Origin of the sequence: Sphingomonas sp. CFBP9019, from assembly GCF_034045155.1 — a bacterium.
Lineage (GTDB): Bacteria > Pseudomonadota > Alphaproteobacteria > Sphingomonadales > Sphingomonadaceae > Sphingomonas > Sphingomonas aerolata.
This window is the reverse complement of the sequence record NZ_JAXCWK010000002.1, coordinates 687544-743615: the sequence shown is the minus strand read 5'-3', so window position 1 is coordinate 743615 and position 56072 is coordinate 687544. Positions and strand designations below refer to the sequence as shown.

The 56072-nt window shown below is 66.5% G+C and carries 54 protein-coding genes and 1 tRNA gene (1 of these 55 running past the window's edge); 26 read left to right on the top strand and 29 right to left on the bottom strand.

Features of this window, described 5'->3' with window-relative positions; all coding sequences use genetic code 11:
• From SOM18_RS07530 to SOM18_RS07495, 8 genes are all read right to left on the bottom strand, one after another.
• On the bottom strand, nucleotides 1–2453 hold the 5' portion of the coding sequence (locus tag SOM18_RS07530; RefSeq protein ID WP_320481498.1) for an ATP-binding response regulator. 34 nt of this gene lie to the left of the window's left edge; only the first 2453 of its 2487 coding nucleotides appear in the window; its start codon is at nucleotides 2451–2453; its stop codon lies off the left edge, out of view.
• Entirely contained in the window at nucleotides 2454–3743 is a 1290-nt protein-coding gene (locus tag SOM18_RS07525) for an EAL domain-containing protein (RefSeq protein WP_081874364.1), read from the bottom strand.
• A gap of 725 nt (nucleotides 3744–4468) precedes the next feature.
• Nucleotides 4469–8725, bottom strand: a complete 4257-nt coding sequence (locus SOM18_RS07520; RefSeq protein ID WP_031441347.1) for a translocation/assembly module TamB domain-containing protein — start codon at nucleotides 8723–8725, stop codon at nucleotides 4469–4471.
• Complete coding sequence (locus SOM18_RS07515) at nucleotides 8725–10842, bottom strand: BamA/TamA family outer membrane protein (protein ID WP_320481497.1); 2118 nt, start codon at nucleotides 10840–10842, stop codon at nucleotides 8725–8727. The genes SOM18_RS07520 and SOM18_RS07515 overlap by 1 nt, the downstream gene beginning before the upstream one ends.
• Before the next feature lie 154 nt (nucleotides 10843–10996).
• Nucleotides 10997–11440: a hypothetical protein gene (locus tag SOM18_RS07510; protein ID WP_052380969.1), complete on the bottom strand. Its 444-nt coding sequence runs from the start codon at nucleotides 11438–11440 to the stop codon at nucleotides 10997–10999.
• Nucleotides 11437–12210 (bottom strand): prepilin peptidase, encoded by a 774-nt coding sequence (locus SOM18_RS07505; protein WP_235188413.1) that lies wholly within the window; start codon nucleotides 12208–12210, stop codon nucleotides 11437–11439. The genes SOM18_RS07510 and SOM18_RS07505 overlap by 4 nt, the downstream gene beginning before the upstream one ends.
• A gap of 75 nt (nucleotides 12211–12285) precedes the next feature.
• Nucleotides 12286–12753: a GNAT family N-acetyltransferase gene (locus tag SOM18_RS07500; protein ID WP_031441350.1), complete on the bottom strand. Its 468-nt coding sequence runs from the start codon at nucleotides 12751–12753 to the stop codon at nucleotides 12286–12288.
• A gap of 32 nt (nucleotides 12754–12785) precedes the next feature.
• Nucleotides 12786–13277 (bottom strand): SH3 domain-containing protein, encoded by a 492-nt coding sequence (locus SOM18_RS07495; RefSeq protein ID WP_183936260.1) that lies wholly within the window; start codon nucleotides 13275–13277, stop codon nucleotides 12786–12788.
• Between the two features lie 162 nt (nucleotides 13278–13439).
• On the opposite strand from SOM18_RS07495, the gene SOM18_RS07490 reads away from it, so the two are divergent.
• Nucleotides 13440–14462, top strand: coding sequence for a 2-hydroxyacid dehydrogenase (locus SOM18_RS07490; protein ID WP_031441352.1), 1023 nt, complete (start codon nucleotides 13440–13442; stop codon nucleotides 14460–14462).
• Between the two features lie 90 nt (nucleotides 14463–14552).
• A complete protein-coding gene (locus SOM18_RS07485) occupies nucleotides 14553–14744 on the top strand; it encodes a hypothetical protein (RefSeq protein WP_031395371.1) in 192 nt (63 codons plus the stop codon).
• A gap of 47 nt (nucleotides 14745–14791) precedes the next feature.
• On the opposite strand, the gene SOM18_RS07480 is transcribed toward SOM18_RS07485, so the two are convergent.
• The 4 genes from SOM18_RS07480 to SOM18_RS07465 form a co-directional block, all read right to left on the bottom strand.
• On the bottom strand, nucleotides 14792–15040 hold the full coding sequence (locus SOM18_RS07480) for a hypothetical protein (protein WP_197975206.1): 249 nt from the start codon (nucleotides 15038–15040) through the stop codon (nucleotides 14792–14794).
• 122 nt (nucleotides 15041–15162) lie between these two features.
• Nucleotides 15163–15789, bottom strand: coding sequence for a LysE family translocator (locus SOM18_RS07475; protein ID WP_031441353.1), 627 nt, complete (start codon nucleotides 15787–15789; stop codon nucleotides 15163–15165).
• Nucleotides 15790–15815: 26 nt separating this feature from the next.
• Nucleotides 15816–17219 carry an NAD(P)H-dependent flavin oxidoreductase gene (locus SOM18_RS07470; RefSeq protein ID WP_031441354.1) on the bottom strand — a complete coding sequence of 468 codons (1404 nt, stop codon included), beginning with the start codon at nucleotides 17217–17219 and terminating at the stop codon, nucleotides 15816–15818.
• A gap of 68 nt (nucleotides 17220–17287) precedes the next feature.
• Nucleotides 17288–18424 (bottom strand): glycosyltransferase family 4 protein, encoded by a 1137-nt coding sequence (locus SOM18_RS07465; protein ID WP_031441355.1) that lies wholly within the window; start codon nucleotides 18422–18424, stop codon nucleotides 17288–17290.
• 100 nt (nucleotides 18425–18524) lie between these two features.
• On the opposite strand from SOM18_RS07465, the gene SOM18_RS07460 reads away from it, so the two are divergent.
• Entirely contained in the window at nucleotides 18525–18770 is a 246-nt protein-coding gene (locus tag SOM18_RS07460; protein WP_031441356.1) for a hypothetical protein, read from the top strand.
• Between the two features lie 35 nt (nucleotides 18771–18805).
• Here SOM18_RS07460 and SOM18_RS07455 read toward each other — a convergent pair whose 3' ends face one another.
• From SOM18_RS07455 to SOM18_RS07445, 3 genes are all read right to left on the bottom strand, one after another.
• On the bottom strand, nucleotides 18806–19921 hold the full coding sequence (locus tag SOM18_RS07455; RefSeq protein ID WP_320481496.1) for a glycosidase: 1116 nt from the start codon (nucleotides 19919–19921) through the stop codon (nucleotides 18806–18808).
• A gap of 134 nt (nucleotides 19922–20055) precedes the next feature.
• Nucleotides 20056–20814, bottom strand: coding sequence for an SDR family oxidoreductase (locus tag SOM18_RS07450; protein ID WP_031441358.1), 759 nt, complete (start codon nucleotides 20812–20814; stop codon nucleotides 20056–20058).
• A gap of 62 nt (nucleotides 20815–20876) precedes the next feature.
• A complete protein-coding gene (locus SOM18_RS07445; RefSeq protein ID WP_031441359.1) occupies nucleotides 20877–21758 on the bottom strand; it encodes an alpha/beta fold hydrolase in 882 nt (293 codons plus the stop codon).
• Nucleotides 21759–21795: 37 nt separating this feature from the next.
• Between SOM18_RS07445 and SOM18_RS07440 the strand changes: the two genes are divergently transcribed.
• Together SOM18_RS07440 and astD are read left to right on the top strand one after the other, a co-directional pair.
• Nucleotides 21796–23175 carry a protein adenylyltransferase SelO gene (locus SOM18_RS07440; protein ID WP_320481495.1) on the top strand — a complete coding sequence of 460 codons (1380 nt, stop codon included), beginning with the start codon at nucleotides 21796–21798 and terminating at the stop codon, nucleotides 23173–23175.
• A 69-nt stretch (nucleotides 23176–23244) separates the two neighbouring features.
• Nucleotides 23245–24657, top strand: a complete 1413-nt coding sequence (gene astD / locus SOM18_RS07435) for a succinylglutamate-semialdehyde dehydrogenase (RefSeq protein WP_031441361.1) — start codon at nucleotides 23245–23247, stop codon at nucleotides 24655–24657.
• A 63-nt stretch (nucleotides 24658–24720) separates the two neighbouring features.
• Here the strand turns inward: astD and SOM18_RS07430 are convergent, their stop codons facing one another.
• The gene (locus tag SOM18_RS07430; protein WP_320481494.1) at nucleotides 24721–26538 is read right to left on the bottom strand and encodes a DUF885 domain-containing protein; all 1818 of its coding nucleotides are present in this window, start codon (nucleotides 26536–26538) and stop codon (nucleotides 24721–24723) included.
• Between the two features lie 199 nt (nucleotides 26539–26737).
• On the opposite strand from SOM18_RS07430, the gene cobA reads away from it, so the two are divergent.
• From cobA to SOM18_RS07405, 5 genes are all read left to right on the top strand, one after another.
• Entirely contained in the window at nucleotides 26738–27526 is a 789-nt protein-coding gene (gene cobA, locus SOM18_RS07425) for a uroporphyrinogen-III C-methyltransferase (protein WP_031441363.1), read from the top strand.
• Complete coding sequence (locus SOM18_RS07420; RefSeq protein ID WP_031395828.1) at nucleotides 27523–27819, top strand: DUF2849 domain-containing protein; 297 nt, start codon at nucleotides 27523–27525, stop codon at nucleotides 27817–27819. The genes cobA and SOM18_RS07420 overlap by 4 nt, the downstream gene beginning before the upstream one ends.
• A gap of 281 nt (nucleotides 27820–28100) precedes the next feature.
• Nucleotides 28101–29732, top strand: a complete 1632-nt coding sequence (locus SOM18_RS07415; RefSeq protein ID WP_031441364.1) for a nitrite/sulfite reductase — start codon at nucleotides 28101–28103, stop codon at nucleotides 29730–29732.
• Nucleotides 29725–30165, top strand: coding sequence for a DUF934 domain-containing protein (locus tag SOM18_RS07410; protein WP_031395826.1), 441 nt, complete (start codon nucleotides 29725–29727; stop codon nucleotides 30163–30165). The genes SOM18_RS07415 and SOM18_RS07410 overlap by 8 nt, the downstream gene beginning before the upstream one ends.
• A complete protein-coding gene (locus tag SOM18_RS07405) occupies nucleotides 30158–30910 on the top strand; it encodes a phosphoadenylyl-sulfate reductase (RefSeq protein WP_031441365.1) in 753 nt (250 codons plus the stop codon). Before SOM18_RS07410 ends, SOM18_RS07405 begins: the two co-directional genes overlap by 8 nt.
• Before the next feature lie 165 nt (nucleotides 30911–31075).
• Here SOM18_RS07405 and SOM18_RS07400 read toward each other — a convergent pair whose 3' ends face one another.
• Nucleotides 31076–32566, bottom strand: a complete 1491-nt coding sequence (locus SOM18_RS07400) for a replicative DNA helicase (RefSeq protein WP_031395824.1) — start codon at nucleotides 32564–32566, stop codon at nucleotides 31076–31078.
• A gap of 143 nt (nucleotides 32567–32709) precedes the next feature.
• Between SOM18_RS07400 and SOM18_RS07395 the strand changes: the two genes are divergently transcribed.
• The 3 genes from SOM18_RS07395 to SOM18_RS07385 are packed head-to-tail and all read left to right on the top strand — an operon-like array spanning nucleotide 32710 to nucleotide 34340.
• Entirely contained in the window at nucleotides 32710–33192 is a 483-nt protein-coding gene (locus tag SOM18_RS07395; RefSeq protein ID WP_031395823.1) for a UPF0262 family protein, read from the top strand.
• Nucleotides 33193–33201: 9 nt separating this feature from the next.
• Entirely contained in the window at nucleotides 33202–33879 is a 678-nt protein-coding gene (locus SOM18_RS07390; RefSeq protein WP_320481493.1) for a GH25 family lysozyme, read from the top strand.
• A complete protein-coding gene (locus SOM18_RS07385; protein ID WP_031441367.1) occupies nucleotides 33876–34340 on the top strand; it encodes a cytidine deaminase in 465 nt (154 codons plus the stop codon). The genes SOM18_RS07390 and SOM18_RS07385 overlap by 4 nt, the downstream gene beginning before the upstream one ends.
• A gap of 7 nt (nucleotides 34341–34347) precedes the next feature.
• On the opposite strand, the gene SOM18_RS07380 is transcribed toward SOM18_RS07385, so the two are convergent.
• Nucleotides 34348–35901 (bottom strand): porin, encoded by a 1554-nt coding sequence (locus SOM18_RS07380; RefSeq protein ID WP_320481492.1) that lies wholly within the window; start codon nucleotides 35899–35901, stop codon nucleotides 34348–34350.
• A gap of 119 nt (nucleotides 35902–36020) precedes the next feature.
• Here SOM18_RS07380 and dcd point away from each other — a divergent pair, with 119 nt between their 5' ends.
• Complete coding sequence (gene dcd / locus SOM18_RS07375) at nucleotides 36021–36575, top strand: dCTP deaminase (RefSeq protein WP_320481491.1); 555 nt, start codon at nucleotides 36021–36023, stop codon at nucleotides 36573–36575.
• A 93-nt stretch (nucleotides 36576–36668) separates the two neighbouring features.
• Here dcd and SOM18_RS07370 read toward each other — a convergent pair whose 3' ends face one another.
• The 5 genes from SOM18_RS07370 to SOM18_RS07350 all read right to left on the bottom strand — a co-directional run bounded on the left by SOM18_RS07370 (nucleotide 36669) and on the right by SOM18_RS07350 (nucleotide 39810).
• The gene (locus SOM18_RS07370; RefSeq protein ID WP_235188414.1) at nucleotides 36669–37016 is read right to left on the bottom strand and encodes a tetratricopeptide repeat protein; all 348 of its coding nucleotides are present in this window, start codon (nucleotides 37014–37016) and stop codon (nucleotides 36669–36671) included.
• Nucleotides 37017–37249: 233 nt separating this feature from the next.
• Nucleotides 37250–37678 (bottom strand): ExbD/TolR family protein, encoded by a 429-nt coding sequence (locus SOM18_RS07365; RefSeq protein WP_031395817.1) that lies wholly within the window; start codon nucleotides 37676–37678, stop codon nucleotides 37250–37252.
• A gap of 33 nt (nucleotides 37679–37711) precedes the next feature.
• Nucleotides 37712–38191: an ExbD/TolR family protein gene (locus SOM18_RS07360; protein ID WP_031395816.1), complete on the bottom strand. Its 480-nt coding sequence runs from the start codon at nucleotides 38189–38191 to the stop codon at nucleotides 37712–37714.
• A gap of 92 nt (nucleotides 38192–38283) precedes the next feature.
• On the bottom strand, nucleotides 38284–39078 hold the full coding sequence (locus tag SOM18_RS07355) for a MotA/TolQ/ExbB proton channel family protein (RefSeq protein WP_320481490.1): 795 nt from the start codon (nucleotides 39076–39078) through the stop codon (nucleotides 38284–38286).
• Between the two features lie 51 nt (nucleotides 39079–39129).
• The gene (locus SOM18_RS07350; protein ID WP_056406249.1) at nucleotides 39130–39810 is read right to left on the bottom strand and encodes an energy transducer TonB; all 681 of its coding nucleotides are present in this window, start codon (nucleotides 39808–39810) and stop codon (nucleotides 39130–39132) included.
• Between the two features lie 254 nt (nucleotides 39811–40064).
• Here SOM18_RS07350 and SOM18_RS07345 point away from each other — a divergent pair, with 254 nt between their 5' ends.
• On the top strand, nucleotides 40065–41024 hold the full coding sequence (locus SOM18_RS07345; RefSeq protein ID WP_235188373.1) for a hypothetical protein: 960 nt from the start codon (nucleotides 40065–40067) through the stop codon (nucleotides 41022–41024).
• 24 nt (nucleotides 41025–41048) lie between these two features.
• Here the strand turns inward: SOM18_RS07345 and SOM18_RS07340 are convergent, their stop codons facing one another.
• Both SOM18_RS07340 and SOM18_RS07335 read right to left on the bottom strand, forming a co-directional pair.
• A complete protein-coding gene (locus tag SOM18_RS07340) occupies nucleotides 41049–41339 on the bottom strand; it encodes a Rossmann fold domain-containing protein (protein WP_320481489.1) in 291 nt (96 codons plus the stop codon).
• Between the two features lie 4 nt (nucleotides 41340–41343).
• The gene (locus SOM18_RS07335; protein ID WP_031395199.1) at nucleotides 41344–41715 is read right to left on the bottom strand and encodes a dihydroneopterin aldolase; all 372 of its coding nucleotides are present in this window, start codon (nucleotides 41713–41715) and stop codon (nucleotides 41344–41346) included.
• Nucleotides 41716–41853: 138 nt separating this feature from the next.
• Here SOM18_RS07335 and SOM18_RS07330 point away from each other — a divergent pair, with 138 nt between their 5' ends.
• The 4 genes from SOM18_RS07330 (at nucleotide 41854) to SOM18_RS07315 (ending at nucleotide 44807) form a co-directional block, all read left to right on the top strand.
• Nucleotides 41854–42363 (top strand): GNAT family N-acetyltransferase, encoded by a 510-nt coding sequence (locus tag SOM18_RS07330; protein WP_031440744.1) that lies wholly within the window; start codon nucleotides 41854–41856, stop codon nucleotides 42361–42363.
• A 76-nt stretch (nucleotides 42364–42439) separates the two neighbouring features.
• Nucleotides 42440–43030, top strand: a complete 591-nt coding sequence (locus tag SOM18_RS07325) for a DUF1285 domain-containing protein (RefSeq protein WP_081874293.1) — start codon at nucleotides 42440–42442, stop codon at nucleotides 43028–43030.
• A complete protein-coding gene (locus SOM18_RS07320; protein WP_031440742.1) occupies nucleotides 43027–43623 on the top strand; it encodes a CoA pyrophosphatase in 597 nt (198 codons plus the stop codon). The genes SOM18_RS07325 and SOM18_RS07320 overlap by 4 nt, the downstream gene beginning before the upstream one ends.
• Complete coding sequence (locus SOM18_RS07315) at nucleotides 43614–44807, top strand: CCA tRNA nucleotidyltransferase (protein ID WP_320481488.1); 1194 nt, start codon at nucleotides 43614–43616, stop codon at nucleotides 44805–44807. Before SOM18_RS07320 ends, SOM18_RS07315 begins: the two co-directional genes overlap by 10 nt.
• Before the next feature lie 4 nt (nucleotides 44808–44811).
• On the opposite strand, the gene SOM18_RS07310 is transcribed toward SOM18_RS07315, so the two are convergent.
• Together SOM18_RS07310 and parC are read right to left on the bottom strand one after the other, a co-directional pair.
• Entirely contained in the window at nucleotides 44812–46488 is a 1677-nt protein-coding gene (locus SOM18_RS07310; protein ID WP_042466648.1) for a putative bifunctional diguanylate cyclase/phosphodiesterase, read from the bottom strand.
• Nucleotides 46489–46674: 186 nt separating this feature from the next.
• A complete protein-coding gene (parC, locus tag SOM18_RS07305; protein WP_031439805.1) occupies nucleotides 46675–48924 on the bottom strand; it encodes a DNA topoisomerase IV subunit A in 2250 nt (749 codons plus the stop codon).
• A gap of 222 nt (nucleotides 48925–49146) precedes the next feature.
• Between parC and SOM18_RS07300 the strand changes: the two genes are divergently transcribed.
• From SOM18_RS07300 to purQ, 6 genes are all read left to right on the top strand, one after another.
• Complete coding sequence (locus SOM18_RS07300; RefSeq protein WP_031439804.1) at nucleotides 49147–50043, top strand: alpha/beta hydrolase; 897 nt, start codon at nucleotides 49147–49149, stop codon at nucleotides 50041–50043.
• A 34-nt stretch (nucleotides 50044–50077) separates the two neighbouring features.
• Nucleotides 50078–51292: a kynureninase gene (gene kynU / locus SOM18_RS07295; protein ID WP_320481487.1), complete on the top strand. Its 1215-nt coding sequence runs from the start codon at nucleotides 50078–50080 to the stop codon at nucleotides 51290–51292.
• Between the two features lie 140 nt (nucleotides 51293–51432).
• Complete coding sequence (locus tag SOM18_RS07290) at nucleotides 51433–52536, top strand: acyltransferase family protein (RefSeq protein WP_128082203.1); 1104 nt, start codon at nucleotides 51433–51435, stop codon at nucleotides 52534–52536.
• Between the two features lie 148 nt (nucleotides 52537–52684).
• Nucleotides 52685–53464, top strand: a complete 780-nt coding sequence (gene purC / locus SOM18_RS07285; protein ID WP_031396310.1) for a phosphoribosylaminoimidazolesuccinocarboxamide synthase — start codon at nucleotides 52685–52687, stop codon at nucleotides 53462–53464.
• A complete protein-coding gene (gene purS / locus SOM18_RS07280; RefSeq protein ID WP_031439802.1) occupies nucleotides 53465–53695 on the top strand; it encodes a phosphoribosylformylglycinamidine synthase subunit PurS in 231 nt (76 codons plus the stop codon).
• A complete protein-coding gene (gene purQ / locus SOM18_RS07275) occupies nucleotides 53692–54360 on the top strand; it encodes a phosphoribosylformylglycinamidine synthase subunit PurQ (protein ID WP_031439801.1) in 669 nt (222 codons plus the stop codon). The genes purS and purQ overlap by 4 nt, the downstream gene beginning before the upstream one ends.
• Nucleotides 54361–54487: 127 nt before the next feature.
• On the opposite strand, the gene SOM18_RS07270 is transcribed toward purQ, so the two are convergent.
• Nucleotides 54488–55204, bottom strand: coding sequence for a queuosine precursor transporter (locus SOM18_RS07270; RefSeq protein ID WP_031439800.1), 717 nt, complete (start codon nucleotides 55202–55204; stop codon nucleotides 54488–54490).
• A gap of 91 nt (nucleotides 55205–55295) precedes the next feature.
• On the opposite strand from SOM18_RS07270, the gene SOM18_RS07265 reads away from it, so the two are divergent.
• Nucleotides 55296–55372, top strand: a tRNA-Arg gene (locus tag SOM18_RS07265).
• A 6-nt stretch (nucleotides 55373–55378) separates the two neighbouring features.
• On the opposite strand, the gene SOM18_RS07260 is transcribed toward SOM18_RS07265, so the two are convergent.
• On the bottom strand, nucleotides 55379–55810 hold the full coding sequence (locus SOM18_RS07260) for a c-type cytochrome (RefSeq protein ID WP_081874171.1): 432 nt from the start codon (nucleotides 55808–55810) through the stop codon (nucleotides 55379–55381).
• Between the last annotated feature and the right edge of the window lie 262 nt (nucleotides 55811–56072).

Here is a 56072-nt window from a genome sequence, read left to right as displayed (position 1 = left end):
TTGTTTTTAACTACCGGCGACGCGAAGATCGCTTCGACCAGATCCGCACCCGATACAGGCTTCGCAACGATGCGTGTAATGGCAGTCGTGAGCAATGCCGGATCGTCGAGCCGATCGGCGGGCCACAACAGCGTCGTCGCGGCATCACCCGCCGCCCGTGTCAGCTGCTCCAGCGCCGGCCCCGGATCTCCACCGGCGCGCAACGTCGCATCGTCGATCACGATGTTCGCGACGACCGTCTGCGCCAGCAGTGTGACAGCCTCGTCGATCGAGGCGGCGGTCAGGACGATGTCGCAATGCGGTGTCACCAGCGTCCGGAACATGCTGCGCATGATGGGATTGCGGTCGATGATCAACGTCGCCGCGCCGGTTCCCTGATCGGCCCCCAGGTCGCCGAGCGCGATCGCCTCCGCATGGACCAGCGGCAGGCTGAGCGTGAACGTGGCGCCCTGCCCTTCGCGGCTGGTGACCGTGACGTCGCCATTCATCGCGCGCGCGAGGTTGCGACAGATCGACAGGCCGAGCCCGGTGCCGCCAAACTGCCGCGTCGTTCCGGCATCCGCCTGGCGGAAGGATTCGAAGATCTCGTCGAGCTTGTTCGCCGGAATGCCGATGCCCGAATCGGATACGTCGAGCCACAGCCGGTCTTCACCGGTCCGCAACGCCACCGTCACCGCGCCCTCGCGGGTGAACTTCAGCGCATTCGACAACAGGTTGAACACGATCTGCCGCACTCGCGCGGCGTCGCCCATGATCCGGGCGGGGCAGTCGGCCATGTCGAGCGTGAACGACAGCCCCTTCGACCGGGCCTGCTCCTCCCACATCTGCGCAGCATCGGTCACCGTGGCGCACAGATCGAACGGCGCGAACTCGATCGTCAGGTTGCCGGTTTCCATCTTGGCGATGTCGAGAATGTCGTCGACCAGCGCGCGCATCGTCGCCCCCGCGCCGCGCACGATGCCGAGGCGATCGCGCACATCGGGCGCCAGGCCGGGGTCCGCGAGCATCACCTCGGTCATGCCCAATATCCCGTTCAGCGGCGTGCGGATCTCGTGGCTCGTCGTGGCAAGGAATTCGGTCTTCGCCGCGAGTGCCTTGCCAAGCGCGGCATTGGTGATCGCGAGATCGTCATTCGCCGCCCGGACCTTGTCGCGACTGCGACGGATCGTCACCAGGCCGATCGCGAGCATGCCAATGATGATCGAAACTGCGGCGATCGCGCCGATGAACATCAGCCGCTGTGTCTTCGCCCGATCCTTCTCGTACCGCACGCTGCGCTCGAGGTCGTTGGCGCGCAGCTTCGAAATCTTCAGTTCCTGATTCGCAAAGTCGAATCGTGCCGCCAGCAAAGCCGTGCTCATATTGGTAGCAAGCTTGGTCGCCTGATCATCCAGACGCTTCTGCGCCTCGAGATGGACGAGTGCGTCTGCAGGGCGGTCGAGCGCTTTGTAGATTACATAAGCTGTCTGGTGCGCTTCCCTAAACGACAAGCTGGTTTTTTCGACATCGACGCCCGCAAAACGTTCCGAAATCAGCGCCAACGCGCGCTGCAGATTGCCCTGCTTTAACGCAACTTCGGCGGCGATCGGCAGGAGCTGAACGCGCCACACCGCAGCTTCTGATCGCAGGGTAAGGCGCTGGCTCGACGCGACGGCCTTCGCTGCCGCAGCGATCTTACCAGCCTTGAGAAGCGTCCTAGCAATATTTCCCTGGATACGGGATTGCAAAAGCGGGCTTTTCATCTGCCCCGCGAGCCGCAGGGCGTTGCCGTACTGCGCCGCGGACTGATCGTAACGGCCAAGATCCTGCAGATACGACCCCCTGTTATTATAGATTGAAACTAGCAGACCAGGATCGCCGTCATAAGTGTCCAGTGCTTGGCCCAGATACTTCAGCGCCGACTCGGCATCATTGCCGTCGCCATAGAGCGCCGCAATCAACATCAGCGCCTTTGCGCGGTTGCGACTATCCGAAAGCGCGCGGAAGATGTTGTGCGCGTTCTGGTAGTCGGCCAGCGACGCGGCGACCTGCCCGCGCGCCGCATGCACCCCGCCCCGCGACAGCAGGACGTTGGCGTGCAGGTTCGAATTGGGGTCGCGCCGCTGAACGATCGCCAGCGACCGCGCGATGAGCAGTTCGGCATGATCCGGGTCGCTGACCCGGATCAATGCCTCACCCTGCAACCACCAGGCGGTGGCGAGCGCGTTCTCCTTCCGGACCGGATCATTGATGCCTTGGGCGATCGTCTCGGCTGCCTTTGCCTTACGGATTGCCACGGAAGGATCGACCTGCATCGCCGACTTCGCGTCGGCGATCGCGGCGTCGAACCGTACCGCCGATGTCGCGGCGGACACTTTCACGACCGGGGCCGCAGCCGTCAGAAAGGGCGCTGCCAACATCACGCCCACCGCCAGGCTGCAAGCGATCACACGCGATCGGATCGACCTGTGCATTCAGCCGCTCTTCCGAAAGGCCGCCACCCGCGTGAAAGGCGACCGCACATCCTGCGCGATTGCGAGGTGACGTTCCTCCGCCAGGAACGGGAGCAGCGCATCGAGCCCGATCGGGCGGCTGATCAGGAATCCCTGCACCATGTCGCACCCCATGACCGACAGCAATGCCATTGCTGCCGGGGTTTCAACCCCTTCTGCCACAACTTCCATCTCGAGCGCATGCGCCAGATCAATGGTCGACCGGACGATCAGCGGATCGCGGTTCGAACTGGTGAGTTGCGTGACGAAGAGCTTGTCGATCTTGAGCTCGCTGGCGGGAAGCTGCTTGAGATAGGCGAGCGACGACAGGCCGGCACCATAATCGTCGATCGCGATCACGATGCCGATATCCGCGAAGATCTGCAAATTCCGGATCGCGCTTTCCGGATCGCGAATCACCGACGTCTCGGTGATCTCGAAGCCCAGACGCGCGCCGCTCGACGTGATCATCTCGCACGCCTGCCGCACGAATCGCGCATCGGCGAGCAAGACGCCGGCGATATTGATGAAGATCGGCAGTTCATGACCATGCGCCGCCAGGATCCGCTGGTCGCCGATCACCTGCTCGATCGTCCATAGCGTGAGCGCAACGATGTCGCGACTCTCCTCCGCGATCGGGATGAAGTCGCTCGGCAACACGAGGCCGCGCTGCGGATGGCGCCAGCGGACCAGCGCCTCGACACTGACGATCTCCTGCCGACGCAGATGGACCTTGGGTTGATATTGAAGGAACAGCTGGTCGCCGCCGATCGCCTTGTGCAACTCGCGCGCCAGCATCAGCCGGTCGAGCGACGCGCTGGCCGCCGATGCGTCGCGCGCGATCGGTCCGCGCTCGACCCGAGCATCGGCAAGCGCGAGCTCGGCTTCCTCGACCAGGCGAACCTCGTCGTGCTGTGGCGCACGGACCGACGCGCCGCCCAGCGTCAGGTCGACATGATAGAGCTCGCCATCGATGTCGAACGGCGTGGTGAAGGCGTGCGCGATCTGGTCGAGCGCCAGATCGAGATCGCTCTGCTGATCCCCCAGCAGCGCGATGTCGATCAGGTCGCGGGCGGCGATTTCGGTGCGCGACTGTGGCAGCAAGGCTGCGATCCGGATCGCGATGTCGCCGACCAGCGTGTCTGCACGGCCCCGCCCGACATGCCGGCGAAGCATCGCGAAATTCGCCACTTCCGCCAGGATGACGAACTGCCAGCCATGATAAGCGACCGGAAGGCAAGGCACAGTCACGTGCTCCGGGACGTCAGTCATAGGACCGCCCCGTCGACGCATACCCGCACTCACGCACGTCGCAACGGCAGTCGGAAGGAAGATGCGACCGGTCATTCATCTCCGAAACGCTAGCTGCCGATACTGAAGATAGCGTTAAGCCTCCCATTACGACACGTAAACATGGTTAACGATCAATAAACCATGTTGTGTTTCAATTAACGCCTGATTAACTTTATCAAGCGTCCGAAACGGCGTGAATAAGGGAGAAAAAAGTGCTGAAGTTCATTCTTTCGCTCGTCTATGGCGACTCGATGCGCCCCTGGTAAACAGGTGCCGGCCCGGCGTTTTTGGAAAGATCCGCGGTTTCGTGGTTCGGCTTCCATCGGCACCGGGCCAATTTGACGACGTTCAACTATAGTAGTTTAAGATCCAGACCGGCCTGCCCCCCCCGGCCCGCCGCGAACGGCATTGCCCCGTGCGCTGACCGCCACGTGGCACAGGCGTAGAGCCGCCCTGCAAGACCGTATCGGGTCATGCATCAGCGACAGCCGTCATTCCTGTCATCAGTCCGAACGGACCACCACATCGCCGGCGGAAAGCCCGGGCACCCGGCATCGTCTCGCGAACGGCTCAGGCCTTCGCGCAACATCGCCGTGCCCGCACACGCGACGTCAATGGACGCGCGAGCCTGTCCGCAAGCGGAAATCACCGATCAAGCGAGATCCCGTGGCGGGCGTGATTCGCGCCGCCACGGGATGAGGTGATCAATAGTCCTTGGAGTATTTCACGCTGGCGTTGGTCCCGCCCTGCGCACCGGCCGACGAGAGCAGGCTGAGCGCCTTGGTCAGGGCAATCTCCAGCTGGGTCGAGGTGAAGCCCTTCGCGTCGGTCACGATCTCCACATAGATGTTGTCGGTTAGGTATTTGCCTGCCGCAAGGCTGGTGCCACGCCCGCTGGCCTCGTCTGCGCCAAGGACGCGGAGACGATCGAAGCCGGTCGCCGAACGCAGCTTGCCGAGCGGATTCAGACCGCCACCCGATCCGCGCAATGAATTGAGCGCGGACGCCAGCTGGATCGCCTCGGTCGCCGAGAGATTCTCGGGGTTGGTGCCGAACAACAGCCGGCTCAGCACCTCGTCCTGCGGCAGCGCCGGGGTCGAGGTGAAGGCGATCTGCGGGCGCTGACCGGTGCCCGTGACGTTGATGACGACGGTGATATTGTTCGTGGTCGTCGTCGCCTGGATGTTGATGTCCGGATCGGTCAGCGCCCCGCCGCGGAAGCGGATCGTGCCGCGATTGACCTCGAATCGCTTGCCCGCGAACGAATAGGTCCCGCGGACGATGTCGAGCCCACCGGTGACGACCGGCGCGGTCGACGTGCCGGTGATCCGCATGTCCATCTCCCATTCCGATTCGAGACCCATGCCGGACACGAACAGCTGGTTCGGCGCCCGCACCCGGAGGTCGAGCTTGATCAGGCTCGGCGGAGCGGGCCGCGCCGGACGATCGGTCGGCAGCGCCGGCCGGATCTCGCTCTTGCGGCGGATACCGGTCAGCTCGGCCACCTCCGCCTGACCCTGGCGGATGATCTCGTAGCGCGCCTCCGGGATCTGCAGGTCACCCTTGAGCAGTCCGCCATCGCGGCCATAGGTGAACCGCACCGACCCGGTCGTCGTCGCACTGAGCGCGTCGCTCTTGGCAAGCTGTGCATTGTCGAGGGTCGCGCGCAGATCGATCGGGAAGCCGCTGTCCGCGGCAAGCCCGACGCTGCCCTGGGCCTGTACACTGCCATTGCCGGCACGGGCCCGCAGCTGCGTCAGTTCAAGCCGGTCGTTGTTGAACCGCGCATTGATCGCCATCTGCGACAGGCGCGTGCCGTAGACCTCATTGTCATAGGTCAGCGAATCGGCCCGTACGATGCCGTTCAGACGCGGCGCCTGAACGCGCCCGGAGAAGTCCGCCGCGATCGCGATCGGCCCGGACAGCTGCTGGTTGGGCAGCGCGGCCAGGCTGAACAGCACTGCCGATGGCCCGTTATACCGGATGCCACCCGACAGCGGTGCCGCCATCAGTCGTTCCGACCAGGACGCGCCAGCGCCCAGCGGCCGGAGATTGGCGACCATGCGCCCCACCACCGTCGTCCCGCGCCGGACCAGCGCGCGGCCGGTCCCGCCATCGGCATTGAGCGTGCCGGCGAACACGATGTCGACCGCATCGGACACCGCCGCGATCCCCGTGCGGGTGAAGTTGCTCACCGTCGCACGGACGTTCGCCGTCGGCACCGCAGTGCTGTTGGCCTGGGCGAAGTCGAGGCTGCCCGTCGCGGTGCCGCCGATCCCGAGGTTCGGCATCAGCGCGCTCAGCACCGACAGGTCGAGCTTGTCGAGCCGCGCTTGTGCGTTCAACCCGCGGCCATAGCTGCCGGCAAGACGCGCTGCGCCGGCCGCGGTCCCCTGACCAAAGTCGATCCGGGTCGGCGAAAGGCGATAGACGCCCTGCGTCGCCTGGATCCGCGCGGGATTGGCAGTGCGGAAGTCGATTCCGTTCGCCTGGCCCTTGAGCGCAACGAGATAGTTCTCGGGGCTCAGCTTCGCATTCATCGCGAGGCGGAATGGTACGCCGCTCGACCCCGTCGCCAGTGCCTGGGCGGTGCCCTTGCCACCGACGTAATTCACCTTTGCGCGCGCGGCGGACAACACGACCTCGCCGTAGCGCATGTCGGCGATCTGGACGTCGGCGATCACTTCGGGCGCCTTGGGATACAGCACGGCGCTGGCATCGACGATCGCGCGGCCGATCGTGAAATCGACCATGCCCGGAATCTTTGCGCCATAGGCCCGCGCGGCGACATCGGCGCGCTGATACCCGCCCTGGTTCGCGAGACGGACATTGCCCGTCAGTCCCTGCCCCGCGAACTGCAGCGCACCGGCGAACGGCCCCGCCGCACTCTGCACGATCCGGCCGCGTGCAACGATGCCCGCGAAGACCGCACGGCGCACGTCGACCGCAAGCTGGGTGCCCGGCGTTACGAGCACATCGGCGGTGAAGGGGCCGTAATCGGTGCCGCCGCTCGCGACGACGGCATAGGCGCCGTTGCGCCCGACGACCCGCGCCTGGAGATTGACCAGCCCGACGCCGACGCCCGGCCGCGGTGCACGCAGGACGACGACCGGCGCGGTCGCGCTGCCCGTGACCCGCGCCGACAGCGGCCCGTAGACGGTCGAATAGGCATCGGCGTTGACGAGCACCGCGCCGGTGGCCGGATCGAACCGCCCCTCGCCGCGCGTCACGCGGAATTGCGGCGCGTTCATGCGGAGGTTGCGGAAGGTCACGATCCCCTCGGGACTGTACCCGATATCCGACCGGACGATCGCGTTGCCGCCGAGGAAGCTACGCGCGCCCTCGTTGAAGATCTGTGCGGTCTGCGCGACGACGCGACCGGTGATGCCGAACCCGCCATTGGGGCCCGGCACTAGCTTCGCATCAGTCGTCAGGTTGACGATGCCGATCCCGTCGACGCGGTAGTTGTTGACCCGCCCCTTGAGCGCGCCGGTGTAGCGTCCGGTCGACATGTTCGCGACGACGACCGCGGTCGCGTCGATCTTGTCCGAACGGATCTTGAGATTGTCCGACAGGACGTTGACGCCGGAGATCGCGAAGTCCCCGTCGATCGCGACGTTGGTCGCAAGACCGCCAACCGCCGCATTGAGCCCGGTCACGCGACGCGCGCGGGCCTTGATCGGCAGGAGGATGCGGTCGGCATTCACGCGCGCAAGACCCTCGGCATAGAGGTTCTCGACACCCATTTCGCCAAAGGCGATCGTTGCCGCCCGGACCTTGTAGTCGACCGTCGGAGTCGCGAACGCCCCGTCGAGGACGACGCGCGCGGTGACATCGCGACCGCGCAGATTGGGCAGGATCGCCCCCGGGGTCAGAAGCTTGGCATTGACCGCGAAATTGGCGAACCGGCTGTTGGCGAGATCGATCAGGCCGCCGGCATCGACCGCGAGCGCGTCCGACTTCAGCGTCATGCGCGTGTCGGCCTTGCGGTCGTTCAGCGTCGTGTCGATCGACACGTCGAGCTGTGGCGCGGTCAGGCGCTCGACCGGTCCTTCGAGATAGAGGCCGGGGCGGGTCGCGCCGCGCACCTCGATATGACCGTTCTTCGCGGTCAGGTCGAGATTGGCGAGCTCGCCGCCGCCCAGCGTCGCGACCGCACGGCCGCGCCAGGCGGCCCAGCTTCCGCGTCCATCCACCGTTGCGGTCAGCGGTGCCTTGAGCGACCCCATCGTCGCGACCACGCCGCCAACGGGCGCGGTCAGCTTGACGTTGACGTCGAGCTTGTTCTGTTCGGGCACCGCATCGAGCTTGAGAATGAGGCTGTCACCGCCGGCAATGCCGGGGCCGGTCAGCGCGGCAGCGTTGGTCGTCAGCTGTGCACGCTTGTCGGCGATATGGACCGCACCGTCGATCTTGAGGATATGCGTCTGGCCCGTCACCGGCTTGCCGATCACGAACCGGTCGATCACCAGCCGGTTCACGTCGATATCGAGATCGGGCAGCAGCGGCGCGTTGGGATCGGTCGGGGTCGCCTTGAGCACCGGACGCCGTTGCAGCGTGACGAGCGGCGTGGTCAGCGACCGGACGTCGACATGGTTGCTGGCAAAGGCGAACGGGCGCCAGTCGACGCGCAGCTTCGGGCTGGTGAGGAACACGCCGGTCGGGTCCGACACGCGGACGTCGCTGAGCGTCATCGCGCCGTAGATGGATCCGTCGATCCGGCCGACCTTGATGTTGAGACCGGACGCGGTCGTATAGCCACCGATCTGATCCGCGACGAGGCGGCGACCGGGATCGGTGTTGATCCCGAACAGCACGATCAGCACAAGTGCGATCAGCGCCACGATCAGGATCACGATCCCCTTGAGGATCCGCTGCCACAGCGGCCGTTGGGCGACGACGTTGTCGTCAGCCTGATAGATAGGTCCCTGGTCGGCAGGGGGTGCGCCGTTTTCGGCCATCAGAATGCCTGCCCGATCGAGATGTAGAGCGCGACCTTGCCGTCGCCCTCGCGTGGGTTCAGCGGCGTCGCGACGTCGATGCGCATCGGACCGAAGCTGGTGTAGAAGCGACCGCCGATACCCGCGCCGTAGCGCAGGCTCGACAGGTTCGGCGTGCTGCTCTCATAGCTGTTGCCCGCGTCGATGAACGGCACGATGCCGAAATCACCGAACCGGTAGCGCGCCTCGAGCGCGAACTCGTTGAGCGAGCGGCCACCAACCGGATCGCCATTGGGATCAAACGGTCCGAGGCGTTGATAGCCATAGCCGCGGACCGATCCGCCGCCGCCGCCATAATAGCGCCGCGAGGGTGCCAGATCGTCGCGCGCGACGCCCTGGATCGTTCCCGCCTTGGCGCGGCCGGCGATCACGATGCTGCTCGACACGGGATAGTAGAAGGTCCCCTCGACCATCGCGCGGACATAGGGTTTGACCGAGCCCTGCACCGATGTTTCGGGGCTGGCGTTCAAACGCAGGCGGAAGCCCTTGGTCGGGTTCAGCAGGCTGTCGGAGCGGTCGAACAACAGCTGCCCGGGCAGCGCGACGATGCCGTAGGTGCGCCGGACGTTTCGCCCCTGCGCGAAGTCATAGACGCTCTCGTTCGTGCCGACGAGCTCGCCGCCGTAGTAATAGGTGATCGGCTTCTGCCAGATCGGCGTCGAATCATAGCTCCAGCGGATGCCGACGCTCGTCGTGAACGCCTCATAGGCGTCGTAGTTCGAATGATTGGCCCCCGCCGTCAGGCTGAAGGTGCGGTCGCGACGCCCGGCATTAGCGCGCCGGAACGTGCCCGCAAGCCCCTGTTCCTGCGTCCCCGCGATCACCGACGCGAGCAGGCCACCCTCATAGGGGAAGAGGTTGCGATGCTGCCAGGTCCCCTCGGCGCGGAAGCCCTGCCCGGTCGAGAAGCCGACATTGCCGCCCAGCGTGCGCGCCGGGCCCTTTTCCTGCCGGACCAGCAGGTCGACCTGCTCGGTGCCGTCGGGGTTGGTGCGGCCGGTCCGCTGCGGCACCACCGAGACGCTCTGGAACAGGCTCGTCGCGACCAGCGCGTCGCGCAGGTCGTCGGTCATACGGTTGTCGTAGAGCTGCCCCGCCTCGAACCGCGGAAAGACGTTCAGATGCTCGATGTCGAACACCGCGTCGCCTTCGGTGCGCAACTGCCCGAACGAGGCGCGCGGCCCCGTATCCACGGGCAGCGTATAGGCACCGGTCGGGACCTGCGCCTCGTCGTCGAGCAGGATGTCGCGCTCGCCGACCTTGACGAACGGATAGCCCATCTGCGGCAACATCAGCGAGACATTGGCCTCCGCCCCCTGGATCCGGTCCGCCTGGATCGGATCGCCGACCTTCAACGGCAACTGGCTGCGCACCAGATCCGGCGGAATGGTCTGCGCGGTCTTCACGTCGATCGAGCCGAGCGTGTAGAGCCGTCCCGGCTGCGCGCTGACGATTGCCTTCAGCCGCCCGGGCTTTTCGGGCACGGTTTCGATCGTCGAGACTGCGGTCGCGTCATAATAGCCGAGCGACTTCAGCAGCCGGACGACCAGCGCCTCGTCTTCCTTCGCGCGCGCCGAAACCTGCGTCGTGTTCGCCGCCTTGCCGCCGCCCTTCAGCGCGGACAGGGCCTTGTAGCGCGCCTCGAGCCCGTCGCCGGCATCGGCCAGACCCTTAATCTCCGCGTCGTAACGGATCTCGGGCGCATCCTTGTCCTTGATGTCCGCAGCAGTCGCCAGTGGTGCCGTGTCGTAGCTCGCGAGCGCGGGAAGCGGCACGACCAGCTGCGGATCTTCGGGACCGGTGGGGGGCAAGACGGCGCCCGACGCGGTCGTCGCGGGGGTCACATCCGTCGCGGGGGTCACGGGCGCCGTCTCGCTCGCCATCGGCTCGAGCGGTGCGTTGATGTCGTTCGAAAGCGGCGGCAGCGCCTGGTTGAATTCCGCGTCGGGGACGATCGGGGCGTTGCCCTTGGGATCGGCGACACCTGTGTCGGATCGCTGCTCGGCCGTGGGTGCGTCGGGTCCCTTTGCGGGCGCGGTACCGGGCTTTGCGAGCTGGGCTTCGCCGGGAGCGGCCACACTCGCCGCCAGAGCGATCGCGAGCCAATAGTGCCGTCTTGTCGAACTCGTCACAGGAAACACGATCCCCTTTCGAAGGGCGACCGCGTTCGATTCATCCCCGTTAATCCCTCGCAACGCACGAAACTTGGGTTGGTTTCCGTCATCCGGCGATTCACACGCAGCCGATCATACCGGCCACCGGAAGGACGATGGTGTCGCGGCCCGGCCGCTCAAGCCGTAGCGTCGCATTGGGCACCATCGCGCCTGACGCCAGATCCTCGCGCGTGACGATCGTCATGTCGAGTGCGACGGTCAGATCTCCACCGCGATAGGTCGTGACCCCGGCAAAGCCGTAGCCACCCGGGCCGGCCTCGTCGACTCGCGCATAATCGACCGGCTTGCCGTCGACCGCCAGACGCAACCGGGCCGAATCGGCGGTCGCCATCGCCACCAGCGCGCGGTCGCCCGTCGACCAGAGATACGCCGCGCATCCCCGTGCGGGCATCGCCTGCTTGCCGATCGGACCGAGCGTCGCGGGAGCCTTGGTGGTGTCGCCGGGCACCGTCTTGGCGGGCGTGGCGGCCTGCACGGCCGCAGCGATAAGCAATAGCATCATCCGCCCGACGCTATCATGAAGAGCCAGGCCGGATAAGCCGCGATCGCCAGCAATGCGCCGAACGGCATCGCGGTCTGCCCGGTCACGGGTTTGCCGCCGACGCGCATCGTCAGCACCGCGCCCAGCCCGACCATGCTGGCGATCAGCAACACGGCGGGCAGCATCTGCCAGCCGAGCCACAGCCCGATCGCACCGAACAGCTTGGGATCGCCGCCGCCCATCCCGTCATGTCCGCGGATCCGGCGATAACCTGCCGCGATCGTCCAGAGCAGGGCGAACCCCGCGACCCCGCCGATCAGACGGTCAAGTCCCCCGGGCGCCAGTCCGGCAACACCGCCCGCCGCACCGCCGAGCGCGAGCAAGAGGGTCAGACGGTCGGGCAGCCAGAAGGCGACGAGGTCGAGCGCGGCGAGTGCCAGCAACAGCCAGCCGAAGACCGCACCCCACAAGGCAGCCTGCCCCGGCGCGACGAGCCCCGCGGCGATACCGATCGCCAGCCCGCACGCCTCGATCCGCCAGTGCAACGGATCGATCTGCGCACCGCAAGACCGACACCGCCCCCGCAGCAGCAGCGCACTGACCAGTGGGACGAGATCGATCGCGGTCAGCGTGCGCCCGCACGCATCGCACGCCGACCGCCCGCGAACGACCGACCGGTCCTGCGGCCAGCGAATCACCAGCGCGGCGATGAAGCTGCCGACGATCGCACCGAGCACGCCCAGCGCCGCCGCGGCGATCGTCGGGCTCGGCACGGGCATGGCGTCGATCATCCGCCGCGCGTGCCGGGCACGTCCCGCGCCGTCAAGCCGGTGCGCGCAACCCGATCCCGGCCAGCGCTGCCGCCGTCAGAGATCCAGCGTGTAATATCGGCTGAACCGCGAGGGCGGATAGGACCCGAACCGCTTACAGCGGACAAAGCCCGCGCGTTCGTACAGCGCGCGCGCCGCGGCATAGGCGGCGTTGCTCCCGGTCTCGAGGCTGATCCGGGTCGCGCCCATGTCTCTGGCATGGCGGGTCGCATGATCGAGCAGCGCCGCCCCGACCCCGCGGCGCACATGATCGGGATGCGTCCGCATCGATTTCAGCTCGCAATGCCCCGCGTCGAGCGACTTCACCGCGACGATCCCGAGCAGCGCCGATTCGTCCCCCGTCCCGTCCCAGGCGGACCACACAACTACCGACGGATCGCGGAGCCCGACGAGGTCGAGGGCAAAGACACAGCCCGGCGGCGAATTGGCGTGCGCGGCGCGCTGGTGCAGCGCGACCAGATCGACGACCGCATCGCGCGTCAGATGGTCGCGCTCTATCCGCATGACGCGATCCGGGTGCGATGCCCCGTCATCACTCAGGGCAGCGCTTCGTCCGCATCGATTCCCCACAGCGCGTCGACGCGCACGAAACCGGCCTGCCCCTTGATGTCCATCTTGCACCAGCCATTGCCGCACTGGCTCAGCCGACCGACGACGCCGGGGGCCGCGCGCCATTGCAGGCGTCCGCTTTCGCTCGGGCGGTCGAGGATCGCGATCGGGGTCGTGCCGCGCACGATCGCGGTGCGCGTGCTGCTCATCAGATTGGCCTGCATCCAGCCTTCGGTGCCGTCCGGATCGGCGATCTTGCGCCATTCCTTGTGGATCGCGATCACGCGCACAGGCAGGTCGGCACGCTGATACAGCCAGCTGGCGGGATAGGCGCGGGCCGGACCGGTCCGCAACCGCGCGCGCCCCGCCGAGATCGAGGCATAATAAGGGAGCTTGCGCACCGGATCCGCGGCGGCGGCAGGCTCGGTGCCCAGCGCCGCCGTGACGAGGGCGGCGAGCCCGAAGGCGAGAATGCGCATGCTGATGTCCTGTTGCCGACGCGGTTCGTGTCCGGCCAAGCTCTATCGCCACCGCGGCGGCGGTTTCAACTGCTAAGCGCGCGCGCCGCCGTTCCACGGATCGCAGCGCGGTTTTGCCGCTCCATCGTTGACGCCGTGGATGACGTTCGCCAAGCCACAGTCATGCCCGATCCACGCCCCGATAGCTGGCCCGACACCCGGCGCTGCCCCAACCCCAAGGTGGTCGTCACGCGCGAACTTGCCGATGCGGTCATGGACCGTATGGCGGCGCTGTTCGACACGACCAACAACCACGGCGATGCCAAGCTCAGCCGCGATCAGCTGGCCGCGGCGATGGCCGATTGCGACGTGCTGGTCCCGACCGTCACCGACGATATCGACGCCGCGCTGATCGCGGGTGCGGGCGATCGCCTTCGCCTGATCGCCAATTATGGCGCGGGCGTGAACCATATCGACCTGAAGGCGGCGCGGGCGCGCGGGATCATCGTCACCAACACGCCGGGGGTGCTGACCGAAGACACTGCGGACATGACGATGGCGCTGATCCTGTCGGTGCCGCGGCGGTTGGCGGAGGGCGAGAAGCTCGTGCGGTCCGGCGCATGGACCGGCTGGAGCCCCGGCGGGATGCTCGGCCACCGGATCGGCGGCAAGGCACTCGGCATCGTCGGGATGGGCCGGATCGGACAGGCGGTCGCGCGCCGCGCCGCCGCATTCGGCCTCTCGATCCACTATCACAATCGCCGCCGCCTGCCCGTCGCACTCGAACAGGCGCTCGGGGCGACGTGGCACGCCTCGCTCGACGACCTGCTCGGCGCGGTCGACATCGTGACGATCCACACCCCGCTCAACGCCGACAGCCGGGACATGATCGACGCGCGGCGGATCGCGCTGATGCGCCCGCACGTCTTCCTCATCAACGCCTCGCGCGGCGGGGTGGTCGACGAGACCGCACTGGTCGACGCGCTCGAGGCGGGCCGGCTCGCCGGTGCCGGGCTCGATGTCTGGCGCCACGAGCCGCAGATCGATCCGCGACTGCTCGCGCTCGATAACGTCGTGATGCTCCCGCACATGGGATCGGCGACGTTCGAGGGGCGGATCGCGACCGGCGAGAAGGTAATCCAGAACATCCGGATGTGGGCCGATGGCCACCGTCCGCCCGATCAGGTGCTCGAAGGCTGGGCCTGACGGCCGCTCCCCGTCCCCTTTCCCGTGCCCGGAACTGATTCCGCAGTGCGGCATTTGTTGGATACCCCCGGAGAGAAAAAGGAGTATCCCATGAAGAAGATTGCTGTTTCCGCGCTGCTGATCGCGTCCGCCGTGTCGATGAGCGCCTGTTCGACGCTCAAGGGCGCAGGCATTGGTGCAGCCGGCGGTGCGGGTGTCGCCGCGGCGACGGGCGGTAGCGTCGAAAAGGGCGCAGCGGTCGGTGGTGCCGGCGGCGCGGTGGTCGGCACGGTCGCCGACTGAAACGTCTGGCGCGCGCGGGCCTGAAGGTCCGCGCGTCGCCCCTCAAGTCACCGTGCGCGGATCCAGCCGGTCCGCTGAACGGTGCCCGTCAGGACCTTCGACCCGAACGCCTTGGCGACGGTCGCGGCATCCGCAATGTTCATCAGGACGATCCGTGTTCCGCCCGACGGCAGCGATTCGATCGCGCTGATCTCGGCCTTGTGCTTGGCGCACATCGCGACGGCCTGGGCCTCGGTGACGCGCACGTTCATCGCACGCGAAATGGGCGCAACATCGGCGCTGGGCGTGGTGGTCATCTGATAATCCCGGCAGGGAGCGGGAGCGCGATACGTCTCTCAGTCGTGGCTTGCCCGAATGAAGCGCCGCAATGCGTCCGGTATGCGCGCTATCCTGCCGATCGGCAACCTCGGCCGCCGCGTCAGACGCGTGTTCCGAGCAGTGCGAGCCCGAAGCCGACGAACACCGCCCCCGTCGCGCGGTCGAAGGCGCGCCGCAATGCCGGTCGCGTCAGATGCCGCGCGAGCGTCCGCCCGCTCATCGCATAGACCGCATACCAGAGGCTTTCGACCACTGCGAAGGTGACGACGAGGATCGCGAACTGCGGGCCCTGCGGCGCGGCGCGGTTGACGAACTGCGGCAGGAAGGCGGCTGCAAACAGCAGCAGCTTGGGATTGCTGATGCCGATCACGAACCCGCCGCGGAACAGCCGTGCGGCGGACATCGTGCGCGGCAGCGTGTCCGCGCCCAGATCGACCGGCCCGCCGGCACCGCGCCACGCCTTGATCCCCAGCACGATCAGATAGGCGACGCCGGCATAACGCAGCGCATCAAACACGCGCGGCCAGGCGGTCAGCAAAGCCGCGACCCCCGCCGCCGATGCCGCGAGGACGAGAACCAGCGCGGTCAGGCACCCCGCCATCGCCGCCAGGCTGCGCCGCGCGCCGAAGGTCATGCTGCGCGTCATGACGTGCAGCATGTTCGGCCCCGGTGTCCCGCACAACAGGATCACCGCGACCAGGAACACCGTCCACGCATGCAGCGTCATGCCTTTGCCCCCCTACCCTGACCGGCTCAGTCGCCGGTCAGGATCCGATCGACGAGCTGCCCGACGCTCGGCACGAACCCGTTGGAATAAAACGGGTCCTTCTTGAAGTTATACGCCGCATGGCCGGCGAACATCAGGTTCTGGTCGATGTCGCCGCCATGCGCAATATCCTGCAGCGTCTTCTGGATGCAGAAGCTGCGCGGGTCGGCGAGCCGCCCCGTCGAGTTGGTCTCGGTGTCCGCCCAGCTCGAGAAGGAGCATTGCGACAGACAGCCCATGCAATCCGCCTGATCCTTGCGGATCATGCCCTTTTCTTCCGGACCGACGAAGACCAGCGTGTTGTCCGGGGTCTTGAGCGCGTCCGTAAAGCCTTCGCCGAACCACTGGCGTGCGCGCAGCAGATCGTTGCGCGTCACCCAGAAATTCTTGCCCTTCACGCCGACGTCGAGCTGGAAGATGTGGTCGCCAGCCTCCTGCGTCGAAAACGCGATCTGGCGCTCGGACCGCGCCTCGAGGCTGCGCAGGAACGGGTTGCGCACCGCCGACGAATAGAAACCGGTCGGCGAGAATTTGTGCAGCAGCACATCGCCTTCCTCGATCTTCGTCAGCGCGTCCTTCCACCCCTGCGGGATCGGGCTTTCGCGCGTCAGCAGCGGGCGGGTGCCGAACTGGAACGCGATCGTGCCGAGCTCGGGATTGTCGATCCAGTCGTTCCAGTCGCGCAGATACCAGACGCCGCCCGCCATCACGATCGGCACGTCGTCCGAAATACCGCCCTCGCGCATTACGTCGCGCAGTTCCTTCACGCGCGGATAGGGATCCTGCGGCTTCAGCGGGTCCTCGGCATTCGACAGGCCGTTATGACCACCGGCGAGCCACGGATCCTCGTACACGACCGCGGCGAGCCACTGTGCCGCCTTCGAATAGGCGCGCTTCCACAGCGCACGGAACGCCCGCCCCGAACTGACGATCGGCAGGTAGCTGACGCCGTAGGACGCGGTGATCTCGCTGAGCTTGTAGGGCATGCCCGCGCCACAGGTGACGCCCGCCACCTTGCCGCGCGTCCGCTCGAGCACGCCGTGCAGGATCCGCTGCGCGCCGCCCATTTCCCACAGCACGTTAATGTTGATCGCGCCCTTGCCGTCGGCGATCTCATAGGCGCGCTCGACCTGCTGGACCGCACCGTCGATCGCATATTGGACGAGCTCCTCATGCCGGTCACGCCGCGTCAGCGCGGCATAGACCTGCGGGATGATCTTGCCCTCTGGATCGTAACTATCGGCATTCACGGCAGAAACCGTGCCGATGCCACCCGCGGCGGCCCAGGCTCCGGCCGACGCATGGTTGGTCGCCGCGACTCCCTTGCCGCCTTCCACCAGCGGCCACACTTCGCGACCGTTATAGACGATAGGCTTCAGGCCCTTGAACACGACGTCACCTCTCCCGGAAAATACGGCCCCCTATATCGCAAGGACGCAGCGTGCGAGCAAATTAAGACCTAGGTTAGCGCGCCGGGTCTGCCGAGCGCCTCTTCGTACAGCGCACGGTAGCGCGCGATCATCACCGATTCGTCGAATTCGGCCCGCGCGCGCCGCTGATTCGCCGCCCCGATCGACGCGCGCAGCGCGGGATCCGCGACCAGCGCCTGCAACGCATCGCGCAGCCGCACCTCGCTCGGCGCCTCGGTGATGAACGGCAGGTTTTCGGGCGCGACCATCCGCGCGACGTCGCCGACCGGATAGCTCGCGATCGGCAGGCCGGCGGCCATCGCCTCGACCACCGAAATCGGAAACTGCTCGCTGCGCGACGACAGAGCGAGGATGTCGAAATGCCCGATATAACGATAGGGCCGATCGAGAAATCCCGGCAGGACGAGCGTGTCGGCCATCCCCATCGCGGCGGCCGCCTGCGCGATCCGCGCGCGTTCGGGTCCTTCGCCGACGATCACCAGCCGCACCCGCCCCGACACGCCGCCGACCGCACGCACCAGTGCGGTGAGGTCCTTCACCTCGCGCAGACCCGCCAGCGCGCCGATGACGACCTCCTTCGCCTTCGGCACGAACCCCGGGATCGCCTTGGGTTCGGGCTTCTGCGCATAATAGGCGGTGCCGATGCCGTTCACGATCCGGTGCACCCGCTCGCGCGGCTGTTTCCAGGTCTTCAGCGCGATCGCCTCGAGTACCTCGGACGGGACCGCCAGCGCATGTGCCGCACCCAGCGCGAGCCGACGATAGATGTTGCGCTCGATCTTCAGCCCGCCCGCCTCGTCGGCATTGAACCCGTCCTCGTGGTGGACCAGCGGCGGTGCGCCCTTGCCGAACGCGCGGCGCGCCATCGCCCCGTCGATCGCCCCCCAGTTATAGCTCAGCACCAGGTCGAACCGCCGCATATATTGCGCGATCGCCTCGTAGCGCGCGACCGACGGCTTGCCCGTCAGCGGCGGCGGGTTCTGCGCGATCTCGTAGCGGATCCCCTTGGCGATCGACGCCTGCGCGCCCAGCGCATCGGGCACGCCCGACACGATGGTATGCTTGGCGCGATCGCCGAACGCATTCATCAACCGCACCGCCCGCGCCTCCTTCCCGCCGAGGTCGAACGAGGAGTGGAGATGCAGGATGTTGACGGGTGCGGCCATGCCCGACGCGATGCCGATTTCCCGCCGGGGTTTCAAGGGAGCAGGCGCGCTGGATTGCTGTCAGCTTCCGCCCACTTGCGGACACTAGAAGCATAATTTCATGCCGTGCTATGATGCCGACAACGGAGGGGGGCGGACGGTGAAAACACTGGATGACTTGATCAAATGGGCGAACGAGCAGCGCAAAGAATCTCTGCGACAGGTCGATCTCTTCAGTAACGGCGGAGTGAAGGCACAGCTTGTCATGCCGGATGGCACTACGCAGGATATTACTGCCGGGGTGCTTTCGCATCAGAAAGCGAACGTAGATGCTTTCACCAGTCTTGTGTCAGCCTTGGAGAGGTAAGGTCCGCTCCCCACCAAAATACGCCACGAACCGCATCAGGCGGGCGGGTCGAACGCAGTCTTCGCGATGTGGGTGATCCGGCACGCCAGGTCCGCCTCGCCGCTCGCCACCACGTAGAAGTCGCCCGCGTCCGCAATGCCCGTCGTGAAGACGACATTGTCGACGTACATCTGGTCCTTGAGCGGTTCGGTCAGCGCGGGGTTCGCCTCGAGCAGCGGCGCGTGCTGGGTCGCGATCGTGATCGACGGGTCGCCCTTGTCGAGGATCGACCAATATGTGCGGTAGATGCCGACCACGCCCGACGGCTCGACGCCGTGCCACAGGCTCAGCCAGCCGCGATCGGTCAGGATCGGTGGTGTCCCGCCGCCCATCCGCGCGGTCGAGACCGTGGCGGCGTGAGGGCGGATGCCGGGCTTGTCATGCGGCTTCCAGTGGAGCGCATCGGGCGAGCGCGACAGGTTGATCGACGGCCCGGCGCGCCATTCGCTGCCCGGCGGATAGGCGAAGTACAGATCGCCGAGCGGCCGCGTCTGCGCCCAATATTGCCCGCCGATCAGCCCTTCGAAGATCAGCATGTCCTTGTTCTGGTGATCGAGCACGATCCCCTCGAGCTGCCAGTCGAGCGCATCGGCGGACGAATAAAGCGTGGTCGAATGCCGTTCCGGGCTGACCGAACAGGTCGTCATCAGATAACGGTCGCCGACCTTCGAGATTCGGGCATCCTCGACGCCGTAGCATTGGTAGGGTGTGCGCGGCGCGATCGCCTTGTCGTAATGGACCGCGACGACCGAACGGCCCTCGGCATCGAGCTCGACCGGCAGGAGCCAGGACAGCGAGGTCAGCGCCATCACCTTCCATCCGCCGCCGGGGATCAGGAATTTGCGTGGATCCTTGGTGTCGACCATCTGCAACGGCCACGCATCGCGCAGATAGGCGCCGTCCTGCCAGCGGATCGCATGGACGTTGCCGCCCTTGACCGGCTCGCGCAACGCCTCCGCCACGCGCACCATCAGCAGCAGATTGCCGTTCGCCAGCCGCGTCATCCCCGGATTGAACGCGCCGAGCACATAGGTCTCGGCCCCGACCTTGCCCGCCAGCGGCGAGCGCGACAGGTCGATGTCGGCGGGAGTGAAGACGAGCTGATCGAACATGCAATTCTCCTAAAATTCTGGTTGTTCGGCCGCCCCGCACCATGCCCGTTCGCCCTGAGCGAAGTCGAAGGGCATGCCCCGGGCGGAGGTGCTTCGACTTCGTTCAGCACGAACGGGACGGATGAGCGGTGTCGCTATTCCCCCTCCAGCGCGCGGGGCACGATCACGAGTTGCTGGATCACCGTCCGCGTCGGCTGCGTCAGCAGGAACTCGACGCCGGCGGCGATGTCCTCGCCGCGCAGCATCTGCTCCGCTGCGATCATTTCCCGCTGCTTCTCGTCGGGCACGTCGGGATATTGCATGTTGGAGCCGACCTTGCCCGGCTCGATCAGCGACACCCGGATCCCCTTGGGCCCCAGCTCGCGACGCAGCGCCTCGGCGAAACCGGCGATACCCGACTTGATGCCCGCATAGACGGTCGAGCTCGGCCCGAGGATATGCGCGCTGAGCGAACCGATCAGGACCAGATCGCCGATCGGCGTCATCCGGTGCGCGGCGTGATGCGCGCTGAGCAGATAGGCGGTGAAATTGACCGCGATCGCGTAGCGCAGCGCGTCTTCGTCCATCTGCGTCAGCCCGCCCGCGGCGATCGAGGCGTTGACGACGGTGATGTCGAACCCGCCCAGATACGCCTCGCCGGCATCGAAAAAGGCGCGGACCTTGTCCGGATCGGCAAGCTCGGTGACCATCCCGTCGCCTTCGCCAACCTCGCGGATGCAAACGAGCGCGTCCTCGAGATGACCCGCATCGTGACCGCAGATATAGACTTTGGCGCCCCCCGCCGCGAGCAGCACCGCGATCGCCCGGCCGATGCCCGTCGTCCCTCCCGTGATGATCGCGCGTCGACCCTCGAGGGAGCGATGATTCACATGAAGGTCGGCAGGTGCGGTCATAAGCTGTTCCGGTCATCGAGCAGGCGGGACGAGGCGTCGCTGCGACGCCCCGTCCCCGTCCCCTAGGCGCGGACAGCATCCCCCTCAAGCACCTGCGCCAGCAGCTCGTCGATCGGCGCCTGGACGATCGGCTCGCTCAGCGTCGGGGCATGACCGACCCCGGGCACGGTGACGAGCGTCGCGCGGTCGAGCGATGCGACCATCCTGTCCGCGATCGCGGCGGACAACAGGTCGGACCGGCCACCGCGCACGATCAGCGTCGGGATCTCGCGCAGGCCCGCCAGCGCCTGCCACATGTCCGGTCCGGCCTCGCTGCCCGGCACGCGGAACGGTTCGGCGATCTTCAGGTCGTAATCGAGCACGATCCGGCCCGAGCTGTTCAGCCGGTAAATGCGCTTGGCCATCGCCAGCCAGTCCTCGATCGTCCAGTCCGGATAGACGTCGGCATTGCTCTCCGACACGCAGCGCGCGGCATGCATCCAGGTCGGAAAGACGCTCGCCTTGCCGACATAGCCGCGGATCCGCGACAGGCCCTGCGCGTCGATCTCGGGCCCGACATCGTTGAGCAAAGCGGCTGCGATTCGCCCGCGCGCCGGCCCCGCCATCAGCATCGTGACGATCCCGCCGAGCGACGTCCCGAACGCGACGAACCGGTCGATGCCGTGCTCGGCCAGCAACGCCTCGACATCCTGCACATAGGTCAGCGGGACATAGGACATCGGATCCTTGGCATAGGCACTCTCGCCGCGTCCGCGGAGATCGATCGCGATCAGCCGCCAGCGCCCCGCGAGCCGCGCCGCGAGCGCATCGAAATCGCGCGCGTTACGCGTCAGCCCCGGCAGGCACATGATCGGCGGACGGCCATCGCCGCCGCCCGGATAGTCGCGCGCATGCAGCCGCAGCCCGTCCCTGGACCACCAATAGAGGTTTTCGTAAGCGGCCATGGTTGCGTCCTTCGGGTAGCGGCCACCATATCGCCGCATGCCCATCGACCCGCAAGCCTTCCCCGCCTATCGCCCCGAAACCACGTTGCTCGACCTCGGCGACCCGTTCTTCGATCCGGTCGCGGCGGCCGATTTCCCCCGCACCCAGCTCCGCTTCCGCAACGATCGCGCCGCCGCACAGGTCGGTCTGGCGACGCTCGACGACGACGAATGGACCCGCCATTTCGGCCGGTTCGCGCCGTTGCCGGGCACGCTGCCCGGCCCGCTTGCCTTGCGCTATCACGGTCATCAGTTCCGCAACTATAATCCCGATCTGGGCGACGGGCGCGGCTTCACCTTTGCCCAGATGCGCGACGATCGCGGCCGCCTGATGGATCTCGGCACCAAGGGGTCGGGGCAGACGCCGTGGAGCCGCGCGGGCGATGGTCGGCTCACGCTGAAAGGTGGCGTACGCGAGATCCTCGCGACCGAGATGCTCGAGGCGCTGAACGTCCCGACCTCGCGCACGCTGTCGCTGATCGAAACCGGCGAGGACCTGCAGCGCGGCGACGAGCCGAGCCCAACCCGCTCCGCGGCCATGGTCCGGCTTAGCCACAGCCATGTCCGGATCGGCACGTTCCAGCGCCTCGCCTATCATCGCGACGACGACGCCCTGCGCCGGCTGGTCGGCTATACATTGCGCAACCTGTTCGACGAGGACGGGAACGGGGAAGGCGACGATCCGGTTCGCCTCCTCGCGCTCGTGGTCGCGCGGACCGCCCGACTCGCGGCGCGCTACATGGCGGCGGGCTTCGTCCACGGCGTGCTCAATTCGGACAACATCAACGTTACCGGCGAAAGCTTCGACTATGGCCCGTGGCGGTTCGCGCCGACCTGGGACCCGGGCTTCACCGCCGCCTATTTCGATCATCAGGGGCTGTATGCCTTCGGTCGCCAGCCCGAGGCGATCCACTGGGACGTGATGCAGCTCGCGGTATCGCTGCGCACGATCGCCGAGAGCGATCCGCTGATCGCCGCGCTCGACGGTTTCGGCCCCGCCTATCAGGCTGAAGTGGGCGCGGCGATCCTGTGGCGGCTGGGCGTCCGCCCGCGCGATCCGGACAGCGACCGCGCGCTCGTCCAGGCGACCGGACGCGCGCTGCGGACCAGCGGGGCGGGTATCGACCGGTTCTTCTTCGATGTGTTCGGCGGCGAGCTTCCCGCAAGCTACGGCCCCGACTGGGACGAGGTCCGCGCCGCGCTTGGCGGCTATGCCGCGCGCAAGGATCGCAGCCATCCCTATTGGTCGGGCACGCCGTGCAGCCTGCTGATCGACGAGGTGGAATCGATCTGGGCGCCGATCGCCGACGCCGACGACTGGAGCCGTCTTACCGCGAAGGTCGCGGCGATCCGGGCGATGGGCGAGGCGCTCGCCTGAACGCGGGTGCCGCGGCCGACGGTGCGGCGGATGGTGGAAACTCTTCTAAAATTGGGGCAAGAGCCCGATATGGCCGATGAGATCCTCTCCTATGAACCCGCAACCGGTACGCTGTTGTGGCGTCACCCGATCGGGGATGTCGATACCGAAGTGGCGACCGCGCGGTCGGGCTGGGCCGGCTGGGCGTCCAAGCCGCTCGCGTTCCGGATCGAGACGATGCGCCGGTTCGCCAATGTCGTCCGCCAGCGCAACGACGCGTTCACCGACCTGATCGCGCGCGAGACGGGCAAGCCGATCTGGGAAGCGCGCGGCGAGGTCGAGACGGTGATCGCCAAGGTCGACATCTCGGTCAGCGCCTATGCCGAACGCACTGCGCAGCGCCGGATGGAGGCGCCGATGAACAGCCGCGTCGCGCTGCGCCACAAGCCGCACGGCGTGCTCGCGGTGCTCGGCCCCTATAATTTCCCGGCACACCTGCCCAACGGCCACATCGTCCCCGCCTTGATCGCCGGCAACGCGGTCGTCTTCAAGCCGTCCGAAAAGACCCCCGCATCGGGCGCGTTCCTCGTCGAGTGCTACCGCGCCGCCGGGGTGCCCGAGGATTGCATCCGGCTGCTCGTCGGCGGCCCCGCGGAGGGCAAGGCGCTGGCTGCGCATCCCGATATCGACGGCCTGCTCTTCACCGGTTCGGCCCAGACCGGCCTCGCGCTCAACCGCGCCTTTGCCGAGAAGCCCGAGAAGATCCTGGCGCTCGAAATGGGCGGCAACAACCCGATCATGGTCTGGGACACGCCGGACCTGCACACGGCGGCGGTGCTCGTCGTCCAGTCCGCCTTCACGACCGCCGGCCAGCGCTGCACCGCTGCGCGCCGGCTGATCGTCCAGGAACGGCTCGCCCAGCCGCTGCTCGACACGATCGAGCGGATGATCGCGCGGATCATCGTCGACGAGCCACATGCGAACCCGGCGCCGTTCATGGGCCCGGTGATCGACAACCAGGCGGCGGACCAGCTGACCGAGAGCTTTCTCGAGCTGCTGATGCGCGGCGGCCGGCCGATCCGGCATCTCGAACGCCCGGTCGATACGCTGCCCTTCCTTCGCCCGGCGATGATCGACGTCACCGACATGGCGGAGCGCCCCGATCTCGAGCTGTTCGGACCGATCCTGCAGGTCTTCCGCACCGATGATTTCGACGCCGCGATCGCAGAGGCGAACAACACCCGCTACGGCCTGTCCGCCGCGCTGATCAGTCAGACGCCCGCGCTCTACGACCGGTTCTGGGCCAATATCCGCGCCGGGATCGTCAACTGGAACAAGCCCACCAACGGCGCCTCGTCGGGCGCGCCGTTCGGCGGCGTCGGCTGGTCGGGCAACCACCGCCCCAGCGCCTATTACGCCGCCGACTATTGCGCCTATCCGGTCGTCAGCAGCGAATCCGAAAGCGCGCGCGCCAGCATCGGTATCGGCTTGCGCGACGGCTGAGGCGGGTAGCGGCCCCCAAAGCTGCACTGAAATCCTCCCCCGTCAGGGGGAGGATCATGGGGGTTACTTCGCCCCGCCCAACCAGTCGTCGATCTTCTTCTCCAGGACCGGCATCGGCAGTGCGCCCGTATCGAGCACCTGCGCATGGAAGGCGCGCGGATCGAACGCGGCACCCTGCGCCGCCTGCGTCTTGGCCTTCATCCTGAGGATCGTCAGCTGGCCGATCTTGTACGCCAGCGCCTGCCCGGGAATCGAGATGTAGCGCTCGACCTCGGCGGTCGCGTCGGTCCGTCCCATCGGCGAATTGGCGAGCATGTAGGCGATCGCCTGGTCGCGGCTCCATCCCTTGGCGTGGATGCCGGTATCGACGACCAGCCGCATCGCGCGCAGCATCTCGTCGTTCAAACCACCCATCCGCTGATACGGGTCGCTTTCGACGCCCAGCTCCTTCCACAAGGTCTCGGCATAGAGCGCCCAGCCCTCGACATAGGCGGTGTTGCCGCCGAACCGGATGAACGCGGGGAGCGCGACATTCTCCTGCGCGAGGCTGATCTGGTAATGATGCCCCGGCACCGCCTCGTGCAGGTAGAGCGTCTCCATCCCCCACAGATACCGCGTCGGCAGGTCATAGGTGTTGTAGTAGAAGATCCCCGGCCGCGTGCCGTCGGGCGTCCCCTGCTGATACGACCCCGCCGCATCGGTCTTCGCGCGGAAATCGGGCACTGCACGGATCTCGAGCGGACTTTTGGGCACCAGCGAGAATTGTGTCGCGATCCGCGCGTTGACCCGCTTGCCGATCGCCTCATAGCCCTCGCGCACCGCCGCCGCCGACTTGGGCTGGAAGCGCGGATCGGTGCGCAGATGGTCGAAGAACGCGGCCAGCGTGCCCTTGAACCCGACCGCAGCTTTCTGCGCCTCCATCGCCTGCGTGATCCGCGCGACCTCCGACAGGCCGAGCTGATGCACCGCCTCGGGCTCGAGCGGCAGCGTCGTGCTGTCCTCGATCCGCTGGGCATAGAGCGCGGCACCGCCCGGCAGCGCCGACAGCCCGACCGTGTCGCGCGCCTTGGCGAGATATTCGTTGGCGAGGAAATCGCGCATCCGGACATGCGCGGGATTGATCACCTCGCGCACCTGCTTGGCATAGGCCGCGGTCAGGCGCGTGCGGTCGGCCGCCGGGATTGACGCGGGGAACATCGTCACCGGCGCGTAGAAGGTCGATTTCTCGACACCCTCGGCGATCAGATTGTCGAACTGGCCGATCATGTTGCGCACGACCAGCTTGGGCTGGGCCACGCCCTTCGCCATCCCCTCGCGGAACCGCGCGATGGCCCGGTCATAGACCGCGGCATAGCCCGCATTACGCCGCAGATTGTTCTCGTAATCCGCGATCGTCTTGAACGGCGCGCCGCCCTTGCCCGACGCGAAATCAGGATAGAAGGTCTGGAAACCGCCGAAATGGCTGAGCGGCAGCAGCCGGTCGATCGCGACCAGGTTCGGCGCGAACCCGCGCAGCGCGACCTCGCGGCCGTTGCGGAACACGTCATAGGCGATCTGGTCGACCCGCGTCAGCTTCGCCCGATCGATCGCGGCGATCGCAGCCAAGTCCTGCTCGACATTGCGCTTGTCCTGCGCGGTGCGCGCATCGGTCAGATATTCGCCGAAGCGATCGGCATAGCGCATATCACCGCGGAAGATCGCCTGCAGCGGATCGTTCTTCAGATCACGCTCGTCGCTGGCATAAAAAAGCTGCTTGAGCTTCGCATCCTCGGGGCCGTCACCGGCGATCGGCGCGGGCGGCGGCAGCGCCTGGCTCGACACCGGCACCGCGCCGATGAAGGTGGTCGCCAGCAACATGGCGGCAAGGCAGGTCAGGCGCATTATCGAAGTTCCCCATCGCGTCCGGGTTACCCGGTTCGTCGCGCCTTCCTATCGCGCGGATTCCGTTGCCACCAGCCCGTGACCGGGGCCTGCGAACGTTTCCGGCGTTGGCACCCGCGCCGCGTGGGAAAGCAGGACTAGCCCCGGGGCAAATAATGCTGGGCTCGCCAATCGCCCCCCCAGAGCCCATCTTCCTGACATGGTAAGCTTGCTAGACCCCGGTGCCCGCGGGCGCGTCATCCTCGTCGGGGCGGGGCCCGGCGATCCCGGACTGCTGACCGTACGTGCGGTCGCCGCGCTCGAGATCGCCGACGTCGTCGTCCATGACGGGCTGATCGATCCGCGCGTGCTCGACATCGCGCCGCCTGCCGCTCAGCGCATCTCGGTCGCCAAGCAGCGCGCGCGCCACACGCTGCCGCAGGAGGCGATCAACGCGCTGATCATCGCGCATGTGAAGACCGGCGCGATCGTCGTCCGGCTGAAGGGCGGCGATCCGTTCGTGTTCGGTCGCGGCGGCGAGGAGGTCGAGGCGGTCCGTGCCGCGGGCCTGCCGGTCGAGGTGATCCCCGGGGTCTCCGCCGCGCTGGGTTGCGCGGCCGAGGCGATGCTCCCGCTCACTCACCGCGATCATTCGAGCGCGGTCAGCTTCGTCGCAGGCCAGTGCAAGGGTCTGACCGAACAGGACTGGTCGGGGCTCGCCGGCCAGGGCCGTACGCTCGTCATCTACATGGGCATCGCGACCGCGACCGATATCGCCGACAAGCTTATGGCCGATGGCGTCGCGCCCGACATGCCGGTTGCGGTGCTCGAGCGCGGCACGCTATCGGGCAGCCGTGCGATGCGGACCCTGCTCGCCGATCTCGGCCCGATGGTGCAGCGCGAGGCGGTCAAGAGCCCCGCGATCATCGTCGTCGGTGAGGTCGTCGAACTCTCCGACGCGCAGGACAAGCTCGCCCGATGGGCACGAATTGCAGAGGCCGCCGCATGAAGCTCCTGACTGGAAACGACCTTCCCACCGGCGACGTGATCTGGTGGACCGGCGACGGCTGGTCGCGCCATATCGAGGATGCGGCCGATGTCGGCGTCGCGGGTGAATCGATCCTCCAGGCGGAGGAAGGCGCACGCCGCGTCAACGTCCCCTATCTGATCGAGGCGACCGCGACCGCAGACGGCCCCCGCCCTGCGCACATCAAGGACCGCATCCGTGCGCTGGGTCCGACGATGCGGCCCGACCTTACGCTCAAGCCGGCCGATCCGGCTGCGGGGAGTTGGGTGATATGAGTCTCGCGAAGGCGCGAAGGCGCGAAGAGAGCAGTGAGAAGATGGTTCGCGCGGAGGCGCGGAGGCGCGGAGGCGCGGAGGTGTCTTCCTTGCCGCGCAGCGGCCCTTACAATCGCTGATTGAGGCAGATTCGATGCCCGCTGGCGCGGGAGTTCCTTCCTCGTCTTTCTCCTCCGCGCCTCCGCGCCTCCGCGTGAACCCAATCTTCTTCGCGCCATCGCGCCCCTTCGGCTTCGCTGAGGACAGGCTCCGCGTGAACCAAATTCTACCGGGAACCCCCCATGTATAAGTACGACGAATACGACCAGGCCATCGTCGACCAGCGCGTCGACGAGTTCCGCGACCAGGTCCGCCGCCGCCTCTCGGGCGAGCTGACCGAGGACCAGTTCAAGCCGCTGCGCCTGATGAACGGCCTGTATCTCCAGCTGCATGCCTATATGCTGCGCGTCGCGGTGCCCTATGGCACGCTCGACGGACGGCAGATGCGGATGCTCGGCCACATCGCGCGCAAATATGATCGCGGCTACGGGCATTTCACGACGCGGCAGAACATCCAGTTTAACTGGATCCAGCTCGACCAGACCCCGGACATCCTCCAAGAGCTGTCGACGGTCCAGATGCATGCCATCCAGACGTCGGGCAACTGCATCCGCAACATCAGTTCCGACCAGTTCGCCGGCGCCGCCGCGGACGAGGTCGCCGATCCGCGCCCCTGGGCCGAGCTGATCCGTCAGTGGAGCACGTTCCACCCCGAATTCACCTACCTCCCGCGCAAGTTCAAGATCTGCGTGATCGCGGCGGACGAGGATCGCGCGGCGATGCGGCTGCACGACATCGGCATCGGGCTGCACGTCCGCGACGGTGAACTCGGCGCGAAGATCTATGTCGGTGGCGGCATGGGCCGCACGCCGATGATCAGCCACGAGATCCGCGATTTCGTCCCCGCCGACGATCTGATGAGCTATCTCGAGGCGTGCCTGCGCGTCTACAATCGCTACGGTCGCCGCGACAATATCTACAAGGCGCGGATCAAGATCCTGCTGCACGAGATCGGCCCCGACGAATATCGTCGCCAGGTCGAGGAGGAATTCGCCGCAGTGAAGGGCCTCGGCCTCGATCCGCCGCGCGCCGAGCTGGAGCGGATCACGAGCCATTTCGGCGCGCCCGCATTCGAGGAAAACGCGTCCTCCGAGATCGACCGCAGCGATCCCGACTTCGCGGTCTGGCTCGACCAGAATGTGAAGGCGCACAAGCAGCCGGGCTATGCGATCGTCAACATCAGCCTGAAGCCCGTCGGCGGCATCCCCGGCGATGCGTCGGCGGACCAGATCGACGTGATGGCCGATCTCGGCACGCGCTACAGCTTCGACGAACTGCGCGTCACGCATGCGCAGAACATCGTCCTGCCGCACGTCCGCATGGCCGATCTGCACGCGGTGTGGTCGACGCTGAACGAGGCCGGTCTGGCCGAGGCCAATCTCGACCTGATCAGCGACATCATCGCCTGCCCCGGTCTCGATTATTGCAGCCTCGCCAACGCACGCTCGATCCCGCTCGCACAGAAGATCGCGACGCGCTTCGGCAGTCTCGATCGCCAGCGCGACCTGGGCGAATTGAAGCTCAAGATCAGCGGCTGCATCAACGCCTGTGGGCATCACCACGCCGGCCACATTGGCATCCTCGGCGTCGACAAGAAGGGCACCGAAAATTACCAGCTCTCGCTCGGCGGATCGGGCGCGGAGGATGTCAGTCTCGCCAAGATCACCGGCCCCGGATTCTCGGAGGACGGCGTGGTCGACGCGATCGAACGCGTCACCGACCGATATCTCCAGGTGCGCGATCCCGGCGAGCGGTTCCTCGACACCTACCGCCGCGTCGGCTTCGAGACGTTCAAGGAGGCGATCTATGGTTGAGTATCCGGACCAGACGCTGCTCCGCTTCCGCGACGACGAGCCGCATGACGAGCCCGCGGTGACGCTCGATTCGTTCATCGGCCAGAGCAATGCGGCGGCCGTTCGCCTCGAGGCGGGTGACGATGCGCGCGCGCTGTTGCCGCAGATCGACCAGCTCGCGCTGATCGAGGTGAGCTTTCCCGGCTATCGCGACGGCCGCGGCTATTCCGCGGCGCGGATCCTGCGCGAGGCGGGCTATACCGGCGAGCTGCGTGCGGCGGGCGACGTGCTCGTCGACCAGATTCCGCTGATGCGCCGCTGCGGCTTCGACAGCTTCGCGCCCGAGGCCCCGATCGATATCGACGTGCTCCGCGCCAGCCTCGCGCGCTACGACACGCCCTATCAGAAGGCGGCGGACGGCGCCGTGCCGGTCTGGAAGCTGCGCCATGGGTGAAGCGCTCCGCCGGATCGACACGATCGACGTCACCCCCGCCTTCACCAAGGCGGATGCACAGGCGATGCAGGACCGGTTCGCCGGCGTTCCTGCCGCGCAGATGCTGCGCGAGCTGCTGACCAGCGAGCTGGCCGGGCGGATCGCGTCGGTTTCGTCCTTCGGTGCCGAATCGGCGGTGCTGCTGCACATGGTCGCGCAGGTCGATGTCGACGTGCCGGTGATCTTCACCAACACGCAGAAGATGTTCGGCGAGACGCTCGCCTATCGTGATGCGCTGGCCGAACGGCTGGGCCTCACCGACCTGCGCGTGTTCAGACCCGATCCGCGGCTGCTCGCGGTCAAGGATCGTGCGGGCGAACGCTGGTCCTACGACCCCGATGGCTGCTGCGACCTGCGCAAGGTCGAGCCGCTGCGTCGAGCGCTCGCGCCGTTCGACGCGTGGATCTCGGGGCGCAAGGGCTTCCAGTCGGGCACGCGCACCGCGCTGCCGCGGTTCGAGGAGGATGAGGGCCGGCTGAAGATCAACCCGCTCGCCGACTGGGACAAGGAGCGGCTCGATGCCTATTTCGCCGAGCATGATCTGCCGCGGCATCCGCTCGAGGCACAGGGCTATCTCTCGATCGGCTGCGCGCCGTGCACGACCAAGGTCGCACCTGGCGAGGATCCGCGCGCGGGGCGTTGGCGCAGCTTCGACAAGGTCGAATGCGGCATCCACGCCCCCGGGGGTTACGACCCGATCATCTGACTGAATTCCCTCGCCCCTTTGGGGAGAGGGAGGGAGGAGCCGTAGGCGACGGAAGGGAGAGGGGCGTTGGGATCAACCGTCCCGCGTCTCACACCCCTCACCCTTCCCACGGCAAGTGCCGCGGGCCCCTTCCCTCTCCCCCGCGGGGAGAGGGAGATGAGCGCCTCAATATTCCGCCAGATCCGAGAACTTCGTGATCGTCGGATCGAACTTCATCCGCACCTTGCCGGTCGCGCCGTGACGCTGCTTGGCGATGATCAGCTCGGCCAAGCCGTAGACGCGCTCCATTTCGGCTGCCCAGGACGCGTGATCCTCGAAGATCTTCGCGCTGTCGCCTTCGGCCGGACGCTTGGGCTCCTTCGACGCGACGTAATAATCCTCGCGGTACACGAACCAGACCATGTCCGCATCCTGCTCGATCGACCCCGATTCGCGAAGATCTGACAGCATCGGCGTCTTGTCCTCGCGGCTTTCGACCGCGCGGCTCAGCTGCGACAGTGCCAGCACCGGCACGTTCAGATCCTTCGCCAGCGTTTTCAGCCCGCGCGAAATCTCGGAGATTTCTTGGACGCGGTTGCCGTCCTTGCTCTTGCCCGACCCCGACAGCAGCTGGAGATAGTCGACCACCACGAGCCCGATCTCGTTATTGTGGCGACGCTGCAGCCGGCGGACGCGCGTGTGCAGCGCGCCGATCGACAGGCCGCCCGTGTCGTCGATGAACAGCGGCAGGTTCTCGAGCTCAGCCGCCGCGGCCGCAAGCTGCGCGAACTCGGTGCGGCTGATCTTGCCCATGCGGAGCGATTCGGAACTGATCTGCGACTGCTCGGCGAGAATACGCGTCGCCAGCTGATCCGCGGACATTTCGAGGCTGAAGAACGCGACCTTCGCGCCGACCGAATCCTTCGGCGCGATCCCGTCGGCCATGTCGCGCATCCAGCGCCGCGCGGCGTTGAACGCGATGTTGGTGGCGAGCGACGTCTTGCCCATGCCCGGACGCCCGGCCAGGATCATGAGATCGCTGTGATGCATGCCGCCGATCTTGGCGTTGATCGAATCGATACCCGTCGTCACGCCCGACAGATTGCCGCCCGAGTTGAGCGCCCGCTCGGCCATCTTGACCGCCGCGGTGGTCGCCTGCGCGAACGTTTTCACCGAGTTCTCCGCCCCGCCATCGGCGGCGACCTTGAACAATTCCTCCTCGGCAAGTTCGATCTGCGCACGCGGATTGACCTCCTCGGACGTATCCATCGCGCGGTCGACCAGGGTGCGGCCGACCGAGACGAGCGCACGCAGCATCGCCAGGTCATAGATCTGCTGCGCGAACTGCCGCGCACCGATCAGCCCTGCGCCGCTGCCCGTGAGGCCGGCGAGATAGGCGGGGCCGCCCAGCTCGCGCATGCCCTCGTCCGCGTCGAACATCGGCCGCAGAGTGACCGGCGTCACCAGCATGTCGTTGCCGCGCAGAGTCTTGATCGCGGCGAAGATGCGCCCGTGCACGGGTTCGAAGAAATGCGTGGGTTCGAGCTTGTCGACCAGATCGTCGGCGAGCCGGTTGTCGATCATCATCGCGCCGAGCATCGCGGCTTCGGCCTCGACGTTGCGGGGAAGCTGCTGTGGTTCGGCCACGGCGGGGACGGGGAATGCGAGGGTTGCCATACTGCGTTCTACGCACTGCGCGCGATCGCTCCAAGCCAACTGCGCCAGAATGATGGGGATAAGTCGACCAGCCCGCCGCGATCGGCGGCCGCCGGTGCAGGCGACAAGTGACACGCGTTACGACCATCGCTATCGCACATGGCATGGCCGACCCGCGGATCATCGACATACAGCTCGACGAGCGCACGATTGCGTGGCGTTCCGCGGATATCGAGCAGGAACGCCGGATCGCGATCTTCGACCTGATCGAGGGCAATTATTTCGCGCCGCAGCGCCAGCATGCCGATGGCTATGCCGGCCCGTACCGCATCAGGCTCGAGACGGAGGAAGGCCGTCTCGGCATTCACATCCATCGTGAGGACGACACGCATCTTGAGACACTGGTGCTCGCGCTCGGCCGTTTCCGCCGACCGATCAAGGACTATTTCGCGATCTGCGACAGCTATTACCAGGCGATTCGCCAGTCCTCGCCTGCGCAGATCGAAACCGTCGACATGGCCCGTCGCGGCGTCCACAACGAGGCCGCCGAGCTGCTCAAGGACCGGCTGTCGGGCAAGATCGAGGTCGATTTCGACACCGCCCGCCGGTTGTTCACGCTCATCTGCGTCCTTCATCTGCGTGGCTGAGCAACGCTGATGGCAACGACATTGCTGAAGCTTGCGACCCTGCTGTTCGGCACGGGCGGCATCGCGATTGGCGGCTGGGCCTATGCGACGCAGTGGCATCCCGCGACCGAGACCTATCCGCTGCAAGGCGTCGACCTGGGTGAAAATCCCGCGCCGGTCGAATGGGGAACGGTGCGCGCGCGCGGCGTCGACTTCGCCTATATCGTCGCGACCTCGGGCAAGGATCGCCGCGATCCGGCATTCGAGGCGAACTGGGCGGCGCTTCCCGAAGCCGGGCTGCGGCGCGGCGCGGTGCACATCTATTCGCTGTGCCAGCCCGCGGTCGATCAGGCGAATGCGTTCAATACCTTCGTGCCCGCCGCCGCCGATGCGCTGCCCGTCGCCGTCGATGTGCAGTTCCGTGATGATTGCGTCGCCCGCCCTGAAAAGGCCGCGCTGGTCGCCGATCTGACGCGCTTCGTGACGATGGTGGAGACGCATACCGGCAAGCCTGTCCTGCTGCGGATCAGCAAGTCGGTCGAGGGCAGCTATGCGTTGTCGGCGGCACTGCCGCGGCCGGTCTGGGCGATGGCCAATCTGCTCAAGCCCGATTATGCGGCACGGCCATGGCGAATGTGGCGCGCGAGCAATTTTCGGCGTGTCGAGGGAATCGAGGGACCGGTGAACTGGGACGTGGTGGCAGGATGAACGATGGTTTCGATACCGATCAGGCAACCCGCCTGATCGCCGCGGCGCGCGACGCCGCGCGTCACGCGCATGCGCCCTATTCGCGATTCGCGGTCGGCGCCGCGGTGCTGCTCGACGACGGCAGCGTGATCACCGCCGCCAATTTCGAGAATGCGAGCTACGGCCTGTCGCTTTGCGCCGAAACCGTCGCGCTGGCGACCGCAAGCGCGCAGGGCCGCCTGCGTGACGTCGTTGCGATCGGCGTGATCGGCGGCGCGATGGATGCGGACGGCATCGCCACCGGCCTCGCCCCGGTGAGCCCCTGCGGACGGTGCCGCCAGGTGATCAACGAGGCGGCGCAGATGGGCGGGCGCGATCTCCCCGTGCATTGCGGCGCGGCGCAGGGCGAGGCTGTCCGCAGCTACCGCCTGTCGGAGCTTCTCCCCGATGCGTTCGGCCCGGCGGACCTCGGGATCGGCTGAGCCGCGGTCAGTAGTTGAACTGCAGCTGCGTGCGGATCAAATCGCCCTCCGCCCGGCCCTCGCGGCGTTCGTCGGCCTCGCGCCGTGTCATCCGCGCATAGGCGACGGTCAGCTCGATCGGCGGGGTCGGCTGGAACTCGATCCCCAGCTCGAACTCGTCGGTCTCGAGCCGCGGCGCGTTGGGCAGCGCCTTCCACCCGCCGCGATAATATTGCCGGCGCGCATAGGGCATGAACGGACCGAGCGGCGACGACCGCACACGCGCCATCGCCTGGACATAGCCGCCGTTCAGCCGCTTGGTCGTAATCGACTGTGACGCGTCGTCATATTCGGGGCCGCGGCCCCAGTTCCACTCCGCCTGGAACCCGAAGGGCTGCGGATAGAGGATCGCGTGGACGCCGAGCCGCTCGTCGGCAAAGCTCGTGTCGCTGACCCCGCCGCTGCGCAGTTCGGGCTGGACGCGATTACGGATGGCCGCCGCGCCGACCTCCAACACCTGTCCGCTGAACGCCCCGCCAAGCCCGTCGAGCGCGAACGGCCAGGTCGCCATCGCCACCGTCATCGCGCCGTCATTGGTCTCCGAACGGCTGATCCCCTGGCCGTTATACACGCCGAGCGCGAACGCGCCGTAATTGCCGAACAGTTTCTGGCCGTTCTCCTCGAGGCGATCCCAGATCCGTTGCACGCCGGTGGGCGTGTAATAGGCGACGATGCCCAGATCGCGCTCCCCGGGGACCGCGCTGTTGATCCCGTCGCTGCGATCGATCGTGATGCGATTCGACGAGGACTGCATATTCTCCCAGCCGAAGGGCACCTTCGACTGCCCGAACCGCAGCCGGAAGCGGCGATCTGCGTCGAGGAACGTGTCGACATAGGCGTCGCGCAGCTGGGCAAAGCCCTCGCGCCGCTCGCCGCCCGACTGGTTGCTGACGTTCACCGCGAAGTCGGGCTGGAGATAGAAGGACACACGGTCGGTCAGATCGCCCTGCAGGACCAGCCGGACGCGGCGGAGCGAGAAGCCCGTATTGTCGCCGATGCTGCCGTCATGCACTGATCGCAACCGCGACTGGCCGTCGGGCGCGGTGCGATCGCCCGACACGATCTCGTTGAACCGCATCTGCGTATAGCCGCGGATCGCGATGCGATCATACCAGGCGCGCTTCGGCTCGGGCGTCGCCGCGGCCAATTGCGTCGATGGCGCGACCGCTGTTGCCAGCTTCGGCGCCGGGGCGGGCGCAGACGTTGCCGCAACCGCGATCGGCGCGGTGGCTGGCGCGGTGGCTGGCGCAGTAACTGGCGCCGTTTGGGCAATCGGTCCGTTCTGCGCGGCCTTGAGCTCGGCGATCGTAGCCTTCAGCTCGTCGATCTGGCGTTGCAGGTCCTGCACCGACTGCGCCTGCGCCGCGCCGCCCGACAGCGCGATCGATCCGGCCAGCGCGATCCGCACATAGCGGCTGGCGCGGCGCGCGCGGATCGCGGCGCGGTTCCGCTCGTCATCATGGTCCGGAAGCTGTGGCTCGACGGACGTACCGCGCGGAAAAGGCTGCCGAATCTGGTTCATGCCGCGCCCCATGACGGCCCGACACGCCGGCTGCAACGGCAAAAACGCTCTCTGCGTGCGCGCGCTCTTGCCGCCATCGACCATCCGCGCGAAAGCAGCGGCGAAAAGGGGAATGTCTCATGTCCGTCATGTCCGACCGCTGGATTCGCGAACGCGCGCTGGGCGATGCGATGATCAAGCCATTTCACGAGGCGCAGCGCCGCGACGGCTGTATCAGCTACGGGCTGTCCTCGTATGGCTATGACGCGCGCGTCGCCGACGAGTTCAAGATCTTCACCAATGTCGACAGTGCGATCGTCGATCCGAAGAATTTCGACGCGAACAGCTTCGTCGACCGCAAGACCGATGTCTGCATCATCCCGCCGAACAGCTTTGCGCTGGCGCGGACGGTCGAATATTTCCGCATCCCACGCGATACGCTAGTGATCTGTCTGGGCAAATCGACCTATGCGCGCTGCGGGATCATCGTCAACGTCACGCCGCTCGAACCCGAATGGGAGGGCCATGTGACGCTAGAATTCTCGAACACCACGCCGCTCCCCGCCAAGATCTACGCGAACGAGGGCGCCTGCCAGTTCCTGTTCCTGCGCGGCAATGAGCCGTGCGAGATCAGCTATGCCGACCGCGCAGGCAAATATATGGGCCAGCGCGGGGTCACCCTGCCCCGACTCTGACCGCCTCAGGCGTCGACCGCACGAGGTCGACGCCAGCGCTAGCTTACTACCGGAACCACAGAACCGGCGCCGGGCGAGCGCGACGGCCTTAGCTTAGCGCGTGGCGATCTGCACCGGGGCCACGCCGAGCGCGCGCCGTGCCAGATCATGCGACGAGGCCACCGCACCCGAGGGCAGGTCCATCGCGATGTCGCGGCGTTCGAGCACGCGCTTGTACAGCGCCCGAGCGTCCGCCTCGCGGCCGGTCCGCCGGTAAACCGCGGCAAGGTTGAGCATCAGTTCGGGGCGACCCGGATAGACCGCCTGTTCCGCCAGGATATGGCGTTCGGCCGCGGCCAGATCGCCCGACACGATCGCCTGATAGCCATTCTGATCCGCCGCGAACGCCGGTGCTGCCGCGCCGACAAGGGCAAGAACTACAAGGCCGAATTTGCGCATCATCCCGTCTCCATCGCCCTTCTGAGTCGAAAGGTTTCACTTTTGTGACACTGTTGTGTCACTTCGATGACTGGAGCGCAATATGGCATTTTTACGGATATCGCCCTGGTAAGGCCGTGAGGTGCGCGCGCGGCATGCCGACGCTCTTTCCGCCCCCGGTGTCATGGACGTCGGACATGCAAAAGGGGCGGCCCTTGCGGACCGCCCCTGGCATCGTATCGATCGTGTCGCGTGACTTAGAAGTCGTTGCGATACTGCTCGTTACCGATGAAGCCGAGCTTCGTGATCGAAGACCGCTTCACGACGGCCAAAGTGCGATCGACGACTTCGTACCGCGCCTGCGGGTCCGGCTGGAAGTGAAGTTCCGGCTCGGGGTTCATGCCCGCGGTCTGGTCCAGATACTGGCGCAGCGTCACCTCGTCGACCGGCGACCCGTTCCAGGCCACCGTGCCCGATGCGTCGATCGAGATCTTGTTCTTCTCGGGGTCGATCGGGTTCTGCGGCGGGTTCTTGCTGTTGACCGGAAGGTCGACCTTGACCGCGTGCGTCTGGATCGGGATCGTGATGATGAACATGATGAGGAGAACGAGCAGGACGTCGATCAACGGCGTCATGTTCATTTCCATCATCGGCCCGTCATCTTCTTTGCCGCCGCCCATTGCCATTCTATACTACTCCTAAATACGTCCGAGCGATCGTCAGCGTTCGGTGGTGCCGCCGGGAGGCGGCTCGGAGATGAAGCCGACGCGGGCGAAGCCGGCGCGCTGCATCGTGTAGATCGTGCCGCCGATGCACTTGTACGGCGTGTTCACGTCGCCGCGAATATGCGCCTCGGGCAGCTCAAGACCTGCGGCATTCACGCCACCCTGACGATCGATCTCGGTCTTCAGCTTAGCGACCGCGCGATCGAGCAGCTCGGTCGAGGTGACCGGGGTCATGTTCCAATACACTGCACAGCTGCCATCGCCATTTGTCGTCACCGACAGCGAGACATTTTCGGGCTTGGTCGTGGTCGGATCAAATTTGACCTCGGGGAGCTTCAGCTGCACCGCCTGGACCGCGACGGTCGTCGTCACCAGAAAGATGATCAGGAGCACGAGCATGACGTCGACCAGCGGCGTCGTATTGATGTCCGATATCGATTTCTCGGTGGAATCGCCACCAACACTCATCGCCATGTGCGAACTATCCTATTCTTTTATCGCCACCGGCACCGCCGGCGGGAAGGAAGCGGGGCTGCTGCGAACACCAGCCCCGCCTTTCTCGCGTCTTAGTTAGCGCGCGGCACGCCACCGGTCTGACCGGCAGTCGTGGTCGCCGTGGAAGGCTTAGCCACAACCGGCTTGACGCCCGAAGCGGTGATCGGACGCACGGCACCGTTCGATGCCAGGAAGCCGAGCACGTCGTTCGAGAAGGCCGACAGGTCCTCTGCGATCGACTTGTTGCGACGCTGCAGCCAGTTGTACGACAGCACGGCAGGAACCGCGACGACGAGACCCAGTGCGGTCATGATCAGTGCTTCACCGACCGGCCCTGCGACCTTGTCGATCGATGCCTGACCCGATGCACCGATCTTCACGAGTGCGCGGTAGATGCCGATAACCGTACCGAACAGACCAATGAACGGCGAAACCGAACCGACCGTTGCGAGGAAGGCAAGACCGCCACCCAGCTTCGAGTTGATCGCAGCTTCCGAACGCGCGAGCGAGCCGTGCAGCCAGTCATGCGCCTCAACCGGATCGGTCAGCTTCGAATGCTGCTCCTGAGCGGCCAGACCGTCGTCGACGATCTGCTTGTAGGCCGAGTTCTTCTCGAGCTTGGCCGAACCTTCGCGAAGGCTGTTCGACGACCAGAAGGCCTGACGGACGCGCTTGCCCTGACCGATGATCTTCTGCTGCTCGAACAGCTTGGAGAACAGGATGTAGAACGAAACCACCGACATCAGCACCAGAATGCCGAACACGGTCTGGGAGATGAGACCGCCTTCGCGAAGTGCCGCTTCGAGGCCGTACGGGTTGGCTTCGGCTGCTGCGGGCGCCGCCGCGGCAAGGATAGTGGTGAACATGGTCGGATGATCCTCTTAAGATTCGTTGGTCTAAGTGCGCCGAGACGCAGATTAATTTTCCGGCAACGTCCACCGGATACGCTGCGTCGCACTCGAACGCATCGGGTTCCCGGCCTGATCGAGCGCCGGCGAGTAGCGACCACGTCGCGTCATCGCAGCACAGGCTGCCCGATCGAGAGCAGGCGAACCGCTCGACGACGTCACGGTGCAGTTCTCGACACGACCCTGGGCATTAATGTCCCAGCGCATCGCGACCGCACCCTGTTCGCCGGCACGGATCGCGCTCGGCGGATAGTCGTCCTGGCTCACCCACGTCGCCGGATTACCCTTGGCGCCCGCGGCCTTGCTGACCGTCGGTGCTGCTGGCGGGGCCGGCGGCGCTGGCGGCGCGGGAGGCGCCGGCGGTGCCGTTGGCTGGCTCAGCGGGATGATGTTCGACGTCGTGATCGCCGGAGCGGGCGACGGCGTAACAACGACCGGCGGCGGCACGACGACGGTGGTCGGCGGCGGCGGCAGGTTAGGCTGGTCAGGCGGCGGCGGCGGGGGCTCGTCGGGCGGAGGCGGCGGTGGCGGCGGCTCCACGTCGAACGTGTTTAACTTTTCGGTGGCCTTTTTCACGTATTGAAACGCGAGGCCGGTGACGAAAGCATAGCCCAAGGCAGCATGAATCAGCGCGACGATGACGATCGCGACGATTTTGCCTGAGGACATCTTCTGGTCAACATAGGCCATTCAGCAACGACACTCCCTTATTCTGTCTGCCTTCACGCAGTCGCGCATGGGGGCAGGCGCAACGCAAACGTGTGCCGTGAAGCAAAAATTCCACGCGGCAGTGCGCAATGTCTATCGCCACGCCATGCGACACGCAAACGCTTTGTCGGACGCAACAAACGTACAAGCGTATGATGGCAATTTTATTTCTGTAACGTTCATGCGCCATCGCGTAGCCCATGGCGATGATATCCCCACGTTCCATCCCACCGCTCATGACCCTCTTCGCCGTCATCGCCGCGGCCCCGATCGTTGCGCAAACGGCCCCCCCGCCGCAATCCATGCCGACCGCGCCGCAGCAAAACAGCGCCGGCGACTCGACGACGCTGACCCCCGAACAGCTTGATCGGCAATGGGAAGGCGCGCGCGATGCAGCGCCCGCTGGAGCGGCTGGCGCGGAGCCGGCCCAGCCCGCGGCCGCCGACCAAGGCGCGGGCTATGCGGACCTTGCGGATCTCGTTCTCGCCGCGCCAGTGATCGCCGACGCGACGATTCGCTCGACCGCGCGGATCAAGGGCGCAGAGGCGGCGGATGTCGCACCCGGGCTCGTCCGGTTCTATGTCGAGGCGGACGTGACCGCGCTGATTCGCGGCAGTGGTGGTGTGGCCCCAAGACTCGGCTATCTGCTTGATGTTGCACCGGATTCTAACGGTCGACTGCCCAAGCTGAAAAAGGCGCGCGTGCTGCTGTTTGCACGTACCGCCGGAACATCGACCGCCCAGATCCAGCTCGTCGCGCGCGACGCGCAACGCGACTGGACGCCGGCCCTCGACGCGCAGGTCCGCCGCATCGCCCGCGAGGTGCTCGCCGCCGACGCGCCGCCCGTCATCACCGGGATCGGCAACGCCTTTCACGTGCCGGGCGCCCTGCCCGGCGAAGGCGAAACGCAGATCTTCCTGACCACTTCGGATCAGCGTCCCGTCTCGCTGTCGATCCTGCGGCGGCCCGGCGAGCAACCCCGCTGGGCGGTTGCGCTGAGCGAGATCGTCGACGAGGCCGCGGCCCCTCCGCCGCGTGGTTCGCTGTTGTGGTACCGGCTGGCCTGCGCGCTTCCCGCCGCGATGCCGGATCGCAGCGTCGCGTCGATGGCAGCCACCGACGCGGTGATCGCGCGTGAGGATTATCAGTTCGTTCTTCGTGCGCTCGGCCCCTGTGGACGCAGCCCGCGGCGCTGACCGGACCGCCGAGCGAGGGTCCGCTCAGCGGATCTCGAGGATCTGCCCGGTCGTCGACAGGGCGGTCTCTAGGTAGCTGATCGCCGCTTCGACATCGGCGGCTCGCGCCCCATTATGGGACAGGACGGCGTTGATTCGCGTCACCGGCGCCGCCTCGATCGCGAGCGGCGCGATCGAGGCGCGGGCCTGGGCGGCAAAAAGCGAATCACTGCTTTCACGAATCACGACGACCAGGCTGTCGTCGGCACCGAGCCGCGCGCGCGCATCGCGCACGCACGCCGCGATATCGTCACGCTCGCTCAGGATCAGCCGCACGATCTCACCGACGATGTCGCACGAGCGTCACGCCGATCGCCTCGCCCGCTTCGGCGATCGCCAGCTTGACGATCTTCACCGCAACCCGCTGAACACGCGCGTCCTGCAGGAACAGCGTCTCGCAGATATGGTCGGCAACGGCCTCGATCAGCGTGAAATGCACGCCCGTCGGCAAGGCCGTGGTCGCGGCATGTTTCAGATCGAGATAGTTTTTCGACGCCGACAAGGGCGTGTCGGGATCGAACCGGCTCGGGCAGGTGAGATCGACGGTGAGCGAAATCCGCAGCGGCTGGGGCAGATGCGTCTCCTCCGAATAGATTCCGGTGAGCACCTGCACTTCCATGTCGTGCACTTCGAGCTGAAGACTGTCTTGCATCGCCGCGCTCTAGCAGAGCCGCGACCGTAGGGAAGGCCCGGGGCGGACGCGGCGCGACGCGGGTTCCGCTTGCGTTCGGCGACATGCTGCGTAAAGCGCGCGGCCCCGGACGTTCCTGCGCCGGCGCTGGAGAAGCCGGTGTTCGAACTCGTCCCCTTGAACGCCGTCCCGCATGCCGAGGTCGAGATGCTGCTCGACCGCGCGTTCGGGCAGCATCGTCATGGCCGGACCGCCTATATGATCCGCGGCGATGGAACCGCGATCCCGACGCTCAGCTTCGCCGCCGTGTCGGGCGACATGCTGCTGGGCTCGATCCAGTGCTGGCCGATCGCGCTCATGACCGCGCAGGCGGCATTGCCGCTGGTGATGGTCGGCCCGGTCGCGGTCGCGCCGGGGCACCAGGGCGACGGCATCGGAAGGGCGCTGGTAGCGCGCGCGCTCGAGGTCGCTGCGGCGAGCGATCTGGGCGACGCGCTGATGCTGATCGGCGATCCGGACTATTATGGCCGGTTCTTCGGCTTTTCCGCCGAGCGCACGGCTGCGTGGCAGGCACCGGGTCCGGTCGAACGCCACCGGCTTCTTGCACTGGGCGGGGCCGTACCCGACGACGCTGGAATGCTCGGCCCGCGCCCAGGCGCAGCCGGCTGACGACGCCGCAGCGCGACCTGGCGCTTCGCCTGCCGCGAGACTTTACGAGAGGCCATGCGCACCCTACCTCGCGCTCATGCCTATGGACCCCCTCCCCGATCTTGCCTCGCTGAGCCTCGCCGAAATCGCCCGGCTCGCCGACGAGCAGAAACTGCCGCCGGTCGACAAATGGAATCCGTCGCATTGTGGCGACAGCGAAATGCGGATCGCGCGCGACGGGACCTGGTATCATCAGGGCACGCCGATCGGCCGCGAGACGATGGTCCGGCTCTTCTCGACGATCCTCCGGCGCGAGCCATCGGGCGGCTATGTCCTGGTTACCCCGGTCGAGAAGCTCGACATCGTCGTCGAGGACGTGCCGTTCGTTGCGGTCGAGGTAAAGATCGATGGCGAGGGTCCGGCGACCAGGCTGACCTTCCGGCTCAACACCGGCGACCTCGTAACCGCGGGCGCCGCGCACCCGATCCGCTTCGTCGAGGATGAAGACGGCCCGCGACCTTATCTGATGGTCCGTGGCGCGATGGAGGCGGTGGTCGCCCGGCCGGTCTATTACGAGCTCGCCGACCGCGCGATCGCGGGCGGCGAGTCGCCGGTCGGGCTGTGGAGCGACGGCCAGTTCTTTCCGCTCGAACCCGCGGTGCCGTCGCCCGAAGACATCGCCGCGTGACGCTCGCCGATCGGCTGCGCAGCGCGCTGTCGCGGGGTGTCGAGCCGGGCATGATCCTGCTGACCGGCGACCGTGACGATATCGATCTGCCGCCCGGCGATACGCTGCTGCCCGCGGCGGTTCTGATCGCGGTGACCGATCGTGCCGAACCCGGGGTGATCCTGACCCAGCGTACCGAGACGATGCGCAAGCATGCGGGCCAGATCGCCTTCCCCGGCGGCCGGATCGATCCTGGCGAGGATATCGTCACCGCCGCGCTGCGCGAGGCCGAGGAAGAGATCGCGTTGCCGCGCGAACGCGTGACCGTCATCGGCCAGGCCGATACCTATCGCACCGTCACCGGCTTCCAGGTGACGCCGGTGATCGGCGTCATCCCCCCCGACCTGGTGCTCCACCCGAGCGAGGCCGAGGTGGCGAACGTGTTCGAGGTTCCGCTCGAATTCCTGCTCGATTCGGGCAATCATGTCGAAGCCAGCGTCGAATGGCAGGGCCATGAGCGGCATTATTACGAGATCATCTGGAACGACCGCCGCATCTGGGGCGCGACCGCGGCGATGATCGTCAATCTGAGGCGACGACTGCAATGGGCATGAGCCTTCCCAATGCCGCCTGGCGGACGCGCCCCGGCCTCGCCGCGCTGACCGCCGTGCTGGGCGGGGCGTCGGCGCAGTCGCGGTTCGTCGGCGGGGCGGTGCGCGACACCCTGCTCGGCCTGACGCCGGCCGATACCGGCGCGATCGACATCGACATCGCAACCAGCCTCCCCCCGCAGGAGGTGCTCGAACGGCTCGAGGATGCGCGGATCCGCGCGGTGCCGACCGGGCTTGCGCATGGCACGATCACCGCGGTGACCGAGGGTGGAACCGTCGAGATCACGACGCTGCGCCGCGACGTCGCGACCGATGGGCGGCATGCGACGATCGCCTACACTGATGACTGGCGCGAGGATGCGGCGCGCCGCGATTTTACGATCAACGCGCTCTATGCCGATCCCGTCAGCGGCGAGATCTTCGACTATTTCGGTGGCCTTGACGATCTGTCCGCAGGGCGCGTGCGCTTCATCGGTGATCCCCTGCAGCGGATTGCGGAGGATCATCTGCGGATCCTGCGCTTCTTCCGCTTTCACGCGCGGTTCGGGACCCAGATCGACGCCGCCGGGCTGGAGGCGTGCACCGCCCGCGCGAACGACCTGATGGCGCTGTCCCGCGAACGGATCGCCGCCGAACTGCTCAAGCTGCTCGTCGCGGCGCGCGCCGTTGCGGTGATCGCACTGATGGTCGAGCGCGGCATCTGGCGTGCGGTGCTGCCCGAGATCGACGCCGACGGGGTCGCACGGCTGGCCGCGCTGGTCGATCACGAACATGCCGCCGGCATTGCGCCCGATCCGATCCGCCGTCTGGCCGCATTGATCCCCGCCCGCGACGGCGATGTGGTCGCTGCACGGCTGAAACTGTCGAACACCAATCGCAAACGCGTCGTCGCGGCGACGCAGGGGATTGGGGACGAAGGCCCGCGCGCACTCGCCTATCGCCACGGCGTGGCTGGCGCGATCGACCGGTTGCTGATCGCAGGCGCGGACGTCGCACCGATTGCCGACTGGTCGCCGCCGGCATTTCCGATCAGCGGGGGCGCGCTGGTCGAACGCGGCCTGCGCAAGGGCCCCGACGTCGCGGCGATGCGCCGACGGATCGAGACGCAGTGGATCGCGGAGGGCTTTCCCGATCAGGCCAGAGTCGATGCGATCGCGGACAAGGCGGTCACCGAAACGCTCGCCTGAACCTTCAGGCCAGGATCGGCACCCGGCTGAAGATCGACTCGAACGCCTGAGCCGCCTCGAGCGGCCGCGCGAAGACATAGCCCTGGCCATAAGTGCATCCGAGCGCCGCGAGCGTCTGGGCCAAGTCGCCCGTCTCGATCCCCTCCGCGGTCGTCTGCATGTTGAGCGCCTGCGCGAGACTGAGGATCGCGCGGACGATCGACACCTTGTCGCGGTCCGCCAGCATCCCCGTCACGAAGCTCCGGTCGATCTTCAGCACATCGATCGGCAGTTTCTGGAGATAGGCGAGGTTGGAATAGCCGGTCCCGAAATCGTCCATGGCGAGCGTCGTGCCGAGATCCTTCAGCGCGTGCATCGCCTGCGCAATCCGGTCCGGGTCGGACACGATCGCACTTTCGGTCAATTCGAGCGTGAACCGGTCGCCGCCGAGTCGCGAGCGAGACAGCGCCGACTCGACCACCGGCGCGATCGCATCGCGCTGCAGCTGGATCGCCGACAGGTTCACTGCGACGCGAACGCCGCAATGCCCGCCGGCACGCACGTCCCACGCCGCCAGCGTCCGCGCCGCCGCATCGATCGCCCAGCGCCCCAGTGGAACGATCAGCCCTGATTCCTCGGCAACCGGAATGAACTGTGTCGGCGGGATCTCGCGACCATCCTCGTCGGTCCACCGCGCCAGCGCCTCGAACGCGACGATACGCCCGGTCGCGAGATCGCAGATCGGCTGATAGGCGAGCCGCAGCCGGTCATTCTCGATCGCGCGACGCAGCGCGGTCTCCATGCCGAACTGTTCGCGCGCGATCACGAATTCCTGGCGCTGATAGCATTCGGTCCGACCCGTCGCCTTGCCGCGCTTCACCGCGAACTGCGCGTGCCGGATCATCTCGGCGGTGTCGCCGGTCTCGTCCCGACCATAGGCGATGCCGATCGAGCATTCGACGCGGATCTCGTAATCGGTCAGGCGGAACGGCGCGATCAACGCGCGCTGAATCCGGTCGGCGAGACGCAGTGCCTCTGCGGGATCCTCGTCGATCGTCATCAGCACCGCAAACTGCCCGCCGCCGACCCGCGCCAGCGTATCGCGCACTCGCAGCGCGCCCTTGATCCGCCGTGCGACGGTGATCAGCATCTCGTCGCCGACCAGCGATCCCAGACACGCGTTCAGCCGCCCGAACCGGTCGATATCGATCGCCAGGACCGCGCGTGCGGCGTGATCCTCGACCGCCTCGACCAGATCCTCGAACCCTTCGCGGTTGAGCAGCCCGGTCAGGCTGTCGGTGGTCATCTCGCGCCGCATGCTGCGTTCGGTATGGATCTGCGAGGTCCGGTCGACGAAGCTCAGCGTGCACCGGTCGTGGATCGCTGCGCTGCTCCGCGCGATCGTCACGCGGTAATGCCGGCAATCGATCGTGTCGCCAAAGGCCCAGTCGAAGTCGAGTCGGGTCTGCGACGTCAGCAGAAAGGCGATGATCCGATCGCCCAGATCGGCGATCATCGGCGACCGTGCCGCGACGACGCCCAGCCCGGCCAAACGATAGGCCCGGTTCATCGCGAACAGCTCGAGCCTACCATTCTCGAGCGTCAGGTGGACCATCGGAATCGGGCTCAACTCGAGGCCGCGCGCGACGAGTTCAGCCGAGACGGTTGCCGGTTGTTCGGCCTCGTGAAGAACCCATTCCATAGTCCTGCCTAACCCGGCTTCGTTAAGGCCGCGTGAAATTTACAAAAGACCCAAAACGAGTACGATTATTTCAACGCCGGTTCAGACAGCCCGGCACCAGTCCGCAATGACCCGGCCGCCGGCTCCCGATTTACCCTGGAGTCAGATCGCGATGGTCAGCACGCATCGCCTTAGCATAGCCGAATTTCAGCCGAATCGGTTGTCGCGGGGAAAACCTGTGGGGGGCATGCGCCCGGCCGCGCCGCGCGCCGTGCGCCACGGCCCCAGATCCGCCTCGGTCCGCGTGCGCTTGGTCTCGCCGCCCATCGCCCAGCTCAGGCCGTTGGCGAACACGAAGGTGATCGCATCCGCCAGCCCGCCGTCGCGGTAGCGCTGGAGTTGCACCCCCTGCCCGCGATTCATCTCGACCAGCTCGTTGATCGGGAACACTAGCAGCTTGCGATTGTCGCCGATCGCCGCGACATAATCGTCCGCGGGGTCGACCGGGCGGACCAGCTTCACCTTCTCGCCGATCCGCGGCGTCATCACCGTCTTGCCCTTGCGCGTCTCCGCGATCACGTCCGCCGCCGTCGCGATGAACGCGCGGCCGTCAGTCGCCGCGACCATCAGCTTGGCCTGCCGCGCCGCGGGCAAGAGCGCGACGATCCCGACGCTGCCGTCGAGGTCGATCATCGCGCGCACCGGCTCGCCAAAGCCGCGCCCGCCCGGCAGCTTGTCCGCCGCCAGCGTGAAGAACCGCCCATTCTCGGCCGCGAGCAACAGCTTGTCCGTCGTCTGCGCATGGAAGGCGAAGGCGGGGCCGTCGCCCTCCTTGAACTTCAGCGCCTCGGGGCTGGCCAGGTCATTATGCCCGCGCATCGCCCGGATCCAGCCGCGCTGCGACAGGATGACGGTGATCGGCTCACGCTCGATCATCGCCTCGAGCGGGATGTCGCGGGTCGGCGCGGCCTCCTCGATCGTCGTGCGCCGCTTGCCGAGCAGCGTCTCCGCGCCATAGCGGTCGCGGATCTTGCGCAGGTCCGCCTTCATCCGCTTCTTCTGCAGCTTGGGATCGGCGAGCAACGCGGTCAGCGTCGCCTGTTCCTTGTCGAGCTTGTCGCGCTCGGTCTTGATCTCGAACTCTTCGAGCCGGCGAAGCGACCGCAGCCGCATGTTCAGGATCGCCTCCGCCTGACGATCGGTCAGGTTGAACTCGGCGATCATCACCTTTTTCGGCTCGTCCTCGGTGCGGATGATCTCGATCACGCGGTCGAGATTGAGATAGGCGATCAGATAGCCGTCGAGCAGCTCGATCCGGTCCGCGATCTTCTCCAGCCGATGCTGGGTCCGCCGCGTCAGCACGACGAACTGATGCTCGACCCAGGCCGACAGTGCCTCGCGCAGCGACATCACGCGCGGCGTGCGATCCTTGTCGAGCACGTTGAGGTTGAGGCTCACCCGCGTCTCGAGATCGGTCAGCCGGAACAGCCCGTCCATCAGCACCTGCGGATCGACCGTCCGGCTCCGCGGTTCCAGCACGATGCGGATCTCGGCGTCCGATTCGTCGCGCACGTCCGCCAAGATCGGGAGGCGCTTGGCGTTGATCAGGTCGGCGATCTGTTCGATCAGCTTGCCCTTCTGCACGCCATACGGGATCTCGGACACGATCAGCGTCCACATCCCGCCCTTTTCGCGCTCGATCTCCCAGCGCGCGCGCACCCGGAACCCGCCGCGCCCGGTGGCATAGGATTCGCGGATCACCGCGGGCGGATCAACGACCAGCCCGCCGGTCGGAAAGTCCGGCCCGGTCACATGCGCCAAGATCGCGTCATTGTCGGCATCGGGCTGATCGACCAGCAGGATCGCCGCCTCGATCAGCTCGGCGGCGTTGTGCGGCGGGATGCTCGTCGCCATCCCGACCGCGATCCCGCTCGCGCCATTGGCGAGAAGATTGGGGAACATGCCAGGGAACAGCTCAGGCTCCTCGTCCTCGCCATTGTAGGTCGGGCGAAGATTGGCCGCATCCTCGTCGAGCCCGTCCATCAGGTCGACCGCGACCTGCGTCAGCCGTGCCTCGGTATAGCGGTACGCGGCGGCGTTATCCCCGTCGATATTGCCGAAATTGCCCTGCCCGTCGACCAGCGGATAGCGCAGCGAGAAGGTCTGCGCGAGACGGACCATCGCGTCATAGACCGACTGGTCGCCATGCGGATGATATTTGCCGATCACGTCGCCGACGACGCGCGCGCATTTCTTGTAGCCCTGGCTCGGATCGAGCTTCAGCAGCCGCATCGCCCAGAGCAGCCGCCGGTGCACCGGCTTCATCCCGTCGCGCACATCGGGCAACGACCGCGCGGTGATCGTCGAGAGCGCATAGACGAGGTACCGCTCGCTCAGCGCGCTGTCGAAGGGGGCGTCGACGATGGAATCGAAGGGATCTTTGAAATCGGTGACCATAGTTGCCTTGTGGATAGCAAGCGCGGCCCAAAGGTTCCACTGTTGTTCTCAACACCCCGACCAGAATGCCCTGTCCTCATCCCCGGCCCGTCACCCTGACGAACATCAGGACCCACGAGCAAAGCCCCCCACCGATATTGCGTCCACCCGCGACGTCCGCCACCGTCAGACCATGACCGCTCCTGCGTTCGTTACCTGCTCCCCGAAAGGCCACGCAACACCATGATCCGCCTTGCCTTTCTCGCGCTCGCCGCCATCTCCACACCGGTGACCGCCGAACCGCCCGCACCCAAGCTCCTGACATGGCCCGACCTCGTCAAACGCCCGAAGCCCAGCCCAGACGCGACCATCGCCTATGGTCCCGACCAGATGCAGAAGGTCGATGTCTGGCGGCCGAAGGGCAAAGGCCCCTTCCCGGTCGTCGTGATGGTCCATGGCGGCTGCTGGACGACGAGCATCGCCGATCGCAGCCTGATGAACTGGGTCGCGGACGATCTTCGCAAGGACGGCATCGCGGTCTGGAACATCGATTATCGCGGCGTCGACCGCGCCGGCGGGGGTTATCCGGGGACCTTCGAGGACGCGGCGAAGGCGACCGACGCGCTGAGCGCGAACGCGGCGACCTTCAGTCTCGACACGCGCCGCATCGTCGCGATCGGCCATTCCGCCGGTGGCCATCTCGCGCTCTGGCTCGCCGCCCGCGCGAAGCTTCCTGCTGCCAGCCCGCTTCACAGCAGCGCGCCGCTGCACATCGACCACGTCATCAGCCTCGGCGGCCTGCCCGATCTTGAGGCGACGGCCGCCACCCCCGCCAATGGCTGCGGCACGGAGGTCGTCGCCAAGCTCGTCGGCATGCCCAGCGCGGCCCGCGCGGACGTGTACGCCGACACCTCGGTGCCGCGCCTTCTCCCGCTCGGCATAGTGCAGGACCTCGTCAACGGTCGCGAGGACCGGATCATCCCCTTCCCCTTCGCCACCGACTATGTCGCCAAGGCAAAAACCGCAGGCGACACCGCCCTCCTCCACACCATCCCGGCAACCGGCCATGTCGAACTCGTCGCACCCGAGACAGCGGCCTGGGCGGAGGCGAAACGGCTGATCGCGGCTGCCCTGAAATGACCGTGAACCCGCCCGTATCTACAAAGGCCCGACCATGACCCTCGACGAAGTCCGCGCGCTTGACGCCGCCGATCCTCTGGCAGCGTACCGGGAGCAGTTCGCGCTGCCGGAAGGCGTGATCTATCTCGACGGCAATTCACTCGGCGCGCTTCCCAAGGCGACGCCCGCCGCGCTCGCCGACGTCGCGACCCGCCAATGGGGCGACCGGCTGATCCGCAGCTGGAACGAGGGCTGGATCGACGCGCCGCAGCGGATCGGCGCGAAGATCGCCCCACTGATCGGCGCCGCCGCGGACGAGGTGATCATCGGCGACACGACCTCGACGCATCTGTTCAAGGCGCTGGTCGCGGCGTTGCGCGCCAATCCCGACCGCCACACGGTGATGAGCGAGGCCGGCAATTTCCCGACCGACCTCCATATCGCCGAGGGTGCGGTCGCCTGCGTCCCCGGCGCCCGGCTGAAGGTGGTCGCGCGCGCGGATCTCGCAGAGGCGCTCGACGAGGACACCGCGGTGCTGCTGCTCACCCATGTCCACTACAAGACCGGCGAGCGCTTCGACATGACCGCCTGGACCGCCCGCGCACATGCGACGGGCGCGCTCATGCTCTGGGACCTCAGCCACAGCGTCGGCGCGGTGCCGATCGACCTGAACGGCGCCGAAGCCGATCTGGCGGTCGGCTGCACGTATAAATATCTCAACGGCGGCCCCGGCGCGCCCGCCTTTATCTATGTCGCCACGCGCTGGCAGGACAGGCTCGCCAGCCCGCTGTCCGGCTGGATGGGCCACGCCGCGCCCTTCGCGTTCGAGGACGCCTATCGCCCCGCGCCGGGGATGAAGCGCTGGCTCGCGGGCACCCCCGCGATGCTGTCGACCGCCGCGCTCGAAACCGCGCTCGACCTCTGGGCCGACATCGACCAGCACGCCGTCGCCGCCAAGAGCGCGCGTCTGTTCGACATCCTCGCCTCCGCCGGCGACGCGCTCGGCCTCGACTGTGTCAGCCCGCGTGATCCCGCCCAGCGCGGCAGCCATATCAGCTTCCGCCACCCCCATGCGCATGCGATCACACAGGCGCTCATCGCGCACGGCGTCATCGGCGACTTCCGCGACCCCGACATCCTCCGCCTCGGCCTGACCCCGCTCTATCTCAGTTATGAAGACGTCTGGTGCGCGGGCGAGATGCTGCAAAAGATCCTCGAAACCGGAGAGTGGCAGAATCCGCAGTATTCGGAACGACTTGCCGTTACCTGAGAATAGCATCCTTCGCTGCCGGCCAAGAGTTGTAAAATAACGCGGCTTCACGTCCGACGAACCAGCCCTGACTTTCATTGCATGATCTGTTAGCCGATAGGCGCGACGCATGGGGAGCGTCGCGCCGCGGGGGCGTAACAGTGACAATCAAACAGTCGGGTCATGTCGAATTATACGGCATTCAGATGCTGCGTGCGATCGCGGCGCTGGCCGTCGTCGTCCATCACACGCTGGAGGAGTCGGGGGGTGCGATCGGAAAGTTCAGCCCCGACTGGCTGACGACATCGGGCGCATCGGGCGTCGACATATTCTTCGTCATCAGCGGCTTCATCATGTTTCACGTCACGTTCAGGGATCGCCGCGGCCCGCCGACACCCGGGACTTTCCTGTTCCGCCGCGCAACCCGCATCTACCCCTTCTACTGGTTGTGCTGCCTCGCCGTCCTGACGATCTCGGCGATGGGATTCCTTGCCTCCAACCATTATCCCGCACGGACGATCGCCGGCGCGCTGATCCTGCTGCCGGGCAATGCGCTACTCGGAACCGCGTGGACGCTCGTCTTTGAAATGTATTTCTACCTTCTGTTCGCGGCCACGCTCTGGGCGCGCTCGGCGACGCTATCGGTGATCGCAACGATTGCGGCGATCCTGTGCCTGCAGGTCGCGGGCTCGCTGATGCCTGCGACCGCCACCGCCAAGTTCCTAGCAAGCCCGCTATCGCTTGAATTCTGCTTCGGCCTCGTCCTGGGATATGGCTATGCCGCCTGGATGCGCCGCGGCCGGGCCTGGCCCGTGCCGCCCGTCATGGCACTTGTCGCGATGGCGGTCATGGCCGTCGTGCCGCTGTTCGTCGCGCACGACGCCACCACCAGTCTGCCCGAACTGCCACGCATCGCGGCGTGGGGCCTTCCCGCAGTCGTCGTCGTCGCCAGCGTCTTGACGATCGGTGCACCACGCACCGCGGTTGCGCGGTTCCTCGTCCTGCTCGGTGATGCCTCCTATGCGCTGTATCTCACCCATGCCTTCGTAATGATGGGCTATGGATGGCTGGTGAAGATTCCCGCGGTCAGCCGACTGCCGCAGCAACCCGTCGTGGTCCTGATCGTCATCATCGCGATCATCATCGGCCTGCTCGCCCATCTGCTGGTCGAGAAACCGCTCCTCGGTCTCGTTCGCCGACTGACCCCGACCCGCCCCGCCCGGGCGGCGCCGGTGGACCAGCCGCTTCCCGAAGTCGCCGGATAGCATCGACAGCCCTGCATTCCGTTCACACCGGCACGCCGATCCGATTGCACCGCCCGCGCCCTTCGCCTATAGGCGCGGCCTATTCCGGCCTCGGCTCCGCGAAGATTATCGTGGGGGTCGGGGCCGCTCAATTTTCAGGGGACCGCGCATGGCTCGCCGCCGCCAGATCTACGAAGGCAAGGCCAAGATCCTCTACGAGGGTCCCGAGCCCGGCACGCTGATCCAGTATTTCAAGGACGACGCGACCGCGTTCAATGCCCAGAAAAAGGGCACGATCAACGGCAAGGGCGTGCTCAACAACCGGATTTCCGAGCACATCTTCACGCTGCTCGATCATATCGGCGTGCCGACGCACTTCATCCGCCGGCTTAACATGCGCGAGCAGCTGATCCGCCAGGTCGAGATCGTCCCGATCGAGGTCGTCGTGCGCAACGTCGCCGCGGGTTCGATCTCGAAGCGTCTTGGAATCGAGGAGGGCACCAAGCTGCCCCGCACGATCATCGAATATTACTACAAGGACGATGCACTCGGCGATCCGATGATCTCCGACGAGCATATCGCCGCGTTCGGCTGGGCGAGCCAGGAGGAGATGCACGACATCGCCGACCTCGCGATCCGCGTGAACGATTTCCTGTGCGGGCTGTTTGCCGGCGTCGGCATCCGCCTCGTCGACTTCAAGCTCGAATTCGGCCGCATCTTCGACAATGATTATGGCCGCATCATCCTCGCGGACGAGATCAGCCCCGATGGCTGCCGTCTGTGGGACATGGAAACCAACGAGAAGATGGACAAGGACCGCTTCCGCCGCGATCTCGGCGGCGAAGTCGAGGCCTATCAGGAGGTTGCACGCCGTCTTGGCCTGTTGCCCGAAGGTGGCGACAATTCGGTCCTCGACCTCGAAAAGCATCGCAAGAACCGGGGCAAGTAAATGAAACTCAAGGTTTTCGTGACACTCAAACCCGGCGTGCTCGACCCGCAGGGCCGCGCCATCCATCACGCACTCGGCAGCCTCGGCTTCGACGGCGTGCAGGACGTCCGCCAGGGTAAGCTGATCGAGCTGGAGGTCGCCGACGATACCGACGACGCGACGATCGACGGCATGTGCCGCAAGCTGCTCGCCAATACGGTGATCGAGAATTACCGGGTCGAGAAGGCATGAAGACCGCGGTCATCGTCTTCCCCGGCTCCAACTGCGACCGTGACATCGCCGTCGCGCTGGAAACGGTGACCGGCGTCAAGCCGACCATGGTCTGGCACGGCGACGCCGACCTGCCGGGCGATGTCGGGCTGGTCGCGGTGCCCGGCGGCTTCTCCTACGGCGATTACCTGCGCTCGGGCGCGATCGCCGCACGCTCGCCGATCATGCGCGCGGTCGTCGAGGAGGCGGGCAAGGGCCTGCCCGTGCTCGGCATCTGCAACGGCTTCCAGGTGCTGACCGAGGCGGGGCTCCTGCCCGGCGCGCTGATGCGCAACCAGGGGCTGAACTTCGTTTGCCGTGACGTCGCGCTGACTGTCGAGACGTCCTCGAGCCGCTTCACGTCTGGCTATAGCGCTGGCGAACACGTCTCCTTCCCGGTCGCGCATCATGACGGCAATTACTTCGCCGACACCGAGACGCTCGACCGCCTCGAAGGCGAAGGCCGCGTCGCCTTCCGCTATGCCGAGAGCGTCAACGGATCGGTGCGCAACATCGCTGGCCTGCTCAACGACAAGGGCAACGTGCTCGGCATGATGCCGCACCCCGAACGCCGGATCGAAGCGGCGCATGGCGGCACGGATGGCCGACGGCTGTTCGAAGGTCTGATGGAAGCCGTCAGCGCTTAATCGGGTTCGTCACCCTACCCCACCCCATCCGTTTGCCATGAGCGAAGTCGAAGGGCCTGAGACCCAGGTGCTTCGACTTCGCCCAGCACGAACGGGTGGGGGCGGAAGCGGATCGCATGCGACAGGCTCAAACCCGCGTCCGGAACGGCGAGAAGTCCGTCCCCTCGTCATACACATCGACCCCCTCGCGCCGCTTGAGCCACCCCACCGCGACATAGGTTAGCGGCGTCAGCAGCACCTCCCACGACACCTTCAGCGCGAACTGGCTGACCATCACCATCAGCATCGCCTCGACCGGCCAGTCGGGCGCGCCGTAAAAGGCCAGTGGATAGAAGATCAGGCTGTCGAACGCCTGCCCTACCACCGTGCTGCCGATCGTCCGCGTCCACAGCATGCGCCCCTTGGTCCAGATCTTCATCCGCGCGAGCACGAAGCTGTTGGCAAATTCGCCCACCCAGAACGCACAGATCGAGGCCAGCACGATCCGCGGAACCTGTCCGAACACCGACTCATACGCCGCCTGCCCCGTCCACCCCGCGTCCGGCGGCAGCGCGACGACCACCGTCGACATGAACACCATGAAGAGCATCGCGCCGAACCCGGCCCAGATGCAGCGGCGCGCGCGCGCATAGCCGTAGACTTCGGTCAGCACGTCGCCGATCACATAGCTGACCGGAAAGAACAGGATCCCCGCGCCGAACGGCCAGGCACCGATGAACGGCAGGTCGATCACCGCCCGCTTTCCCGCGCCGATGACGTTGGACAGCAGCAGGATCGTGACGAATGCCGCCATCACGAAATCGAAATAGCGGAACTGTTCGCTGCGCATGGCAGTGGCCGCCATGGGTTCGGGCGCGTCGTGATCCACGATATTCATCACGTCGTTATGATGACGGTTCCAAGCTCGTGCAATGCACGCTAATCGGAAGCCGTGCGCGCCCGTAGCTCAGTTGGATAGAGCAAGGAGCTTCTACCTCCTCGGTCGGGGGTTCGACTCCCTCCGGGCGCGCCAATTTTCCTAACGGTCTCGGCGATAGGTCGCGAGATAGGCGATCACGTCGGCGCGCTGCTGCGCATCGGACAGACCGGCAAAGCGCATCGTCGTCCCCGGCACCACACCCTGCGGTGCCCGCAGCCACGCATCGAGCCGCGCCGCATCCCAGCGCCCGCCCATCGCCTGTAACGCCGCGGTATAGGCAAAACGTGGTCGGCGTTGCGCGACGGGGCCGTCGACCACGTCGTAAAGATTGGGACCATCGGTATCCGGGGCGTCAGCACCGATCGTGTGGCAGGCCTTGCACTGAACGAACACGCGCGCACCCGCCACGGGGTCGCCCGTCAGCGTCCCGACCACCACCCGGCGTTCCACAGCGGCGGCATCCCGGCCATCGCCCGTCTGCTGGCATGCGCCGACGAGCATCAGCCCAAGTGTCACCCCGATCCTCCGCATGCCTTCGCTCCGATACCACCGGCCCGTCCGAACGGCCGCGCCCCCCGCCTAGCGCAGATTTTCGGGCGAAACGAGGCAGCGGCGTGACGAGCGGTGCTGTCAAGTTTCGCCGCCAATGCTAGCTTGTCGTCAGCGACGCAGTGCCGATACGGCATCGCGTCCTCGGCGCCCCGCCCGGATACGAGAGTGTCGCACGGACGGGCGGGGCGCCCCGTTCATTTTCAATTCACGACTGCTTGGCATAAGCCATGGGCAGAGGCGT

Bases quoted from the DNA above. Each gene is read 5' to 3' on its own strand.
- SOM18_RS07525 (WP_081874364.1), bottom strand. From the start codon at position 3,743: ATGACTGACGTCCCGGAGCACGTGACTGTGCCTTGCCTTCCGGTCGCT.
- SOM18_RS07520 (WP_031441347.1), bottom strand. From the start codon at position 8,725: ATGGCCGAAAACGGCGCACCCCCTGCCGACCAGGGACCTATCTATCAG.
- SOM18_RS07510 (WP_052380969.1), bottom strand. From the start codon at position 11,440: ATGATGCTATTGCTTATCGCTGCGGCCGTGCAGGCCGCCACGCCCGCC.
- SOM18_RS07505 (WP_235188413.1), bottom strand. From the start codon at position 12,210: ATGATCGACGCCATGCCCGTGCCGAGCCCGACGATCGCCGCGGCGGCG.
- SOM18_RS07500 (WP_031441350.1), bottom strand. From the start codon at position 12,753: ATGCGGATAGAGCGCGACCATCTGACGCGCGATGCGGTCGTCGATCTG.
- SOM18_RS07495 (WP_183936260.1), bottom strand. From the start codon at position 13,277: ATGCGCATTCTCGCCTTCGGGCTCGCCGCCCTCGTCACGGCGGCGCTG.
- SOM18_RS07490 (WP_031441352.1), top strand. From the start codon at position 13,440: ATGCCCGATCCACGCCCCGATAGCTGGCCCGACACCCGGCGCTGCCCC.
- SOM18_RS07485 (WP_031395371.1), top strand. From the start codon at position 14,553: ATGAAGAAGATTGCTGTTTCCGCGCTGCTGATCGCGTCCGCCGTGTCG.
- SOM18_RS07480 (WP_197975206.1), bottom strand. From the start codon at position 15,040: ATGACCACCACGCCCAGCGCCGATGTTGCGCCCATTTCGCGTGCGATG.
- SOM18_RS07475 (WP_031441353.1), bottom strand. From the start codon at position 15,789: ATGACGCTGCATGCGTGGACGGTGTTCCTGGTCGCGGTGATCCTGTTG.
- SOM18_RS07465 (WP_031441355.1), bottom strand. From the start codon at position 18,424: ATGGCCGCACCCGTCAACATCCTGCATCTCCACTCCTCGTTCGACCTC.
- SOM18_RS07460 (WP_031441356.1), top strand. From the start codon at position 18,525: ATGCCGTGCTATGATGCCGACAACGGAGGGGGGCGGACGGTGAAAACA.
- SOM18_RS07455 (WP_320481496.1), bottom strand. From the start codon at position 19,921: ATGTTCGATCAGCTCGTCTTCACTCCCGCCGACATCGACCTGTCGCGC.
- SOM18_RS07450 (WP_031441358.1), bottom strand. From the start codon at position 20,814: ATGACCGCACCTGCCGACCTTCATGTGAATCATCGCTCCCTCGAGGGT.
- SOM18_RS07445 (WP_031441359.1), bottom strand. From the start codon at position 21,758: ATGGCCGCTTACGAAAACCTCTATTGGTGGTCCAGGGACGGGCTGCGG.
- SOM18_RS07440 (WP_320481495.1), top strand. From the start codon at position 21,796: ATGCCCATCGACCCGCAAGCCTTCCCCGCCTATCGCCCCGAAACCACG.
- astD (WP_031441361.1), top strand. From the start codon at position 23,245: ATGGCCGATGAGATCCTCTCCTATGAACCCGCAACCGGTACGCTGTTG.
- SOM18_RS07430 (WP_320481494.1), bottom strand. From the start codon at position 26,538: ATGCGCCTGACCTGCCTTGCCGCCATGTTGCTGGCGACCACCTTCATC.
- cobA (WP_031441363.1), top strand. From the start codon at position 26,738: ATGGTAAGCTTGCTAGACCCCGGTGCCCGCGGGCGCGTCATCCTCGTC.
- SOM18_RS07420 (WP_031395828.1), top strand. From the start codon at position 27,523: ATGAAGCTCCTGACTGGAAACGACCTTCCCACCGGCGACGTGATCTGG.
- SOM18_RS07415 (WP_031441364.1), top strand. From the start codon at position 28,101: ATGTATAAGTACGACGAATACGACCAGGCCATCGTCGACCAGCGCGTC.
- SOM18_RS07410 (WP_031395826.1), top strand. From the start codon at position 29,725: ATGGTTGAGTATCCGGACCAGACGCTGCTCCGCTTCCGCGACGACGAG.
- SOM18_RS07405 (WP_031441365.1), top strand. From the start codon at position 30,158: ATGGGTGAAGCGCTCCGCCGGATCGACACGATCGACGTCACCCCCGCC.
- SOM18_RS07400 (WP_031395824.1), bottom strand. From the start codon at position 32,566: ATGGCAACCCTCGCATTCCCCGTCCCCGCCGTGGCCGAACCACAGCAG.
- SOM18_RS07395 (WP_031395823.1), top strand. From the start codon at position 32,710: ATGGCCGACCCGCGGATCATCGACATACAGCTCGACGAGCGCACGATT.
- SOM18_RS07390 (WP_320481493.1), top strand. From the start codon at position 33,202: ATGGCAACGACATTGCTGAAGCTTGCGACCCTGCTGTTCGGCACGGGC.
- SOM18_RS07385 (WP_031441367.1), top strand. From the start codon at position 33,876: ATGAACGATGGTTTCGATACCGATCAGGCAACCCGCCTGATCGCCGCG.
- SOM18_RS07380 (WP_320481492.1), bottom strand. From the start codon at position 35,901: ATGAACCAGATTCGGCAGCCTTTTCCGCGCGGTACGTCCGTCGAGCCA.
- dcd (WP_320481491.1), top strand. From the start codon at position 36,021: ATGTCCGTCATGTCCGACCGCTGGATTCGCGAACGCGCGCTGGGCGAT.
- SOM18_RS07370 (WP_235188414.1), bottom strand. From the start codon at position 37,016: ATGATGCGCAAATTCGGCCTTGTAGTTCTTGCCCTTGTCGGCGCGGCA.
- SOM18_RS07365 (WP_031395817.1), bottom strand. From the start codon at position 37,678: ATGGCAATGGGCGGCGGCAAAGAAGATGACGGGCCGATGATGGAAATG.
- SOM18_RS07360 (WP_031395816.1), bottom strand. From the start codon at position 38,191: ATGGCGATGAGTGTTGGTGGCGATTCCACCGAGAAATCGATATCGGAC.
- SOM18_RS07355 (WP_320481490.1), bottom strand. From the start codon at position 39,078: ATGTTCACCACTATCCTTGCCGCGGCGGCGCCCGCAGCAGCCGAAGCC.
- SOM18_RS07350 (WP_056406249.1), bottom strand. From the start codon at position 39,810: ATGGCCTATGTTGACCAGAAGATGTCCTCAGGCAAAATCGTCGCGATC.
- SOM18_RS07345 (WP_235188373.1), top strand. From the start codon at position 40,065: ATGACCCTCTTCGCCGTCATCGCCGCGGCCCCGATCGTTGCGCAAACG.
- SOM18_RS07335 (WP_031395199.1), bottom strand. From the start codon at position 41,715: ATGCAAGACAGTCTTCAGCTCGAAGTGCACGACATGGAAGTGCAGGTG.
- SOM18_RS07325 (WP_081874293.1), top strand. From the start codon at position 42,440: ATGCCTATGGACCCCCTCCCCGATCTTGCCTCGCTGAGCCTCGCCGAA.
- SOM18_RS07315 (WP_320481488.1), top strand. From the start codon at position 43,614: ATGGGCATGAGCCTTCCCAATGCCGCCTGGCGGACGCGCCCCGGCCTC.
- SOM18_RS07310 (WP_042466648.1), bottom strand. From the start codon at position 46,488: ATGGAATGGGTTCTTCACGAGGCCGAACAACCGGCAACCGTCTCGGCT.
- parC (WP_031439805.1), bottom strand. From the start codon at position 48,924: ATGGTCACCGATTTCAAAGATCCCTTCGATTCCATCGTCGACGCCCCC.
- SOM18_RS07300 (WP_031439804.1), top strand. From the start codon at position 49,147: ATGATCCGCCTTGCCTTTCTCGCGCTCGCCGCCATCTCCACACCGGTG.
- kynU (WP_320481487.1), top strand. From the start codon at position 50,078: ATGACCCTCGACGAAGTCCGCGCGCTTGACGCCGCCGATCCTCTGGCA.
- purC (WP_031396310.1), top strand. From the start codon at position 52,685: ATGGCTCGCCGCCGCCAGATCTACGAAGGCAAGGCCAAGATCCTCTAC.
- purS (WP_031439802.1), top strand. From the start codon at position 53,465: ATGAAACTCAAGGTTTTCGTGACACTCAAACCCGGCGTGCTCGACCCG.
- purQ (WP_031439801.1), top strand. From the start codon at position 53,692: ATGAAGACCGCGGTCATCGTCTTCCCCGGCTCCAACTGCGACCGTGAC.
- SOM18_RS07270 (WP_031439800.1), bottom strand. From the start codon at position 55,204: ATGGCGGCCACTGCCATGCGCAGCGAACAGTTCCGCTATTTCGATTTC.
- SOM18_RS07260 (WP_081874171.1), bottom strand. From the start codon at position 55,810: ATGCGGAGGATCGGGGTGACACTTGGGCTGATGCTCGTCGGCGCATGC.